We start from the raw sequence: 57,671 nt of genomic DNA on the forward strand, positions 1-57,671 counted from the left end.
CCAAGTGCGAGACCAGTGTCGGCACCCTGTTCGAACTCATCGGCACCAAACTCAAGGACGACAAGAACCGGCCCCGTTTCCACATCTACAACGACACCTACGGGTTCCTGCAGTGGGACGCGGACGCCAACGAGGGCACCGGCGGCTTCTACGTCGAACAGGTCGGCGACGCCCCGCCGCTGACCACGTTCAGCTTCGTCGACCGCGGCCCGCTTCCTTCGCCCTCCCCCAGCTGAGGGTGTAGGCGACCGGCGGGTTCCGTGGAGATCCCGTGTGCGATCGGCTCCACAGCCGGTGACCGTCCTACCGTGCGGGCATGAGCACGCTCGGATGGATCAGGATGTGGCTGGCGATCTTCACCGGAGGACTGGTGATCAGCGGGGTGACGGCGTTCCCGCTGGTCACCGAGATGCGGGTGCTGGCCGATCTGCTGCACGCCCTGCCCGCCACGCCGGACGGGGTGATCGTCTGGGTCGAGCGGGTCCGCGACGGGCTGGTGGTCACCGGGCGTGACTTCCCGTTCATCGCGTACGGGACGGACTGGCTCGCCTTCGCCCACCTGGTCATCGCGGTGGCGTTCTGGGGGCCGTGGCGTGACCCGGTGCGCAACGTCTGGGTGATCGAGTGGGGCATGATCTGCTGTGCCGGGATCATCCCACTGGCGTTGATCGCCGGGCCGGTCCGTGGGCTGCCGTTCGGGTGGACGCTGCTCGACATGTCGTTCGGCGTGGCCGGCGTCGTGCCGCTGGTCGTGGTGCGGTCACTGGTCAAGCGCCTGGCGCCGGCGCAGGAAGGGACGGGCGAACAGGTACAGCCCGGTGATCATCAGCACGGCCAGCGGGAGCAGCGGAACGTAGGACACCCAGACGATCGGGTCCTTCTGCGCGAGGGCGACGAACGTCAGGACCACGGTGGCGATGAAGACCGCGGAGGTCCAGCGGTGGAGGGTACGGATGCGGTTGGTCCAGGTCATGAGGGAACGGTAAGGACGGGCGCGCCGTCACGGCTTCTCGATTCCTGACCGGTTCAGGCGTGACGGCCCGCGATCAGCTCGGACAGACCGCCTGCCCACGCCGGACCAGCTCACGCATGACGGCCCGCGATCAGCCCGGACAGACCGCCTCCCCACGCCGGACCGACTCACGCATGACGGCCCGCGATCAGCCCGGACAGACCGCCTCCCCACGCCGGACCGACTCACGCATGACGGCCCGCGATCAGCCCGGACAGACCGCCTCCCCACGCCGGACCGACTCACGCATGACGGCCCGCGATCAGCCCGGACAGACGACTTCCCAACGCCGGACCGGCTCACGCATGGTGAACCGTGGTCAGCTCGGTCAGGCCGGAGATCTCGAGCAGCGGGGCGAGCAGTGGTCCCGTTCGCAACTCGATGTGATCGGCCTGCGCGAAGAGCGCCGAGAGACCCGCGCTGTCCAGATATTGGACCGCGGTGAGGTCGACCACCAGCCGGGCGCCCGCCGCGCCGGAGACCGCCCGGGTCAGCGCGCCGGCGAACGTCTCGGCGTTGCTCATGTCGATCTCGCCGGAGGCGGTGAGGACGACGGCACCGTCCGGGCCGGGGCCCGTCGTGAGAGTGAGCTCGGTGGTCATCAGGTAAGCCTCGCCTGCATGTCGACGACGGTGCCGGTCGTTCCGGAAGTGACGGTGACAGTGTGCATGAAGGCGCGCATGAGCTTGAGACCCCGGCCGCGGTACGGCGCGGCGGACGGATCGGGCGTCTTCCAGCGGCCACTGTCGGAGACCGTCAGGCGCAGATCGGCGGCGGTCGCGGCGGCACGCAATCGGATCCGCCCGCCCGGGTGCTCACGATGCCCGTGCTCGATCGCGTTGGCGCACGCCTCACCGGCGGCGACCAGCACGTTCTGCACGGTTGCGGCGTCGATGCCGCAACGGTCGAGCCAGCCCCGCAATGCGGACCGGACCGGGGCGAGCCGGGTCGACTCGGCGGGGAACTCGAGCTCCAGCGGCCCCGGGTGCCGGTAGAGCAGCAGCGCCACGTCGTCGTCGTAGCCGGAGTCGGGAGCGAGCCGGCTCATGATCTCGGTCGCCAGGTCCTCGATCGGGGTGCCCAGGCCGTGCTGGACGGCGACGCTCGCCTCGCCGATGCCGGCGGACAGCGGGCGGCGGCGGCGCTCGACCAGCCCGTCGGTGTAGAGCAGCAGCGTGGCCCGGGGTGGGACGAGGTACTCGGCGTCCGGCCGCTCCAGGCCGGGCCGCACCGCGACGGGCCGGGACCGGCCGCCGTCGAGCAGGTGGGTGGTGCCGTCCGGTCGGCCGACGATGGCCGGTGGGTGGCCGGCGCTGGAGTAGACGAGGTGGCCGGTGCCCGGGTCGAGGATCCCGCAGAACACCGTGGCGCAGCCGGCGCCGGGCAGCATCGCAGCGAACCGGTCCAGCGCCATCAGGGTGTGCGCCGGGCTGGTGTCCTGCAGCAGCAGTGCCCGGCAGGCGCTGCGGAGCTGGCCCATCACGGTCGCCGCCTGCAGGCCGTGGCCGACGCAGTCGCCGACCACGATGCCGATCCGGCCGTCGGAGAGCTCGACCGTGTCATACCAGTCGCCGCCGACCTTCAACGGCCGGGTCGCCGGCTCGTAGCGGACCGCGAACCCGCTGGGCAGGTCGTCCGGCCCGAGGATGGCCCGCTGCAGGGCGAGCGCCGTCTCCCGCTGCTGGTCGATCTGGTCGATGCGGCGCAGACCCTGGCTGAGCCGGCCGGCGAGCAGGGCGAGAAGGGTCTCGTCGGACCCGGTGAACGGGCGGTGCGGGCCCGGCTCGATCCACAGGGTCATGGTGCCGTGCGGATGGTCGAGGACGATCCCGCTGCCGGACGGGGTGAACGCCGGACGGTCGCGGAGCGCCAGGATCGAGCGGCGGCGGTCCTCGGGAAGGGTGTCCCAGGTGAGGGACGCGTCGGTGGCGGTCACGACCGGGTCGGCCCGGTCGGCGAAGACGGTCGCCACCACATACGTCGCCTGCCAGATCTCCTGGATCTCGCGCAGCACCGCCTCGACCGCGCCGCCGAGATTCTCCGCCTCGGCGAGCCGCATGCCGAGAGCCGCCAGGGCGCTGTCACGCTGAATCGCGTAGTGCTCGGCGGTGACGTCACGGAACGTGCCGACGATCACCCGTTTGCCGGTGTCCGGGTCACGGACCTGGTTGTACGAGGCGGCCGCCCACAACCGCCGCCCGTCCCGGTGCACGACCGGGATGGTGTAGGTGCCCTGTGGCTCCTCGAGCAGCATCGCGAACGCGTTGACGACCGCCCGGTGCGCCTCCGGATCGGTTGCGGCATCCGGCCACCACGGATGGGTCGGCAGGTACGGCAGCGCCTCCGGCCCATACCCCAGAATGTCGGTGAAAGCGCTGTTGATCTCGATGACCGCGCCGTTCTCGTCGCAGACGAAGAAGGCCTCCTGCAACGAGTCGATCAAGGCGGTCCGCCAGCGGGTGTGATGGTTGCGCAGGCGGGCCAGCTCGACGTTCGCCCGCACCCGGGCCAGCAGCTCGGCCGCGGAGAACGGCTTGAACAGGTAGTCGTCGGCGCCCGCCTCCAGGCCCTCGATCGACGCCTCTTGACCGGCTCGGGCGGACAGCAGCAACACCGGTGTGCTCGCCGTCCGTGGATCGGCGCGCAGAGCCGCGACCAGCTGCAACCCGTCGAGGCGGGGCATCATCACGTCACTGACGATCAGGTCGGGGGTGAGGGTGCGGGCCGTCTCCAGAGCCTGCTGCCCGTCGACGACAGCGGTGACCCGGTGCCCGGCCGCACGCAGCAGCCGCGACAGGTAGTCGCGCATGTCGGCGTTGTCGTCGGCCACCAGCAGCGACGCGCCGCCGGCCGGCACGACACCCGGCTCGGGCGTCACCATCTGCTCACCGTCGTCCGGCAGCCAGCGCAACGCCTCCTGCAGGAACGAGTCGGCATTGCTCTCGCCGGGCGAGCTCCGGGTGTCCGCCGGAAGGTGCGCGCTGCCGAACGGAAGCCGGATCGTGAACGTCGTGCCCCGGCCGACGGCGCTCTCCGCGGTGATCGTGCCGCCGTGCAGCCCGACCAGCTCACGAACCAGCGCCAGGCCGATGCCGCTGCCCTCGTTGGAACGGGACCGCGAAGTCTCGATCCGGTGGAACCGCTCGAACAACCGCGGCATCTCGTCCTCGGCGACACCCACCCCGGTGTCACTCACCGTGACGATCGCCTCGTCGCCCTCGGCCCGTGCCGTCACCCGGATGCCGCCGTCGAAGGTGAATTTCAGGGCGTTGCTGAGCAGGTTGAGAACCACCTTCTCCCACATCCCGCGATCCAGGTGGACCGGGTGCGGCAGCGGCGGGCAGTCGACCTCGAAGGTCAGCCCGGCCCGCTCGATAGCCGACCGGAACACGCTGGCCAGCTCGGCGGTGGCGGCCGACAGGTCGGCGGTCTCGAACCGCGCCTGCATCTTGCCGGCCTCGATCCGCGAGAAGTCGAGCAGCGTGTTGACCAGCTTGCCGAGGCGCAGCCCGTTGCGGTGGACGACCTCCAGGTCCGCCCGGGTCTCCGGCCCGGCGACGGCGAGGAGATCCTCCACCGGCCCCATGATCAAGGTCAGGGGGGTACGGAACTCGTGGCTGATGTTGGAGAAGAAGGCGGTCTTCGCGCGGTCGAGCTCGGCCAGCTCCTCGGCCCGGCGCTGCTGCGACTCGTAACTGCGAGCGCCGGCGATCCCCGCGGCCACGTGGCCGGCGGTCAGCTCGACGAAACCGCGGTAGCCGTCGTCGAGCGGCCGATACCGGTTGAGCCCGGCGACGAGGAAACCATACGGGGTGTCGCCCTGGCGCAGCAGCGGCACGGCGAGCGCCTGCAACGGCGGGCCCGCCCAGTCGCCGGCGGGCAGCCCGTCCCACCGGCCGAGGTCGGCCAGCACCGGCTCGCCACCGGCCAGCCGCGCCGCGGGCCACGACTCCGGCGCCGCGGCCGGATGCCCGACATCGATGCCGGTCGACGCCGCCAGCCGGGCCGAGCCGTCCTCGCCGAACAGATACGTCAGCGTGAACGGCAGATCGCGCCGGTTACGGTCGAGCTGCCCGCCGACGAAGGCGAGCACCTCCTCCTGTGTCCGCACCACGCTCGGATCCGAGCCGAGATCACGCAGCGTGGCCATGCGGCGCTCGCCGATCACCCGATCGGTCTCCTCGCTGACCACGCAGAGCATCCCGACGAGAGCGCCGTCGTCGTCGCGCAGCGGGCTGTAGGAGAAAGTGTGATACGACTCCTCCGGGTAACCGGAGCGCTCCAGGAACAGCAGCAGCGCCTCGTCCCAGGTCGCCTCCCCGGTGCGCAGCACGGTGTCGATGCGCGGCCCGATGTCGCCCCAGATCTCCGCCCACACCTCACTCGCCGGGCGGCCCAGCGCCCATGGGTACTTCCGGCCCAGCGTGTTGCGGCGATAGGCGTCGTTGCAGAAGAACGTGAGCTGCGGGCCCCACGCCATCCACATCGAGAAGCGCGAGGACAGCAGGATGCTCACCGCTGTCTGGAGGCTCTGCGGCCAGCCCTGCGGCGGCCCGAGCGGGGTCGCCTCCCAGTCGACCGCGGCGAGGTCGGCGCCGACAGCGGGGTCGGCGGAGAAGTACGCGGGAGACGGCCGGTTGTCATCACCGTTCATCGCGTCCGCTTGTCCCCCTGCCGCAGGCCGTCGAAACCACCACGACCGTAACCATTGACACCATCATCCCGATATCCGGGTCAGCCGTTTCGCTGAACCCGTGCGTGGCCCTGCTGTTCACCCGCCGACCGCTTCCGTCCGCCGCCATCGTGTCCTGCCATCTCCGCCTCCCGGCCCTCTGGTCGCTCCAGCTTCCCCCTTCGTGCCTCGGCGGCGTTCAGCGTGGATTCAGGATGGGTGGGCAATGATGGCCGGCATGCGTGTACTCGTCGTCGAGGACGAGAAGCGGCTCGCCTGGTCCTTGCGGGTGGGTCTGGAAGCCGAGGGCTTCGCGGTCGACGTCGCCACCGACGGCGTCGACGGTTTGTGGCTGGCCAGGGAGAACGACTATGACGTGATCGTGCTGGACCTGATGTTGCCGAAGCTCAACGGCTATCAGGTGTGCGCCGCGCTGCGCGCCGAGGAGGACTGGACACCGATCGTGATGCTCACCGCCAAGGACGGCGAGTGGGATCAGGTCGAGGGCCTGGACACCGGCGCCGACGACTACCTCACGAAACCGTTCTCCTATCCGGTGCTGGTCGCCCGCCTGCGGGCGGTGGCCCGCCGCGGGGCCCGGGAGCGACCGGTCCAGCTGACCGCCGGCGATCTGCGGATCGACCCGGCCGCGCGCCGGGTGTGGCGGGCGGAGACCGAGATCGACCTGACGGCCCGCGAGTTCGCGCTGCTGGCGTTCATGGCCCGCAACACCGGCGATGTGGTGTCGAAGCAGCGGATCCTGGAGGCCGTGTGGGACGCCGATTTCGACGGCGATCCCAACATCGTCGAGGTGTATGTGCGGCACCTGCGCAACAAGATCGACCGCCCGTTCGGGCGCGAGGCGATCCAGACCATCCGCGGCGCGGGCTACCGGCTGGGCGGCGACGGTGGTTGAGCGTGCCTCGATCCGGCTGCGGACCACCGCCCTCGCGGTCCTGGTGATGGGCGTCGCCGTGGTGATCGGGTCGGTCACGCTGGTGTTCCTGACGAGGGCGTCGCTGCGGGCCGGTATCGAGGACGCCGCCGAGAACCGCGCGTCCGCCCTCGCCGCACAGATCGAAAGCTCAGGCCTGCCCGCGATGCCGCCCACCGCCCCAGCTCTGCCGTCCGCCGCGCCGGTTCTCCCCTCCACCCCGCCAGTCCTGCCGTCTCAGGTTTCCGGTTCGCCCTCGTCCCTCACTGATTCACCTTCCTTCGCTCCTGGCCTTCCATCTCCCGGTGCCGACTTGTCCGCTCCGGCCTCCGGCATGCCAACGACCGGCTCCGGGCTGCCTCCTTGCACTCCCGGCCAAGCGTTCTGCGGGTCCGACGAGGACGATGCGGAGGACTTCGCGTGGGAGATCCGGGATGCCGGTGGGACCGTCGTCCGGGCGTCGCCGGGGCTTGATGATCGGTATTTGCGGGTCACGGAGCGCGCTGGGCCGTACACCGTGGTGGTTTTCGGGTCTTTGGAAGAAGTCGACGATGCGACGAAAGCGCTCGCCACGCCTCTGCTGATCGGTGTGCCAGGGGCGATGATCCTGGTCGGCGGGGTGACCTGGGTGGGGGTGACGGGGGCGCTGGCGCCGGTCGAGCGGATTCGCCGGGAGGTCGAGGAGATCACCGGGGAGCGGCTGGACCGGCGGGTTCCGGAGCCGGTGGCGCGGGACGAGATTCATCGGCTGGCGGCCACGATGAACCGGATGCTCGCCCGGCTGGAGGACTCCCGGGAGCGGCAGCAGCGCTTCGTGGCGGACGCGTCGCACGAGCTGCGATCGCCGCTGGCCGGGATCCGGCAGGCGGCCGAGGTGGCGCGTTCGCATCCCGGGGCGTTGTCCGAGGGTGAGCTGGCCGAGGCGGTGCTGGAGGAGTCCGGCCGGATGGAGCGGCTCGTGGAGCAGTTGCTGCTGCTCACCCGGACCGGTGGGGCGGGGCCCCGGCATCTGCGGGACGTGGACGTCGACGATCTGGCGCTGGCCGAGGCCCGGCGGGTGCGGCGGGCCGGGCTCACGGTCGACACGTCCGGGGTCGGAGCCGGCCGGGTTCGGGGGGAGGCCACGGCGCTGGCCCAGGTGGTCCGCAACCTCACCGACAACGCGGCCCGGCATGCCCGGGACACCGTCGTGGTGGCCGTCGCGGCCGATCGTGGCGAGGTGGAGCTGGTGGTCGAGGACGACGGCGCGGGCATCCCGGAGAGCGAGCGGGAGCGGGTGTTCGAGCGGTTCGTGCGGCTCGACGAAGCCCGTGACCGGGACGCCGGCGGCAGTGGGCTGGGGCTGGCCATCGTCAAGGAGATCGTGGCCGCGCACGGCGGCACGGTGGAGGTCACCGCGTCGGCGCTGGGAGGGGCTCGTTTCGTCGTACGTCTGCCGGGTTCCTGAAAAGCCTTTCAGGCAGGTTCAGGTGAGATTCAGGGACCTCGGCGCACGCTGTTGCCGTACTCGTTGGTTCGTTCCTCGCCCGGTTCGCTCCGTGCCTGGTTCGTGCCTCGTTCGTTCGAGAAAGGCGCAGATCATGGACACCAGCAAGCTTCGCAGCAAGCGCACCGTCATCGGCGGCATCGCCCTCGTGGCGGCCCTCGGCGCCGGCGGCACGGTCTGGGCGACCGCCGCCAACGCAGACGGCCGGCCCGACGCCGATGATCGTGTGCTCTCCGCCGAGGAGCGCACCTCGGCGGAGAATGCCGCTCGGGTGGCCGTCCCCGGATCGACGGTGCTGGAGGTCGAGGCCTCCGACGACCAGGGCGTCGCCTACGAGGCGGAGGTCCGCGACGCGGCGGGTCAGGAGTGGGATGTGGATCTGGACTCTTCCTACCAGGTCGTGACCAAGACCGCGGACACCGACGAAGACGGCGACGACGACTGAGTTTCCGACGAGGGTCTTTCCTCTTTGGAGATCGAGCGGTAAAACAATCTTCACGGTTTCGGCACTAGCAGTGCTAATAGATACGCGTTCTCCTCGCCGTGGCCGGCTTCCCGCGGCTCCCGCCGCACCCCACGACAGCAGGAGACGAAGATGTCGACCCGCTCCCGTCACTGGCAGTGGCTGCTGGTCATACCGACCGCGGCCCCACTGCTGACGCCGTTCGCCAACCGGATCGAGCCGACCCTGTTCGGCGTGCCGTTCTTCTTCTGGTATCAGTTCGCCTGCGCCCTGCTGGCGATGGTCGTGATCACGGTCGTCTACCTCGCCACCCGCGAGGACCGGCCGTGACCGACCGGGACGTCGAGGTCGGCGTCTTCCTGATCCTGATGGCCGGCGTCGTCCTGCTCGGATTCGGCGCCGCCCGCTGGCGCCGGCCCGCCGACCCCTACCACCTGGAGGAGTGGAGCGTCGGCGGGCGGGCGTTCGGCAACTGGACCATCTGGTTCCTGCTGGGCGGCAGCATGTACAGCGCGTATACGTTCATCGCGGTGCCGGCGCTGACCTACGGCGTCGGCGCGATCGGGTGGTTCGCCGTGCCGTTCGCGATCGTCACCACGCCTCTGACCTTCATCTTCACCACCCGGGCGTGGTCGGTGGCGCGACGGCACGGCTTCCTCACCCACAGCGAGTTCGCGGCTGCCCGATTCGGGTCGCCCGGGCTCGGCGCACTGGTCGCGGTCACCGGCATCCTCGCCACGATCCCGTATGTGGCGGTGCAGCTGATCTCGTTGCAGGCGGTGCTGCGCACGGTCGGCTTCGGCGGCGAGTGGCCGCTGCTGGCCGCGGTGTCGCTGGTGTCGATCTGCACGTTCCGATCCGGGCTGCGGGCGCCCGCCCTGCTCTCCGTGGTCAAGGACGTGCTGCTCGCCTGGATGCTGATCACCGCGGCGCTGATGGTCGCCATGTACGGGGGCTGGAGCAGCGCCTTCCGTGGCGCCTCCGCCCGGTTCGCCGCGACACCCAACCCGGCTGACGGCCTGCTGCTGCCGGAAACCGGGCATCTCGGCTTCATCACCCTGGTCGCCGGGTCGGCACTGGCGATCTTCGCCTACCCGCACGCGCTGGTCGGGATGCTCGCGGCCAAGGACCGTGACACCGTCCGGCGGAACGCCGCGGCGCTGCCCGTCTACTGCATGGCGCTCGGGTTGATGGCCATGCTGGGGATCTTCGCCCTGTCCCGGGGCGTGACACCGGCGGACGGCGACCTCAACACCGTCGTGCCACGGCTCATCCACGAGTATTTTCCCAGTTGGTCGGCCGGTGTGGCGTATGCCGCCCTCAGCATCGCCGCCCTCATCCCAGCCGCCGTCATGTCGATCGCGGCCGCCAACGCGTTCACCCGCAGCCTCTACCGGACCTACTTACGACCGGACGCCACCGCGTCGTCGGAGGCCTGGGTCAGCCGGTGGGTGTCGCTGATCGTCAAGTTCGGCGCGGCGGCGCTGATCCTCGCCGTCGATCCGGCGTTCTCCGTCGACCTGCAACTGATCGGCGGGGTGCTCATCCTGCAGACCATCCCGGCCGTCTTCCTCGGCCTGCTCACCGCCTGGTTCCACCGGGCGGCGCTCATCGCCGGGCTGGTCAGCGGGCTCGTGACCGGTCTGATCATGCTCTGGGACATCCCGAAGGTCGACGCCACCGGCCGGGTCGTCGCCGAGCATTTCGGCGGTTCCAGCTGGTCGATCGGCGACGGGCGCAGTGTTTATGTCGGCGTCGTCGCGCTCGCCGTCAACCTCGTCGTCACGGTCGCGGTCACGCTGCTCGTGCGGGCCGCCGGGATCCGCTACGGCGACGACACCACCCGGCCCGACGACTACCAAGCCGACGCCGGAGATCCGTACCTCAAACGTCTGGACGAGCTGATCGACGGCCTGCCAACCGGCGGACCCGGTTCGTCGCCGCATCGCGCCTCGCCGGCTGCGCTTCCCACGCAGGCCGCCCGCGCCGAGCCGGCACACCGGTACCGGCAGGGCACTCGGCTACCCACTCAGGCGCCGCATCCCTGACGACACCGCAGCCCGGACGGGCAGCCTCCCGGACGGGCAGCCTCCCGGACGGGCAGCCTCCCGGACGGGCAGCCTCCCGGACGGGCAGCCTCCCGGACGGGCAGCCTCCCGGACGGGCAGCCTCCCGGACGGGCAGCCTCCCGGACGGGCAGCCTCCCGGACGGGCAGCCTCCCGGACGGGGAGCCTCCCGGACGGCGCGACGGATCCTCAGCGCCGTGGACCCTCAACGCCGTGGGTCCGCAGTCCGTGGGTCCGTGGGTCCGTGGGTCCGCAGGTCCGTGGGTCCGCAGGTCCGTGGGTCCGCAGGTCCATGGGTCCGTGGGTCCGCAACACCATCGGCCAGCAACACCATGGGTCCGCAACACCGTGGGTCGCACCAACGCCGGCCCGCGGCACCCTGGGTCCGCACCACCGTCGGCCCGCGGCACCGTGGGTCCGCACCACCGTCGGCCCGCGGCACCGTCGGTGCGCAGAACCGTCGGTGCGCAGCTCCGTGTGCCGGGCTTCGGTCTCGCCGTCGACCCGGGCACGCGGGTCTTTCCTGGCTCGTTTGGTTGATCTTCGCGTGGCTGTCGGGCGCTGGCAGAAGCACAAATAGGGGGCTTCTTCCTCTGGCCCGATGGCGATGGACGCTCACGATCGGGTTTCCGTTTGCGCAGGTCGTAACGATGAGTGGCAGTGACGGCGAAGAGGGAGTGGCACGGTCAGCGAACCTGCGCGCCGGTCATGGCGGGGTGAGACGTCAGGACAGTGGCCAGCCATGAACGATCGCCGTGGGCGGCTCGAGCGAAGCGAGTTGACGCAACCCTGAATCGCCCGGACAGCGCATGCTGCCCAGCAGCCTCAGAGACAACGACCGCCCCCGCGAGCACATCGGACGGCTCCATCGAACCCGAGCACCACACCGGGTTACGCGGCGCGCGAAAGTGTCGGTGGGGACTGCTAGGTTCTCGGCACTGTTCCGGTGAGCGTCAGTGACAGGCTAGGGGAGTCCTGTGGGCATTTACGAGCACGTGGAGATCTTCGCGGGGTTGCCCGTGGTCGATGCCGGCGACGCGGAGGCGACCGTCGCCGATCCGGGCGCCGTCGCCTGGCGGATCAGCATGGAGGAGTTCGAGGCTCCGCCGGAGGAGTTCGAGGCCGCGTTCGAGCAGCTGCTGCAGCGCACCGGCCCGGCCGGCCCGACGGCGCTGGTGGTCGGCGAGTGGGGGTCCGCCTACGACAGCCCGTTCCCCTATCAGCTGCTCGTCGACAACGTGGTCCGGCTGAGCGGGCTGCGGGCGCTGTTCGTCGGTGATCTGACCGGCGAGGAGTGTGAGATCTCCTGGATCGATCAGGCCGACATCACCCCGGTGATCGAGGCGTTCCCGGCCCTGGAGCGTCTGTGGATCCGTGGCTCGGAGAGTCTCGAGCTCAAGCCGGTGCGTCACGAGGGCTTGCGTGAGCTGGTCTTCCAATCCGGTGGCCTGCCCGCCGAGGTGGTCCGGGCGGTCGCCGCGAGTGACCTGCCCAACCTGACGCATCTGGAGCTGTGGCTGGGTGTCGATCAGTATGGTGGCGACGCCCGCGCCGACGATCTGGCCCCAATCCTGGCCGGCCGGTCCCTGCCCGCCCTCACCTACCTGGGCCTACGTAACGCCGAGATCGCCGAGGAGGTCGCGACGGCCGTCGCCGCCGCGCCGATCGTCGCCCGGCTGACCGATCTTGATCTGTCGCTGGGTGTGCTCGGCGACACCGGCGCGGAGACTCTGCTGGCCGGGCAGTCGCTCACCCACCTACGCCGGCTCGACCTCAGCCACCACTTCATGTCCGCCGAGATGGCGCAGCGGGTGGTCGACGAGTTGCCCGGCGTCGAGGTGGACGTGTCCGACCCACAGCAGGAAGAGGAGTGGGGCCGCTACACCGCGGTGTCCGAGTAGTGCGCCTCGCCGTCGTCGGAAACCCGGACAACCGCCGGGTGACCATGTTCACCGAGGCCGTTCTGCGGGCCGGCCTCCCCGCACCGGCTGTTCACCCGTGGCGTGCGGTGCTGTCGTCCGGTCTCGTCCCCGCCGTCGATCCGGGCACGTTCGTGCGGATCGAGTCGCCCGGCGAGGATGCCGAGGTCGACCGGCTGCTGCGCGAGATCGGCGGCGGCCGGCCCGCGATGCCGGCCGAGCACGGCGAGATCGTGGGGTCGGCGGCGGCGTTCGCCGGGCTGCGGTGGGCGCTCGACCGGATCGCGGCCGGCGGTGGCCTGTTGCTCAGCCGGCCGGCCGACATCCTGACGATGAGTGACAAGCCACGCTGCCACGCGCTGCTGTCGGCGGCCGGCCTTCCGGTGCCTCCCGCGCTGCCGCCGGTCCACGACTACGCGTCGCTGCGGGCGGCGATGGCCGACGCCGGCTGGAGCCGGGTGTTCGTGAAACCCGCGCATGGTTCCTCGGCGTCCGGTGTGCTGGCCTTCGCGACGGCGGGGCGGCGGGTCACCGCGGCCACGTCGGTCGAGATCAGCGGTGACAAGATCTTCAACAATCTGCGGGTACGCCGTTACGACGACGAAGCGTCGATCAGGACGGTCGTCGACCGGCTCGGCCCGGACGGTCTGCACGTGGAGCGGTGGTTCCCGAAAGCGGCTCTCGGTGACCGTGTCCTGGACCTGCGGGTCGTCGTGATCGCCGGCGAGCCACGGCACGTGGTGGTCCGCACCAGCCGTTCCCCGATGACGAACCTGCACCTCGGCAATGCCCGCGGCGACGTGCCGGCGGTCCGGGCCGCCGCCGGTGAGCGCGCCTGGGCCGCGGCGATGGAGACGTGTGCCCGGGTCGCGGCGTGTTTCCCGGGCACCCTGCACGCCGGTGTGGACCTGATGTTCCGGGCCGGCTGGCGCGACCACGCGGTGGCCGAGGTGAACGCGTTCGGCGATCTGCTCCCCCGGGTCTTGGCCGGCGGCCTCGACACCTACGACGCCCAGGTGGCCGCCCTGGCCCGGGGCTGGTCACCCGTTCGCGAGGGGGTGGCGGTTCCGTGCGGGGGCTGATCGGGAGTCATGACCTGCTGTTCGTCACGCTGGACACGTTGCGGTATGACATCGCCGTGGAGTGTCTGGAGGGCGGGCGTACGCCGTACCTCCAGAAGGTTCTGCCCGGCGGGATGTGGGAGCGGCGGCACACTCCGGCGAGTTTCACCTACGCCGCGCATCATGCGTTCTTCGCCGGGTTCCTGCCGACGCCGGTGACGCCGGGGCCGCACGAGCGGATGTTCGCGGCGAGGTTCGGTGGCAGTGAGACGAGCGGTCCGGGCACGTTCGTCTTCGACGCCCCGGATCTGCCGACCGGCCTGGCCGCAGCCGGATATCACACGGTCTGCCTGGGCGGTGTCGGTTTCTTCAATCCGGCGGCGCCGCTGGGCCGGGTGCTGCCCGGCCTGTTCGCGGAGGCGCACTGGGAGCGGGCGTTCGGGGTGACCGCTCCGGACTGTCTCGGCGCCCAGATCGACCGTCTCGCCATGATCATCGAAGGGTTGCCCGTGGAGCGTCCCCTGTTCACCTTCGTCAACGTGGCCGCCCTGCACCAGCCGAACAAGCATTACCTGTCCGGCGCCACGGACGACGGCCCGGCCACGCACGCCGCCGCCCTGGAGTATGTCGACGGCCGCCTCGACCGCTTGTTCGCCCTGGTCACCAGCCGGGGGCGGCCCTGTCAGGTGATCATCTGCTCCGATCACGGCACGCTCTACGGCGAGGACGGCCACACCGGTCACCGTGTCGCCCACGAGGCCGTGTGGACGGTTCCGTACGCCGATTTCATCCTGGACGCCCGGTGAACCTCGACTCCCCCTATCAGGGCTACCTCTACGCCTATCCGCACAAGACCGCCTATCGGCGGCTCGACCCCCGGCCGCTGCTGCGGGACGTGTGGGCGGACGAGCCGCAGGACTCCCTCTTCGGGTACGTGCATCTGCCGTTCTGTGAGATGCGGTGCGGCTTCTGCAACCTGTTCACCCGCGCCAACCCGCCCGCCGAGCAGGTCACCGCCTATCTGGCCCAGCTGCGTCACCAGGGGGCCGCGATCCGTGACGGTCTCGGCCCGTCGGCGTCGTTCTCGCGCCTGGCGATCGGCGGCGGCACCCCCACCTACCTGACCGCTCCCGAGTTGGAGGAGCTGTTCACCGTCGTGGCCGGCGTGTTCGGCGCCGGGCCGGTGCCGCTGTCGGTGGAGACGTCGCCGGCCACGGCCACCGCGGACCGGCTGGCGGTGCTCGCCGCCCACGGGACCACCCGGGTCAGCATCGGGGTGCAGAGCTTCCTCGACGCCGAGGCGCGGGCCGCCGGCCGGCCACAGCGGCTGACCGAGGTGATGGCCGCGCTGCAGACGATCCGCGACGCCCGGATCCCGGTGCTCAACGTCGACCTGATCTACGGCATCGACGGGCAGACCGCCGAGACGTGGCAGCACTCGCTGGACGAGGCGCTGCGCTGGCGGCCCGAGGAGCTGTATCTGTATCCGCTGTACGTGCGGCCGCTGACCGGGCTGGGCCGCCGCGCCCACGCCCGCGCCGACTGGGACAGGCAGCGCCTCGACCTGTACCGGCAGGCTGTCGGCGTGCTCACCGCCGCCGGTTACGTGCGGCACTCGATGCGCCAGTTCCGCCGGGCCGACGCGCCCGTCCCGGACGGCCCGGATTACTGCTGCCAGGACGACGGCATGGTGGGGCTGGGCTGCGGCGCCCGGTCGTACACGACGAATCTGCACTATTCGTTCGACTACGCGGTGGCGGTGCCCGAGGTCCGCGCGGTCCTCACCGATTACCTGTCCCGGCCGGCCGGCGATTTCCGGTACGCGGAGTTCGGTTTCCACCTCGACGAGGTCGAGCAGCGGCGCCGATGGCTGCTGAAGTCCCTGCTGCGGGCCGAGGGGGTCGACGCCGCCGCCTACCGGAAACGGTTCGGCACCGACCACACCGGCGACTTCTCGCAGCTCAACGAGCTGGTCGACCGCGGCTGGCTGGACGAGACGAGGACCGTGCTCACCGCGGCCGGGCTGGACCATTCGGACGCCGTCGGCCCATGGCTGGTCTCCGGCGACGTCCGCGCGGCGATGGGAGCCTACGTCCCGCGATGACCACGTTCCTTCCGCTGCTGCCGGTCCGCGAGGATCTCTACGTGCTGTACCGCGGACCGCTCGCGAGCTGCAACTACGACTGCCCGTACTGCCCGTTCGCCAAGCGGGTCGACCCACCGGAGCTGCTGCGCGCCGACCGGGCCGACCTGGAGCGCTTCGCCGGCTGGGTGGAGGCGACCACCGACCGGCGGCTGTCGGTGCTGTTCACGCCGTGGGGCGAGGGCCTGACCCGATCGTGGTACAGGGAGACGATCGTCCGCCTGTCCCACCTGCCACACGTCGCGAGGGTCGCCATCCAGACCAACCTGGCCGCCCGGACCGGCTGGCTCGCCGGCGCCGACCCGCGGGTGGCGGCACTGTGGGCGACCTATCACCCCGGCCAGGTGACGAGGGAGCGGTTCCTGGCCCGATGCCGTGAGCTCCTCGGGCTGGGCATCCGGTTCTCGGTCGGCGTGGTCGGCCTCCCCGATCATCATGCCGAGGCGGTCGCGTTGCGGGCCGCGCTGCCACCGGAGGTCTACCTGTGGGTGAACGCCGCCGAGGGGCACGTCTACACCTCCGCTGAGGAAGCGCGTTGGACCGCCCTGGATCCCCGCTTCGGCGACAGCGTCCGGCCGCACCCGTCGCTGGGCGAGCCGTGTCACGCCGGCGAGACCGCCATCTCGGTCCTCGGTGACGGCACGGTGCGCCGCTGCCACTTCATCAAGACCCCGATCGGCAACCTCTACGACGGTACGTGGCGCGCCGCCCTTCAGCCACGCCCGTGCACCAACGGGCTGTGCGACTGTCACATCGGCTACGTCCATCTGAAGCCCCTGGAACTACGGGACGTCTACGCCGACGGCCTCCTCGAACGCATCCCGGCCGTCTGGCCGCAGCCGGCCACGCGTCCCTGATCGGTCGCCGGTCAGGGACGCGGGTTGCTGGTGGAACGCACGATGATCTGCCAGGCGTGCCCGGCCGGGGCGCCGGCCGGGCCTCATGTCTGGACCAGTGGCTGGTACTCCTCGGCAGTCAGACCGAACGTCCAGGCCACGCCCTCGCGGGCGCTCCTGGTGCGAGGTGGGACGCGCAGCCAGTAGATCCGGCTCGTGCCGTCGGGCTCCGGCGTCGAGTTGACCACCTCGACCATGACCAGGGGCTCGTCGCCGGGAAGATCGAGATACCACAAGGTGCCGGTCTCGTCGGAGCCCAGTTTGCGGGCGCCCGCGTCACGCAGGTAGCGGTCGTAGCCGTAGTGCTCCAGCATCACCCGCCGGATCTCGGCGTTGCCCTCCGACCTGATCCGGTCGATGGTGAGGGCCGGGAGCTCGGAAGCCAGATCGGCGGGAATGGGCATGCCACGCCACGCCCAGAGGCCGTAGCCGTCGCGGAACTCCAGGGCCGCGCCCTCACCGCGGTGCAGGCGGCCGACGTTGTCGCGGGTCAGGGTCGTGGGGCGGTCGGTGAGCACGGCGGCCGTCTCGTTCGCCCACCACCAGCCGGCGTTCCGGGCCACCGCTGCCAGGCCCGCCAGACCGGTCATCAGCCCGGCCTCCGGGAACAGGCGGTCGGCGGCCTCGAAGGTGGACAGCCACGGGCCGTCGTGCTGGCCGTAGATGGCGTCGAGCACCGGCATCCGTGCCGCCCGGCCGTCGTCGCCGGGGAAGGCCGCTGCCAGGTCCTCGCCGAGGCGCAACCGCAGCCGCCCGGCGATCAGGTCCATGACCAGTCCCCAGGACCGGCGGCCGGCGGCGGCGCTGAGCTGCGCCCAGCCGTCGCTGCCCAGGGTCTCGACAGCCGCTCTGCGCGCGGCGGCCCACGGCTCGGTCCGCACCTGACGGCGCAGCGACGGACCGGCCGTCTCCCCGGGGACCCATCCCTGCCGCAGAAGCTCGCCGACCACCTCGGCGAGCAGGTCGGCGCCCGGCCCCGAGCCACCGGATGCCGCCGAGCCGGGCGACGCAGCCGCCACGACACGGGCGGACAAAGGCGCGGAGGAGGCCGCCGGCGGCGCGGCAAACGCAGCCGACGACGTGGACGGAGTCGACGACGACGCGGCAGTGACGGCGACGGGGTCAGCAGAGGCGGCGGGAGGCGTGACGGCGGGAGGCGTGACGGCGGGTGGGAGATCGGGCACGGACAGACGACCGGAGAGCAGGGCGACCGCCACCGCGCCGGCGCGTGGGGAGCCGAACCAGTAGATCCGGTCGGGGGCCTCATGTCCGGCCAGGAGATACGAGTCCCGTACCCCCTTTTCGGCGGCCTCTCGTGTCGCATCGCCGGTCTGGACCGCGGCGGCCAGCCACTGGTCCTCGATGGCGGCCGCCATCGCCTCCTGGGCGTGGGTCAGCTTCATGTCGCGCTCCCTCAGTCCGCCACCGGGCGGAACGCACCCGGAATGTACTCACGCTGGCGCACCACCCGGTAGTGGCCGGAGGGCAGCGAGATCGGCCCGTGCTCCTCGTGGGTGACCCGGCCGTGCGACGGCACGTCGAGGAACATGCTGTCCGGATCGTCGAGATCGGCGAGGAGCTGCAGGCCGGGGCCGCCGACCACGTGGGCGTGACCGGTGGCCTCACCGCGGGCCAGCACCATCCGGCCTCGGCGGTCGCGGGGCACCGGCGCGCACGCCGGCACCTCATCCTGCGGCACCGGAATGATCAGCACGTCACCCTGCCGGTACATCCCCGGCCTCCCCTCGCTGCCCCTACCCTGACGCGCGGAACGCTATCGCCGGGGTATGACATTTAGCTTTGGTGTTGGGCCTTGAAGATCGATTCGGGGCTTCGTAGGGTGCGTCGGGTCGGGTTCTTCCGGTACGGCTCGGTATACGACTGGTAGCACCGCTTCGCGGTGACTCCTGATTAATGATCGATCGGCTGGCAGGGCCGCCCGGCGCACGTGATCCCTGTTCGGAAACCCGCGGCCGCGACACGAGCTTCGATGGACCGCTGCTACCGAATGTCTGGATGGCACCCCTGCGGAGCGTGCGCGGCGAGTCGTGACGGACAGGCCCCGACCGTGATGACACGCCGGAAGGGAAAGGTGACGTGCGGCTGCGTTTGGGCATCGACGTGGCATGTAAGGCAGCGCACCAGGTGAGCTGCACCGACGAGACCGGCCGGTTCCTGTTCTCCGGCCGCCGGTTCCGGACCACCGTCGAGGACCTGGAGAAACTGTGGGTGAGCCTGCCGGCCGCCGACGAGGTCCTGGTCGTGCTGGAACCCACCCGCAACGCATGGGTGCCGCTGGCCGCGTGGCTGCGCGCTCACGGGGCGAAGGTGGCCCTGGTCCCACCGGAACAGTCCGCTGACCTGCGCGACTACTACCACAAGCACACCAAGAACGATCGCCTCGACTCCCGGGTGCTGGCCCGGCTGCCGCTGCTGCACCCGGAAGGGCTGAGGGTCCTCGGCGACGACGAGCTCGGCCCGGCTGACCCGCTGCGGCGAGCCACCCGGCGGCGCCGGTCGCTGGTGAAACGACGCACGGCCATCTACGCGCGTCTGGATGCGCTGCTGGAACTGCTCGGCCCACACTGGGCCGACACTCTCGGAAGCGGCGAGTACTCCAAGACCGCCCTGACCCTGCTGGAACGCACCGGCGGCGACCCGCACGCCCTCAAACGACTGGGCCGGAAACGGCTGACCGCCCTGCTCGTGCGGACCAGCCGCGGCCAGTGGCGTGACGACCACGCCGAGACGATCCTGCACGCCGCCGAGCAGAGCCTGCGGCTCTGGGCCGCCGGCGGCCTGGACTTCACCGAACTCAGCCACGACCTGTCCGGTGAAGCCCGCCTCGCCCTGCAACTGAGCACCGAGATCGACGGCCTCGACGACCGGATCGGCGTGCTCTACGAAGAAGCCGACCCAGCCGGGCTGCTCACCACCGCGCCCGGTCTGGCCGTCACATCCGCCGCCACAATCCTGGCCGGGCTCGGCGACCCGGACCGGTTCACCACCCTTGCCGGGGTCCGCTCGTTCACCGGCCTGGTCCCCAAACTCGACGAATCCGGCACCAGCAGCCGCTACGGACCACCCACCAAAGCCGGCGACCCCGCCCTGCGAGAGGCCCTGTTCAACGCCGCCGACCGGGCCCGCAAGACCGACCCCACCCTGGCCGCCCGCTACCAACGCCTCATCCAGGCCGGCAAACACCACAACTCAGCGTTGTGCACTCGCGCCGCCGTGCTCGTCACCCGGCTGGCCGCCTGCTGGCGCTCACGCACCCCTTACCAACTCCACGATGTCGACGGCCGGCCCATCACCGCCGCCGAGGGCCGCACCATCTGCGCCACCCGCTACCAGGTCACCGACGCCGACCGCGCCAAAAACCGGTCCCAACGCGCCGCCCAAAGGCAGAAACAAGGAACAGGCCGGCGCAGAAAGGAGTCGCGAAGCGCTCCGGCAGCCGGCCCGTCCACGAACCACATTAACCACCTGCCGGCAGCTTGACATCCGTTAGGAACTCATTTTCGGCCGCCGGCCCCGGGACCTGCGGAAATCCGGGGCTCAGTGCAGGTTCAGGCGGGCGACCGCGGTCACCTTGCCACCGCGGATGGTGACCAGGGCGGGGAACGGTGACGGCTCGTCGAGGGTGGAGAACTCGTCGAAGCTCACCTCGCACGTCCCGGCCAGGGTCGCCGGGTCGGTGCATCTGCGCTCGTTCGGCCGGAAGTCGAGGTAGACCGGCCGGGCGGCGATCGGCAGGCTGGCGCGGAGTCCGCTGGTCACCGGCACGTACTTGTTCTGGCATTTCGGCGAGGTGAGTTCGAGGCGGCGACAGTATTCGGCGCCGGTCGGGTATTCGGCGGGTTCGGCGATCGCGACCCGGCCGCGGTCGTAGACCATGTGCATGGCGGCCACGAGTTCGGCGTCGCCGGTGAGGAAGCCGGGCGCCGGGGGTATCGCCGGATCCGTGCCGGACCGCAGCTGCGCGTCGGCATAGGTGACCGACCCGCCCGTCACACCGAACAGCACCCGCCCGCTGACCAGCGACGACTCGTCCAGCGGCCCGGTCAGGACGGTCTCGCCGTCGATGCTCACGGTGGCCTGGCGTTCGGCGGCGACCACCTGCAGGAGGTGAGCCTTGCCGGTCGCGGTGGCCCGGTCCGCACTCGCGACGGGTGTCGCGTCGCCGTCGATACGGGCCGCGAGACCGACCCGGTCCGGGCAGACGGTGACCTGGTAGGCGCCGGGGAACGTTTCCTCGGTGCCGGCCCGGAACCAGATCGTGGCGCAGGACCGGGCGTTTCCCAGCGTCGCGCGCACGCTGATGTTCTGGCTCGGCGGGAAGACGATCTGCTGGTAGTCGCCGCACATCATGGGATCGGCAGAAGTCGATGTCACACGCAGACCGCCACCGGCGTACGCGCAGCGCCCGGCCTCGTTCCCGGCGACACTGAACAGGCTGTCGGTGCGCAGCGAGTCGAAGACGGCGGGGCCGGTGACGACCTCGGGAGCGGCCGGTGGCGGATCCTCGGAGAGCGTCGGCCGGAGGGCGAGTCCGGCGACCACGGCCACCGCGACCACGGCCGTCGCGGCGGCGGCGGCCGTCACGAGCCGGCGGCGCCCCGGGCGACGGCGGTGCCCGGTGGTGAACCGTCCGGACTGCTGAGCGGCTTCGGCGGAACGCTGGATCTCGACGGGCAGCGGCGGGGCGCTGGGCGCACCGGTGACGAGCAGGCGATCGAGGAGTTCGGGAGCGGTGGGCCGGTTCGCCGGCTCCTTCTCGAGGGCGGCGGCGACAAGCTCGGCGAGGTACGGCGGAAGGTCCCCGACCCTGGGTGGCTGGGTGAGGATGCGCGCCGCCGTGACCGCCGGGCTGTCCCCGCCGAACGGGGTGCGCCCGGTGCCCGCGAACGTCACCACGGCACCCCAGGCGAACACGTCGACGGCCGGCGTGGGCAGGCGATCGGTCTCGGCGTCGAGGCGCTCCGGGGCCATGTAGGCGAGCGTCCCGACGACCTGGTCCGCGCGGGTGTGGAAGCTCGTCGGGTCGAGCGGCCGGGCGATCCCGAAGTCGATGACCTTGGGGGTGCCGAGGGCGAACAGCACGTTGCGCGGTTTCAGGTCACGGTGGACGACACCGGCCCCATGAATGGCGGCGAGCGCGGCCGCCACGCCGACCGACACGCCGTGCAGGCTCCCGCCGGTCAGCGGACCCTGGTCGGCGACGACCTCGTCGAGGCTCGGGCCGTCGACATACTCGACGACGAGATACGGCGTGTCGTGGTCGGGGTCGGCGTCGAGCACCTCGGCCGTGCAGAACGGCGGCACCTCGCGCGCCCGGTTGACCTCGCTGCGGAACCGGGCCCGGTACTCGGGCTCGTGAGCATACTCCGGGCGGATGACCTTGACCGCGACGAGCCGCCCGGCCGGGTCCTCGGCCAGGTACACGGATCCCATCCCGCCCGCACCCAGACGGCGCAGTGTCCGATAACGGCCGATGGACCGCGGATCGGTGGGTCGCAGTGGATCTGCCACGGGTTGGCAACCTACCGCACGCCGCCCGGCGATTTAACCTTCGGTAATGGAGTTCACGGATGCGACATGGTTCGTCGGGCCTCGGCGCCTCACCGTGACGGCGGGCACCGTCGTCGGTAATCGCTACCCCGCCAACTTCGACGTCCTGCATCTCGACGCGGCACGACCACTCGCGGTGGTGGCCGACGGGATGGGCGACGGGCCGGGCAGCACGGCCGCGGGACGCACCGCCGTCGAGGTCTTCCTCCGCGAAACGACACGCGAGACCGGCCGGGCGGGCATGGAGGAGCCGGCGACGGCGAGCGGGCCGGCGACGGCGAGCGGGCCGACGACGGCGAGCGGGCCGACGACGGCGAGCGGGCCGACGACGGCGAGCGGGCCGACGACGGCGAGCGGGCCGACGACGGCGAGCGGGCCGACGGCACTGCGGGCCGCGGTGGCCGAGGTGCAGCGGGCGGTCCGGGAAGCGGGCCGTGCCATCGCCGGATTGACCGGCTGCACGCTGACCGCTTTCGTCGGTGACACCGACGGATCCGCGTGGCTGGTGCAGCTCGGTGACTCGCGGGCCTACCGGCTGCGGGACGGCGTGTTCGAGTTGCTGACGTCCGACCACACGGCGGCCTGGCTGGGACTTCTCAACGCGTGGTATGCGGCGGACTCGCGGGAGGCCTACCGCGACCGGCACCGTCTGACCCGCTTCGCGGGACATCCCGGCATGCCGGAGCCCGATCTGATCAACGTCAGCCTGCGTCCGGGTGACCGATTCCTTCTGTGTACGGACGGAGTCTCCGACCAGATCCACGACCGCCGTCTGGCCGAGGCCCTGACCGAGCGGATCACCGTGACCGAGTTGCTGGCCGAGACGCTGGACCACGGCGGCGACGACAACGCCACCGCCGTGATGATCGTGGTCAGCTGATCCGGCGCAGCACGAGCACTCCACCTATCCCGGGGATCAACGCGAGAAGCCGCGTGCGCATCGGCTGCATCCTCAGGTTCAAAGTCAAGATCACGACGATGAGGTACGCACACCCGTGCACCGGTCCACATGTTGACGTGATCGCGTCAACATGTACGGTCAACATATTGATCAACAATGTTGACAGCGAGACGAGTTCAACCCACGCGGCAATCCGCATCGTCATGCTCCCGTCGTCGAACCGGGCCGCACGATCATCAACACTGTGACGGTCGCCCACAACAGGTTGAAAATCCCGGTGAGCATTCCGAGCCGATCCGCCTGGCCGTCAACGAGAGCACGCTCCTGACCGGGAATGATCAGCAGCCCCAGGATCAGCGCGGCGACCAGGGTGAGGCCGATCGAGGTCAACAGCCAGGCGTCGCCGAGTACGCCGAGACTGCTCGCGGTGGCCAGTCCGAACACCGGAACGGCCACCCCGACCACGCCGTAGACCCGGCAGATCCGGTGCAGCAGCCGCAGGCGGTCACCCGTCCCGTCACGTCGTGCCACGGCCGGGAACATGCTGGCGGCGACAGTGACCGGACCGATCGCGACGATCGCGGCGAGCACGTGCAGAGAGAGGAGCAGTTTCGTCACGCCGGGGACGCTATGCCCGTTTCCCGACCGCCGGAACTGGCAGGATTGCCCACCCTCAACGGATTCTGGCCAGCAACGTCGCCATTTAGGTAGCCGCCCCTGCCGAAGCACCGCCGAGCCACCCGACATCGGTCACCACCGCCGACGCCACCCATGGATGCCCTGGCCACCGTTGATCCACCCGACGGGCGCCACCGTCGCCATCGACCGATGCGGCTCGGGGTTGACGGGAGTCCACGGGGCCGGACGCCGACGCAAGGAGGCCAGCAGGCGAAACCAGCATGAGAGGCGACGGCGCCGGACACCGACGCAGAGAGGCCGGCGTGAGCGGCAACGGCAGCAGACGCCGACGCAAGAAGACACCAGCATGAGAGGCGACCGCACCGGACACCGACGCAGAGAGGCCGGCGTGGGCGGCGCCGGACGCCGGCGCCAGGAGGCCGGCAGGCGAGACCAGCATGGGCGGCGACGGGGCCCGAGGCCGACGTAGGGAGGCGGCATGAAAGGCCGACGTAGGGTGGCCGCATGAAGGATGTGCACGTCGTTGCTGTGCTCGCTCTCGACGGGGTCATCCCGTTCGACCTGTCGACGCCGATCGAGGTGTTCAGCCGGGTGCGGGCGGCCGACGGCGGCATCCCCTACGAGGTGCGGGTCTGTGCGGCTACCCCGTCGGTCGACGCCGGGGTGTTCCGGGTGGAGGCGCCGTGGGGGCTGGACGTGCTGCTCGAAGCGGACACGATCATCCTGCCGGGGTGTGCCGACACCGGGGTGGCCGTACCGCTGGAGGTTGTCGATCATCTGCGGAAAGCCGCCGCCGCCGGCGCCCGGATCGCCTCCGTCTGCGCCGGAGCGTTCGTCCTGGCCGCCACCGGGCTGCTCGACGGACTGCGCGCGACCACCCACTGGCTGGCCGCCGCCGAGCTGGCCGCCCGGTTCCCGGAGATCGACGTCGACCCGGATGTGCTCTATGTCGACAACGGGCAGTTCCTGACGTCGGCCGGTGCGGCTGCGGGCCTTGATCTGTGTCTCTATCTGATCAGGCGTGATCACGGTTCGGCGGTCGCGGCCGATGCTGCCCGGCTGTCGGTGATGCCGTTGGAGCGTGAGGGTGGGCAGGCGCAGTTCATCATTCCGGCGGCGCCGCCGACCCCGCGCGGCGCCGGGCTGGAGCCGTTGCTGCAATGGATGCAGGACAACACCGATGTCGATCTCACGCTGAGCGATCTGGCCACGCGTTCCGGCATGAGTGTCCGGACGTTGAACCGCCGCTTCCGGGAGCAGACCGGGACGACGCCGCTGCAATGGCTGCTCCGTGCCCGGGTCCGGCGCGCCCAGCACCTGCTCGAAGCCACTGATCAGCCCGTCGAGACGATCGCCGCCCAGGTGGGTTTCGGCTCGCCGACCGCTTTCCGGGACCGTTTCAAACGCATCGTCGGCACGAGCCCGCACGGGTACCGTGCCACGTTCCGCAGCCGGGCCACCGCCACGCGCTGAGACGGCTCGCCCAGGGCCGCGTCACCACGCACGCCGCCGGGGGCTACGAGCCGTCAGGAGACGGAGACCGTCAAGGGACGCAGACCGTCAAGGGATGAAGACCGCCCGTACACAATCGTCGTCCTTGTCCTTGAACATGCGGTAACCCCGCGGCGCCTCGTCCAGCGGCATCACGTGGGTCGCCAGATGCTCGGTGACCAGTTCACCCTTGGCCATCCGGTCGAGCAGCATCGGGATGTAGCGCTGTCCGTGCATCTGCGCGCCGCGGACGGTGAGGCCTTTGTTCATCAGCGCGCCGAGCGGGAACTTGTCCACGAACCCGGCGTAGACGCCGAGGACGAAGACCGAGCCACCCTTGCGGCAGGCGTGGATGGCGTCGCGGACCGCGACCGGCCGGTCGGTCTGCAACCGCAGCTGCTGTTTCAGCTGGTCGTATCCGAACTGCGGCCCCGGCGAGTGCGCCTCCATGCCGACCGCCTCGATGCACACGTCCGGTCCCCGGCCGCCGCTGCGTTCGCGCAGTTCGCCGGCGATGTCGTCGCGTTCGTAGTTCAGGGTCTCGGCGCCGGCGTGCTGCCGTGCCTGGGCCAGCCGGTTCTCCAGCCGGTCGATGACGATCACCCGGTCGGCGCCGAGCAGCACGGCGGCGCGGGCGGCCATCTGCCCGACCGCGCCGGCGCCCCACACCGCGACCACGTCGCCGGGTTTCACCCCGGACAGGTCGGCGCCCATCCAGCCGGTGGACGCCGAGTCGGAGGCGAACAGCGCCCGCTCGTCACTGACCGCGTCCGGGATTCCGAACGCTCCGACGTCGGCGAACGGGACCCGGATGTACTCGGCGTGGCTGCCGGCGTTGCCGCCCATGGCGTGCGAGTACCCGAAACAGCCGCTCGGCGCCTGCCCCCACAGCGTCTCGGTGATCGCCGGGTTGGTGTTGCCGTTGTCGCACAGCGAGTACAGCTTCTGGTCGCAGTACCAGCAGTTGCCGCAGGAGATGAAGGACGACACCACCACCCGGTCGCCGGCCCGGTGGTTGCGCACGTCCGGGCCGGTCTCGACGACCTCGCCGATGAACTCGTGGCCGAGGACGTCACCCTTCTCCATGAACGGGATGTACCCGCCAAGCAGGTGCAGGTCGGAACCGCACGTGACGGTCCTGGTGACCTTGACGATGACGTCGCCCGGGTTGCGCAGCTGCGGGTCGGGGACGGTCCCGACGGCCAGCTTGTTCACACCCTGCCACTGCAGCGCTCTCACAGCAGACCTCCTTCACGTCCGTGCTGGGTGGCCATCTGCAACGGCCGGTTGAGCGCGGTCGGCACGGTCGTCGGCGGACCGGACGGCAGCAGGACGTCGCCGGCTTCCAGCAGCGAACGGGTCTCTCGCAGAGCGCGGCGCACCTCGCCGTCGGTGACCGAGGAGCCTTCGGGGATCCGTACCGCGATCTCCGTCCCGCGCCCGCCCGGCGCTTCCGCCAGCCGGATCTCGACGCCGTCGGTGATCTCTTTCAGGGATCCCGGTAGTTGGGTGACCTCCAGCTCGGCCAGCGGCCGAAACACCGTGACCACATGACTGCGCCGGTGCGGCCGGCGGCGGCCGCGACGCTGGACGGCGACCACCGCGGCCCCGGCGGCGACCGGCCCGGCGATCATCAGAAGCTTTCCGGTTCGATTCATCCGCGCCGCATACCACCCCTCCGGCCGGCTAAACGGCCGGGAATGACGCGGCCACCGCCACTGCGGTGGCGGTGGCCGCGCTGGGGGGCCGGGTCAGCCGAAGATCGAGGCGACCCACTCCGGGTGGTCGATGAACGGGTTCCGGTTGTGCTGGTACGTCGAGTAGATGAGCTGGTTGCGGGCCTTCTCCGCGCTGTCCGGCGGGTCGGCGTTGTGCCAGGCGATCAGGGTGGAGAGCTTCCCGGTGTACGGGACGCTGCCGTTGCCGGTGACGTTGTTGACCTCGAGGTCGGCGAAGCCGTCGTCACCGGAGTAGCGGACCGCCATGTAGAACAGCATCCGAGCCACGTCGCCCTTGACCGCGGCGCGGGGTTCCCACGAGTCGGAGTCGGAGTAGTTGCCGGAGGCGCCGGAGACCGCGCTGCCGCCGTTGTCGAAGTCGAGGTTGCCGCGGAGCGCGTTGATCGTCACGTCCTCGGGGCGCAGGTGGTGCAGGTCGGTGCCGGGGCCGGCGCCGGTGCCGAAGTCGCCGTGCGACTGGGGCCAGACGTGTTCCCGGTTCCAGTTGCCGCTGCTGCCGCCGTTGAGGGTCTTGGAGCGGCTGATGCCGGAGTAGAACAGTTTGACGTTCGACGAGTTGGACGGGTCCTGGTCGGTGACCTTGAGGGCGTCCCAGACCCCGTCGTACGACAGCTTCGTGATGCCGCTGGACGTGATGGTGTGCAGCGCCGATTTGAGGCTGGTGCCGGACTTGCCGAGCGCCGACGCGTAGTAGGTGTCGGTGGTGCTGGTGGCCGTCGGCGTGGCGGTGGCCGTCGCGGTGGGGCTGGTGGTGGAGCCGGTTCCGAGGCTCATCGCGGTCGGCGACTTGAGGCCGGCGTGCGCGAAGTACGCGGTGAGCGTCCCGGTGACGGTGAGCTTCTTGCCGATCAGCGACGGGTTGGTGAGCAGCCCGAACGATGCCCGGTAGGAGCTGGTGACCTGGACGTACAGCATGCTGCCGGTGCTGGTCGTCGAGGCGCTGTCGGCGAGCGCGAGGGCGGTGTCGCCGGTGAAGCCGCTGAACCGGACCGTGTCGGTGGCGGTGGGCTCGCCGACGATGTATCCGGTGACCGTGGCACTGGCGCCGGTCTGGCTGCTGATCGCCTGCGCGACGGTCAGGGTGGCGGCGGCCGCCGGCCGGGGGAATCCGAAGACGGTGATCGACGCGACGAGGATGCCGGTGAGGGCGGGGATCATCAGCGCGACGATGCGCCGATGTCGAGGTACGGGACCGGGCATGGGGGGCTCCGTTCGCCGAGCTGTATAGACAGGCTTCAGTGTGGGCGAACCGTCCCCGAGGGGTCTCATACCACTTCGGTCATACGCGGAATCCTGTGAAAGTTCTGCCGGATGTTCTGCCTGGCCCGCCCGGTGAGCCGCTGATTCGATGAGGGGACAGCGACAAGGGGAGCACACACCGATGAGCACGATCGTTCTGATTCACGGCCTCTGGGTCACGCCGCGCAGCTGGGAACACTGGATCCCGTACTACCGGGCCAAGGGGCACACCGTCGTGGCGCCCGCCTACCCCGGCTTCGAGGTGGAGGTCGAGGCGCTGCGGGCCGACCCGACGGTGATCGCCGAGCTGACCGTCCCGGAGACGGTCGCCCACCTGGAACAGGTGATCACCGCGCTGCCGGAGAAGCCGATCCTGATCGGGCACTCGTTCGGCGGCACGCTGACGCAGCTGTTGCTGGACCGGGGCCACGGCGCGGCCGGCGTGGTGATCGACTCGGCGCCGCCGGAAGGCATCCGGGTGACACCGCCGTCGCAGCTGAAGTCGCTGTTCCCGATCCTCAACAACCCGGCGAAGCGGCACCAGGCGGCCGGGTTCACGCCCGAGCAGTTCCACTACGCGTTCACCAACACGCTGCCCGAGGACGCGGCGCGGGAGACCTACGACCGGTACGCGATCCCGGCGCCCGGCAGCTGGGTGTGGAGTTACGGGCTGATCGCCAACTTCAAGCCCGGCAAGCAGGAGACCTGGGTGGACTTCCACAACGAGAACCGGGCGCCGCTGCTGTTCATCGCCGGCGGCAAGGACCACATCATGCCGCCGGCGGTCAACCGGTCGAACGCCAATCATTACCAGGCGCCGGGCACGGTCACCGAGTTCCACGAGTTCCCCGAACGGTCACACTGGACCTGTGGCGAGCCGGGCTGGGAGGCCGTCGCCGACTACGCCCTGGAGTGGGCGCTCAAGCACGCACGCTAGGCCCGGAGGGCCCCGGCGAGCTGGGCTCGCCGGGTCACCCCGAGTTTCGGGTAGATGCGGTACAGGTGCGAGCCGACCGTACGGTGCGACAGGAAAAGCCGCTCGGCGATCTGCCGGTTCGTCAGGCCCTCGGCGGCGAGTGCGGCGATCTGCAGCTCCTGCGGGGACAGCCGCTCGCGGGCCGACGACACCCGCCGGCTGCTGCTCTCGCCGGTGGCCCGCAGTTCGGCCCGGGCCATCTCGGCCCACGGCACGGCGCCGAGCTCGTCGAACGTGTTCCGGGCGGAACGCAGCAGGTCACGGGCCTCGGCGGTGTGGTGGCGGCGGCGTTCGACCCGGCCGCGATGCAACTGCAACCGGGCCCGATAGAGCGGCCACCGGGAGACGGCCGGCCCCAGAGGCGCGTCGTCGAGGACGACGGCGGCGTACTCGGCGGCGACCTCGATGATGGGCGCCCGGACAAGATCAGGCAAACCCGCGATGAGGGTACGGACCTCGGGCACCCGTTGTGCGGCCAGAGCGGCGTCGAGCAGCTCCGGAACCAGCCACCACCGCATGTACCGGTGGTACGTCGGCGACGCCGGGTCGAAAGCGCGCGCCAGTACGGCGTACGCCTGCTGATTCTCCCCGCGGAAGAGATGGACCAGACCGCGTGCCTGGACCCGCGCCGAGTGGATGTAGCTCATGCCCGCGGCGAGCGGGCTGGTCGCGACCTCGTCGAGGAGCCGCTCGGCGGTGTCCAGGTCACCGCGCATCGCGGCGATCGCGCCGGTGCTGGTCCGGGACGCGACCGCGTAGAACGCCTCGCCGGTCTCCCGCGCCAGCACCCCCGACTCGGTGAGCTCGGCGATCGCCTGGTCCCAGTCACCGAGCCACAGACGTCCCCAGTTCGCGCTGGTCAGCAGCCGGACGATCACCGCCATCCGGCCCTGGGCGCGGGCGTCGGCGACGGCCGCGTCCAGCCACGCCGAGCTGCGGCCGAAGTCGCCGAGCACCAGGGCGGCGCTGCCGAGGAACCGCAGCGTGTCCGGCCCGCCGCCGGCCTGCGCCACCCGGTGCAGCCGGTCCAGGATCTCCGCGCCGCGTTGCTCCGGCACGGTGTAGGCGATCAGCGCCAGCGCGAGCGGGTCGTCGCCCTCGGCGTCGGCGAGAGCCGCGATCCGGGCCCGCGCCTCGGCGGTCTCCGGGCCAGTCGCCTGGAAGAAGCACCGGGACGCGGCCCGCCACAGCAGCTGCAGACAGACCTGCGGGCTGCCGGCGTCACGAGCGGCGACCGCCCGGTCGATCAGCTCCCGCACCCGCTGCGCCGGATCGCGGAACTGACCGAACCGCACCACCTCCAGCACGTTCGCGAGCCGGGCCTCCTCGACCGGGCCGAGCGCCGAAAGATCACTCTCGGTGAGCAGGCGTTCGACCTCGTGGCGGGCGCCGACCTCGCTGGCCAGCTCGGCGGCCCGCAGCACCAGCGCGGTGGCCGCGGCCGGCTGCTCGGTCAGCTCACCGGCCCGGTGCAGGGCCGCCACCGCCGACATGGTGGCGCCGCGCTGCCGGGCCTGCCCGGCGTAGCGTTCCAGCTCGCCGGCCAGGTCACGGTCGGGGCCGAGGGTGGCCGAGGCGAGGTGCCACAGCCGGCGGTCGGGGAAGTCGGCGAGCTGGCCGGCCAGGCGCCGGTGCACGTCGAGCCGGGCCGCGAGCGGCGCCCGCTGATAGACGGCCGACCGCATGAGCGGATGCCGGAACCGCAACGCCGGCCCGGCCACCTCGATCAGGCCCGCGTCGATGGCCCGCTGCGCGTCACCCAGCGTCACCGGCTCACCGGCCACCTCGGTGGCGGCGGCGAGCAGCCGCGGCACATCACACGCCGCATCCGCGGCCAGGGTCAACAGCAGAGCACCCTCGCGTACGCCCAGACCGCTCGCCCGTGCCGCGAACGCCGCCTCCAACCGGCTGTTCAGCGGCAACGGACCCGCCGTGGCGATCACCGGCGCGCTGCGCGGCAGCTCCACCAGCGCGAGCGGGTTGCCGGCCGCCTCGGCGAGGAACCGCTCCCGCACCGACGGCGACAGCTGCGGCGCGTGCGTGTCGAGCAGCGCCGCCGCGTCCGCCGCGGTGAGCCGGCCCAGCTCCAGATCGGGCAGGTCGGTGCGGCGCTGCGGGTCGTCGAGCGCCACCGTGCGAGTGCCTCCCACGGCGAGGACCGCGTCGCTGCCGACCCGCCGGCCGACGAACGCCATGACGTCGGCGCTCGCCTTGTCCAGCCAGTGCAGGTCGTCGATGACCAGGACGATCGGCTTCTCGGCGGCGGCGTCGACGATCGCGTCCAGGGCGGCCAGGGCCACCGCGTACAGATCCGGCTGCCCCGGCTCCAGGCCGAAGGCGGCCCGCAGCGCCGCGCGATGGACCGGCGGCAGGCCGCCGATCGCGGCCGACAGCGGATACAGCAGCTGGTGCAGCGCGGCATAGGGCAGGCGCGACTCGCTCTCCACACCGGCGGCGGCCAGCACCCGCATCCCACAATCCTCAGCGGTACGGGCCAGCCAGCTCAGCAGCGCCGTCTTCCCGATCCCCGGCTCACCGCGGATGACCAGGGCGCTGCCCCGCTGCGCGGCGGTCTGGTCCAGCAGGCGGCCCAGCAGCGCCACCTCGCCGTCCCGTCCGACCAGCCCCGCCATCCGCACCCGTGCATCCTGCCATCCGGTCGTTACCGCATTGCGCGGCGCGCAGTCGTTCGACTCAAGCCGGTGACCGCGACCGTCGCCGACGCTGGTGGCCATGACGATCCCGCTGTTCGCCACACTGCTCCGCGACCACCGGCGTACGGCCCGGATGACCCAGCACGAGCTGGCCGCGAAGTCGGGGGTCAGCGTGCGGGCGATCCGCGACATGGAACGCGGGGTCAGCGCGGCGCCGCAACGGCGTACCCTCGATGCTCTCGCCGACGCCCTCGGTCTCGACCCGGTCCGGCGGTCGGCGCTGGCCGAGACCGCGCAGGCGGGCCGCGACGTCCCGTCCGGGGTGTGCGCGCTCCCCCGCGACCTGCCCGACTTCACCGGCCGCCGCGCCGAGCTGGCCCTGCTCGCCGACGCCTGCCGGCCGGGGTCGATCACCGTGGTGCACGGCCCGCCCGGCGTCGGCAAGACCGCGCTCGCGGTGCACGCCGCCACCCGCTCCACCGGCCGGGCGTGTTTCGTCGACTGTCGCGGCAGCACCCCCGGGCCGGCCACGCCGCGCGAGGTGGCGGACCGGATCGCCCGCGTCGGCGCCCCCTGTGACCTGCTGATCCTCGACGACGTGACGGATCCGGCGGTCCTGCCGCCGATCGCCGGACCGGCCGTCGTGATCACCGCGCGGCGTCCGCTGCCCACCGCCGCGACCGTCATCGGGTTGCGCCCGTTCACCGTCGACGAGTCGCTGCGGCTGCTCACCGCGATCACCGGGCACCCGGCGTCCCGGCACGCGCGGGAGGTCGCCGGGCACTGCGGCCACCTGCCGCTGGCCTTGCGGGCGGCCGCGAACCGGCTGGCGATCCGGCCCGCCTGGTCGATGGCCGACCTGGCCGAGCGCCTGGCCGACCGGGATCGGCGGCTCGCCCTGCTCAGCGTCGGTGACCTGTCGGTGTGGCGGCGGTACGCGTCGGCACACGCCGGGCTCTCCCCCGACGCACGCCGCGCGGTGCACCTGCTCGCCGCACCCGGCATGGAGGTCCTGGCCGAGCTGGGCTTCGTCGACGAGCTGGCGCACCTCTACGCCCGGTCACTCACCGGCGGCGACCGGCTCCCGCCGGGATGACAGCGACTCGTCCGCCGGTCGGCCGGTCTCCGATCCGGTCACCGAACGGAGACGGAGGTTCTGACGCCGGTCGTCGTCGCGTACCGGGACGGTCTTGATCGCCCTTGGTTCTCAGGGTCTGATGAAGGACAGCAGCGCGTCGGCGGTGAAGGCGGCGCCGCGATCGGTCATGTGCACCAGGTCGTCGCAGTAGAGGCCGTGGGTGTTGTCCGACGACGGCGACGGCTGGCGGGCCGCGAGGTCGAAGTAGGCGACCCCGCTCGCGCCGCCCGGCCCGCCGGTGTCCTCGGCGGCGATCTCCCGCCAGGCCTCGGTGAACCGGGTGTGATCCTGGATCCGCCGGTCCGCGCCGACCCGCGGCGTGCCGTAGACGACGAACGACGGGTCGGTGCCGGAGTTCACCCGGACCGTCTCGATGATCGTCAGAAGGTTACGTTTCATCTCGGCGGCGGGCACGCCGATCCGCCAGTCGTTGATGCCCAGCTGCAGGATCACCAGGTGCGGGCGGATCGATCGCAGCCGCGGCGCCCAGGCCGCCGCCCGCTCGGCGAAGTCGCCACTGGTCCGGCCGCCGTGGCCGCCGTTGAAGACCTGGATGCCCTTCTCCTCGTCGCCGTCGAAGGTGACGAACCCGTGGATCCGGCCCGGCCCCCGGACCACGACGGTGCCGCCGTCCACCACGATCTCCGGGGCGCCGTCGTGCCACACCTGCACACTCGTGCCGCTGAACCGGTAGGTCAGGCTCTCCTCCGGGCCCGCCAGATCGACCGCCTTGAGACCCCAGCCGGCCGTGTCGACCCTCGTCCCGCCACCGGTCACCGGCCACCAGCGGGGCGTTCCCCAGGCCGCCACATAGTTCGCCCCGCCGGCCGCCCCGGCCACCGGGAACGCGGTCCGCAGATTCTCCGCCAGCACCGGGACGTAGCCGCGGCCCGGGCCGGACGCCCCCACGCCCTCACTGCTCGACGAGCCCAGAACCGCGACGACGGCCGGGGCGTATCGCCGGTTCGCCAGGGCGGCATGCCAGGTGAGCAGCGGCAAACTGGTGGCCGGCGAGGACGCGCGGGCCGGGCCGGACGCCGCGGCGGTCACCGCTACACCGGTGGCGAGCAGGCCGCCCGCTCTCATGAAGGTGCGCCGATTCGTCACGTGTCCCCCGTACGCTCTTGCTCGTCCGCTTTCCTTCTCATTCGAGCGGACGCGTGCAACCGCCTCCGTCCACCACCCTCCGCCCGCGGTGCGGACGGCGGGCGGTTTTGTCGTAGGGGGCGGCTAGGTTGTCCGCCATGGTGAGCCTGTCGCAGTGGGAGTCGTGGATCCGTGCCGGTTCCTGCCGCCGCCGGCCGCCTGTGACGGCCCGTTCGGCCCGGCGATGGCTCTCTGTCTCGCCTACGGCATGAGCGCCGGCCGTCCCGAGGGCCGCCTGGCGACAGCCGACGCTTTCGCGGACCTGGCCGGGCGGGGACTCCTCGACGGCACCCTCGTCGGCGGTGAACTGGCCACCATCACGTAGCCGACCGCCCGCACGGACCGCGGATCAACGGCGGCGGACGGATCGCGGTGCACCGGCGCGCCCGCGGACGGCCGATTCATCGCGGGCGCCGGGAAGGCGGCAGGATCGCCGGTGACGAGCACCGGCGAGCCTGCCGACGATGGGTTGTGGTGCCGGGCGGGACCGTCGGGCCCGCCCGGCCCAGGGGCGGGTTATCGGGTGAAGGCCTGGAACTCGGCGATTCGCACGTTCAGCGCCTGCGGGCTCGCCGTGGCGCAGTCGGTGTTGGCGCGCGGGTCCCGGTCCTGCTCACCGGCGTAGTCGGGGCCGCCGGTGCACTGGTTGGTGACGGCCTCGATGCGGAGATGCGTGGCCGTCACGTCCGGGATGTCGAACGACTTCACGATCAGTTCCGGGGCCCGGGGGCGCGGGGAACCGGACGGGAAGGCGTCCCGGCGGCTGGTGTAGACCGTCTTGAAGTCGGCCGGGGCCGAGCACGTGACGGTGGCCGTGGCCGTACACGCCAGGACCTTGAACTGGCGCAGCGCGGAGTAACGGCTCTGCGCGCCGGCGTCGGCGTCGCCGGTGATCGCCGGGCGGAGCATGGCGCTCACCTGCACCCGCCGGACCCGCTGCGCGTCGCCGGCCAGGTCGACGGTGACACCCTTGCCGGCGACCGCGCTGCCGACGGATGCCCAGTTGGTGGCCTCGTCGTCATCGACGAGCCGGATCTGGTTGACGCCGTCACCGGTCGCGGTCGCGCCGTTGGCCGCCGAGGCGACGTTGCGCGGCAGCTTCACGGTGAGCGTGGCGGCCTTGCCGGGCTTGAACCACTGCGGCGACACGCGGGCGTGCCCGTGGCCGGGGGCCTGCGCGACGAACGCATACGACCCGGAGATCAGGTTGACCGTGTCGGGCAGGGCGGTCGCCGGGTCGGTGTCGGCAACCGCGACGGCCCGTGCCTGGTAGTCGCCCACGTAGAGCTTCGCGCCCGTGACCGGCTTGCCGCGCTCGTCGACCGGGCGGAACGTGACAGTGGACTCCTTGGCGTACGGCGAGCTGAAGCTGGGCGTCGGGTCGGCGTCGGCAGCCCCGTTGCTGACCGCGCCCTCACCGAGACCACGCTTGGCGAACGCGTTCCAGATGATGTCCTGGTTGGCGCCACCGAAGCGGACCCGGTCGGCGCCGAGCAGCGCGTCACGGGCGTCGACCTGGCTGTTGGCGCTGTTGGCCAGCAGCAGGAACGAGTCGAAGACCAGCTGGATCCAGCGCCGGTTGCCGGGGCACGACGTGACCGGCTTCTTGCCGAGAGCGCAGGCCTTCTGCAGCGAGCCGGAGCCGTACCCGTACCGCTTGATGAACGCGGACCGGACGTCGTAGTTGGTGGCGCTCCACACCTCGCCGGAGGCGTGCACCTGCAGGCCGACGAAGTCGTAGTCGACGGAGCTGTAGTTGAGCCGGTTGTTGCTCATGTTGTAGTTGCGGATGCCGGCGACCTGGTCGCTGGTCACGTACTCGCCGACGGTGAAGCCGCGGGCGCCCTTCGGGGCGTAGCCGTTCTCCGCGAGGTACTCGACGGCGAGCAGGTCGGACCAGCTCTCGCTCATGCCCTGCGGCGAGCTGAGGCCACCCTCCGGGCCGGCGATCATGCGGTTGGTGATGGCGTGGGTGTACTCGTGACCGATGACCGACATGTCGTAGTCGCCGTCGGCACACGCGCCGTAGAACCCGCCGGCGACCGGCTGCCACAGGTACATGTTGGTGATCGGCGCCTCGCCGTCGGGCGGGGTGATCTGGTTGGCGTTGTTACGGGCCGCGAAGTCCGGCGGCCCGCCGGTGATGCCACCGGCCTGCGCGTTGCCCTGCTCCGGGTCGCCGCCGTCCTTCTCCATGTTCCAGGTGGCCTCGGTGAAGCCGAGAAGGTACGCCCAGTCGTGCATCCGGTTGTGCTGGACGAACAGGTTGGCCCGGGCCGCGTCGATGTCGTTGCGGGCGGGCGAGTCGAAGACCGTCGGCGAGCACTGCTCCCGGTGCCACTGGTTGGTCCACGGGTACGTGTAGTCACGCGTCGGGCTGGGCGTGGCCGGCTCGGTGCCGACGGTGAACGGGTCGTTGGACAGCCAGTTGTGCACCGCGAACGAGTTGTTGCCGCTGGTGGTGTTGGTGGACGTGCCGGTGGCCGGGTCGACGTCCCACGCCAGCGGCGACGCCGGGCCGGCGACGGCCTCGTCACAGCCGCGCTCGCGGACCCAGCAGAACGTCTGCCGGGTGTCGCGCGACGAGTAGTCGGTACGCGGCGAGTTCGGGAAGACGTCCCACTTGGGGTTGTCGGAGTCGTGGTCGACGATGTCCTCGCGGACCAGGACGCTGCCGTCGCGGGCGTCCACCCAGGTGGTGTAGGCCTCGGGGTCGGCGCTGGTCAGGCCGGCGCCGAAGGCGACCTGGTAGGCGGCACGCGCGCCCTGGTCCGGCGTGGGCACGGCGACCAGTTTGGTGCCGAGCGAGGTGGGGTTGCTGATGCCGGCGTGCTGGGCGGCGATGCGCTCGGCGTCGGCCGCGGTCAGGGTGGCGGGCTGCGGCGCGGCGGCGTCACGGGCGAGCGAGGAGCTCACATACCAGGCCTTGCCGTCGCGCAGGCCCACCGAGAGCAGGCCGTCACGGCCGGCTTCGAGGTCACCGAACTTCTGCCGGAGCAGGACGATGCTGCCCTCGCCGACCTTCTGTGTGGTGAGGACCTCGAGGGAGGCGGCGGCCGCCGCCGTGATGCCGAGAACGTCACGGTTGCCGTCGACGTACGCACGGGCCGCGGCCACCGGGTCGGCCGGGAGCCCCGAGGCCAGCGGCTCGGCGGTGACGGCGGTGAGGCTCGCCGGTGTGCCGAACGCGTTCCACCGGGCGGAGGTCTTCGTCTTGGCGGCGAGGCTGCGCTGCGCCGATGTGGGCGCTACGGTGCCTTTACGGTTGTCGATGATGTCGGCGTGGTCCTGGTCGCCGTGCACCTCGGGGGTCCCGGCCGCCTGGGCCGGGGCGGTTGGAGCCGCGCTGCTTCCCGCACCGGGGGCAAGGACGAGCGCGGCTGCGACGAATGCTGTGGTGGTGGCCGCCATCGCACGGGATGGTGTGCGCACGGAACCTCCTCTATGGACGGTCGTTACCGGTCTTCTCGCATCCGATCGCACGAACGCATGATCACGGGATGGGCCGAACGTCCATAATCGAGATGTTTCAATCAGATCCTGATCGATGCGTCACGAGGGACGACGACCCAAGTCCAGGATGGAGTCCCGAAGGTGGAGCCGGCACTACCCCCGGGTCCGGCCGGCGGCCGCCTCCGGCCCGGCGATCCGCTGGGCCAGCCAGACCGGCAGCACCGACAGGACGATCAGCACCGCGGCGACCACGTTGACGATCGGCGCCTGGTTGGGCCGGAACAGGTTGTTGAAGATCCAGATCGGCAGGGTGGTGACCCCGGGCCCGGCGGTGAACGTGGTCACGATGATCTCGTCGAAGGAGAGCGCGAACGCCAGCAGCCCACCGGCTAGCAGCGCCGACCGGACCAGCGGGAAGGTCACGTACCGGAAGGTCTGGAAGCCGGAGGCGCCGAGATCGGCCGAGGCCTCCTCCAGGTTGACGCCGGTCCGGCGCAGCCGGGCCAGCACGTTGTTGTAGACGGTGACCACACAGAACGTGGCGTGCCCGACGACCACCGAGAACAATCCCTTGCCGATGCCGAGGTCACCCATGACGGATCGCCAGGCGCTGTCGAGGGCGATGCCGGTGACGATGCCCGGCAGGGCGATGGGCAGCACGATCAGCAGGGACACGGTGTCGCGCCCGAAGAACCGGAACCGCTGCACCGCGAACGCGACCATGGTGCCGAGCACGAGAGCGATCGCGGTGGCGCCGAGCCCGGCCTGGACCGAGGTGAGCAGGGCCTGGCGGGCGCCGTCGTTCTCCCAGGCGGCGGCCCACCAGCGGGTGGTGAGGTCGTGCGGCGGCCAGGCGAACGTGCGGTCGCCGTTGAACGAGTTGACCAGCACGAGCAGCAGCGGCACGTAGATGAAGGTGAGCCCGAGCGCCATCACGGCGCGCAGCACCCAGCGGGCGGACGGGGAGAGGATCACAGCTCCTCCAGGGCGCCGGAGCGGCGGACCGCGAGCAGGTAGACCACCATGATCAGGACGGGGATGGTGGCGATCGCGGCGGCGAACGGCAGATTGTTGGCGGCGCCGATGTTCGCGTACACGAGGTTGCCGATGAGCTGGGTCTTCCCGCCGACGATCTGCACGGTGATGTAGTCGCCGAGCGACAGCGAGAAGGTGAAGATCGAGCCCGCGAAGATCGAGGGGAGCAGAACCGGCAGAACCACCGACCGGAAGGTACGCCCACCGCGCGCGCCGAGGTCGGCGGAGGCCTCCAGCAGCGAATCCGGAAGGCGTTCCAGTCCCGCATGGATCGGCAGGATCATGTACGGCAGCCACATGTACGACAGCACCAGGATCGTCGCGCCGATCCCGTATCCCGGCCCACCGAAGACCGAGTCCATCGGCCCGTCGTTGGCGAGCAGGATCCGCCAGGCGTACGCCTTGACGAGATAACTGGCCCACAGCGGCGTGAGAATGGCGATGACCAGGGTGTTCTTGAATCTGGAGACCTTGGCCATGAAGAACGCCATCGGCACCGCGAGGACCACGCAGATCACCGTGACCGACGCGGCCACCCCCAGGCTGCGCAGGGTGACGTTCCGGTAGACCTCCTCGGTGAGGATGGTCCGGAAGTTCGCGAGCGAGAACTCCCGGACCACGTCTCCGGTGAAGCCGTTCACGGTCCAGAACGCCGACACCAGCAGCACCGCGAGCGCGCCGAGGTAGGCGACGACCAGCCAGAGCAGGGGCGCCGAGAGCAGGCCGGCCAGGCGCAGGCGCGGGTGCCGGTGCAGGTACGAACCGAGACTGGTCACGCTATCCCTTGATCGTCGTCCAGGCCTGGGTCCAGGCCGCGTAGTCCTTGCAGGTCACGTCGGTGCGCCCGTCGACGCACTGGGCGAGCGGGGTGGTCCAGTACCAGACCTGCTCGAAATACTTCTCGTCCTCGGCGTGGAACGTGGCGCAGTGGTTCTTGTCGCCGGTCTGCGCGCAGGACAGCTTGTTGGCGGGGGCCTCACCGAACCACTCGGCGACCCCGGCGTTCGCCTTGGGGCTGATGATGTGGTTCATCCATAGGTAGGCGCAGTTCGGGTGCTTGGCCTTGGCCGCGACCATCCACGTGTCGGACCAGCCGGTCGCGCCCTCGGACGGCAGGATCGCCTCGACGGGCGCACCGTCGGCCTTGCTCAGGTTGGCGATGACCTGCCAGGTGGTGCCGAGCACCGAGTTGCCGGCCTTGAACGCCTGCACCTCCTTGGTGTAGTCGGACCAGTACTCGCCGATCAGCTCGTTCTGCTGCTTGAGCAGGTCGACGGCCGCCTGGAACTGGGTGTCGTCCAGCGCGTACGGATTGGTGATCTTGAGGTCGGGCTTGGTCTTCATCAGGTAGAGGGCCGCGTCGGCGATGTAGATCGGCGAGTCGTAGGCGGTGATCTTGCCCTTGTACGGCGACGCCGGGTCGAACACCGCGCTCCACGAGGTGGGTGCCGGGGTGACGTTGTCGGTGCGGTACATCAGCAGGTTGGCGCCGCGGCCGTGCGGGACGCCGTAGGGCTGGCCGTCGACCGAGTTCCACTTCTGGTTCTTCAGCCCGTCGAAGACGTCCTTGTAGTTGCCGATCAGGTCGGTGTTGACCGGGGCGACGTCACCGCCGTAGATCAGCCGCAGCGACGCGTCACCGGAGGCCGACACCACGTCGTACTCACCGGTCTTCATCAGGGTGACCATCTCGTCGGACGTACCGGCGATCTTGTTGTTGACCTGGCAGCCGGTCTCCTTCTCGAACCCGGTGACCCAGTCGACGGCCTTGTCGGTGCTGCCGTCCTCGACGTATCCGGCCCAGGACACCACGTTGACGGCGCCCTCGCCGGCGCCGAGCGACGCGAGCTTGTCGATCTTCGGCGCCTTCAGGCCGCCGGGGCCCGATCCGGCCGGGGTCGTGCCGCCGTCGCCGCCGCACCCGGCGAGGGTGAGCACACCGGCGGCGAGGGCTGCGACGACAATTCTTCCGCTACGCATCCGCGGTCTCCTTTGCAACAGGGGGGATCTCGACGACGTGCTCGTCGTGCCACGACAGATGGACGCGGTCGCCGCGAGCGACGAGCGGCGAGCCGTTGTGACGGTTCTGCGAGACGACCACGGCACGGCTTCCCGCGTCGAGGTCGACGACATATCGAGTGACAGGACCCGCGTAAACGACCTCGGCGACGACTCCGGGGGCGCCGTCGGACGAGATGTCGATCTTCTCGGGGCGGATCGAGAAGACGCCGTCACGGGCGAACAGCGACCGTGCGGTGTCGCCGGTGAAGACATTGGACGTTCCGACGAAGCCGGCGACGAACGGGCTGGCCGGTCGTTCGTAGACCTCTTCCGGCGTACCCACCTGGGCGATCCGTCCGGACTCGAAGACCGCGACGCGATCGCTCATGGTGAGGGCCTCGTCCTGGTCGTGGGTGACGAAGACGAAGGTGATGCCCACGTCGCGCTGGATCTGCTTGAGCTCCACCTGCATCTGCTCGCGCAGTTTCCGGTCGAGCGCGCCGAGCGGCTCGTCGAGCAGCAGCACCCTGGGCCGGTTGACCAGCGCCCGGGCGAGAGCGACGCGCTGCCGCTGCCCGCCGGACATGGCCGACGGCTTGCGCCTGCCGTAGCCCTCCAGGCGCACCGAGGCCAGCGCCTCCTGGGCCTGCGCCCGGCGGGCGGCACGAGCGACCCCGCGCACCTTGAGGCCGTACTCGACGTTCTCCTGCACGGTCATGTGCGGGAACAGCGCGTAGTCCTGGAAGACGGTGTTGACGTCCCGCTCGAAGGGGGCCAGCCGGGTCACGTCCTGGCCGGAGAGGAACACGCTGCCGGCCGTGGGCAACTCGAATCCGGCGATCATGCGCAGCACCGTGGTCTTCCCGGAGCCGGACGGCCCGAGCATCGAGAAGAACTCGCCGTCGGCGATCTCGAGATCGACGCCGGCCACCGCGTCGACAGCGCCGAACGACTTGCGGAGCCCGGTGAGCCGGATCGCCGGGGTGGTGGCATCAGTCACGTGATCGACTTTCTGAGAGGTCCCTGAGTGCCGGGTGCCGAAAAGGTATGGCGTCAGACTTTAAAGGTCAAGACGGCCCGGTAACCGGTTCGTTAACAGCCGTACGGAAGAATCAAGCCCCATGGGTACGGACCGAGCGAGCGCGCGATCAGTGGTGTTCGCACCCCTGGAGCCCCACAGCCGCGCCGAGACCGTGGTCCGGCGGCTCACCGACGCCATCACGTTCGGCCTGCTCACCGACGCGGAGCAACTGCCCAGCGAGGCGGACTTGGCGGCCCAGTTCGGCGTCTCCCGGGTGACCGTGCGGGAGGCCCTGGTCGCCCTGCGCCAGCAGAACCTGGTGGAGACCCGCCGCGGCCGGGGCGGCGGCAGTTTCGTGCGCGCGCCCGCCGCCCGCCACGACGTGCACTCCCGCCTCGCCGAGCTGAGCCTGCCCACCCTGCGCGACACCGCCGACCACTACGCCGCCGTCGCCGGGGCCGCCGCCCGGCTGGCCGCCCAGCGCGCCGACGCCGACGACATCCTGCGCATCGAGGAGGTCGACGCCGACGTCGGGCGGCCGTTGCACCGGATGGAGCGGGCCTACCACCTCGAGGTCGCGGCGGTCGCCCAGTCGGCCCGGCTGGCGCGGGAGGAGGTGCGCTTCGCTACCGAGTTGGGAACAGTCCTCTGGTCGCCGGTTCTCCCGAGCGACGACGGCGCATATGATCCGCACGCGGACCACCGGGCCATCACGGCCGCCATCGCGGCGGGCGACGGCGACCTGGCGCGCCGGCTCACCGAGGACCACATCGAGAAAGCCGTGGAGCGGCTGGTCACCCTGCACCTGACACTGATCGAGCAGTGAAGGCGAGTCTCGTGGGACAGACGACCACAGTGGAAGCCGCGGCACTGGCCACCGACCTCGCCGAGCACGCCTTCGCGATCGCCGACGACCTCCGCGCGCAGGCGGAGCGCCTTCTCCGTACCCATGCCGATCTGTCGCACCTGAGGCCCGCGGTGACCGCCGCGCTCGGCGGGCTGATCAGCGGCGCCGGCGTGATCACCGCGGAGCGGCCGCAGCGCCTGGAGTGGTGGATGGGCGCCGACCCGGCGCAGCGCACCCGCCTCGATCTCGACCTGGACCCGGCCAGCGACACCTTCGTCGACGTCGGCCGGCAGCAGTGGTTCGCGGTCCCCCGCGACACCGGCGTCCGGCATGTCACCGGGCCGTATGTCGACTACGTCTGTGCCGGGCAGTACGCGTTGACCTTCACCGTGCCGATCTCCCACGACGGCCGGTTCGGCGGGATCGCCGGCGCCGACGTGTTCGTCGCCGACTTCGAGCGCGCGCTGCGCCCCGCTCTGCGCGCTCTCGGCAGCCCGGCCGCGCTGGTCAACACGCACGGGCGGGTGGTTGCCGGCACCACCGCCCACCATCTCGCCGGCTCGCTGATCCGCGACGAGCAGATCCGGGCCGCCCTGCTGACGCAGACACCGGCGACGGTGCCCGGCGGGGTCACTCTCACCCCGTGCGGCACGCTGCCTTTGGCGGTCCTCACCTGGTAACCACCAAAACGTGAAATAGTCTGAAATATGCGGACGGGCTGGCGCTTCCTGGCCGCGCCGCTCGCGGTGTGGCTGGTTCTGAGCTGTGCCGGCGCCGGTGTCCTGATCTGGGTCGAACGCACCACCAAGAACGCCGTGATCCAGCGCTATGACTGGCGGGCCGGCCTGGCCGCCGACTTCGTCGACGCCATGGTCACCGACCTGCTCACCCGGCAGGGCACCCAGGCGCGCGCCTTCCTCAGCGACGAGACGGTGGACCCCGGCGACTTCACCCGCTCGGTCGGCGGCTTCGGCTACCCGGCGGCCGTGCTGCTCGACGCCGACGGCCGGCTCCTGCAGGTGATCCCGGAGAACCCGGCGCTGCTCGGCCAGAAGATCTACGAACGCTACCCGCACCTGCGCACCGCTGTCGTCGAGGGCCAGCCGGCCGTCTCCCCCGTGGTCGCGTCCGCCGCCGAGAAGAGGCCGGTCGTGGGTTTCGCCGTCCCGTTCGACACCCGGTACGGCCGCCGCGTCTTCTCCGGCGCGGTGTCGGTCAGCCACGGCCCGCTGACGTCCTACCTGGCCACCGCGGTCCCGTTGGATCGGGTGAAGGTGCACCTGGTCGACACCGCCGGCGCGATCGTCGCCGCCAACCACCCGCACCCCGACACCGTCACCCTGCTCACCGACGAGGAGCCGGAGCTGACCCGCGCCCTGACCGGAGCCGGCGCCGGCGTCTACCGCGACGACGGGGAGTCGTGGCGGTACACATCCCGCGACATTCCCGGCACGCCGTGGCGGCTGAGCGTGACCGTCCCCGAGGAGGTGCTCTTTGCCTCGACCGCGGGCAGCCGGGCCGCCGGACGTGCCGCCCTGGTCACCGCCTCGATCGTCGGGCTGCTCGTGGTCGCGGCCGTCGCCCGGGCCCGCCGCAACCGCCGCGAGCTGCGCTCCAGCGAACAGCGGTTCCGCAAACTCTTCGACAACTCGCGGATCGGCATGGCCATGGCCGACCTCGAGGGCCGCTTCTTCCGGGTGAACCCGGCACTGTGCACGATGCTCGGCACGGCGGAGGAGGAACTGGTCGGCAAGCTGTTCACCGAGATCACCCATCCCGACGATCTGCCCGCCTGCCTGCAGAGCATCCAGGACTGCCTGTCCGGGCGGATCGACGGCTTCGACATGGAGAAGCGGTACCTGCACACCGACGGCCACGCGATCGAAGTGGTCATCACGGCCGGCCTGCTGCGCAGCCGCACCGGCCGCCCGCAGTACTTCGCCACCCAGATCATCGACGTGACCGAGCGCCGCATGCTGGAACGCGGCCGCCGCCACGACGCCGCCGAGCTGACCCGGCACGCCGAACGCCTGGAACGCGCCAACGAACAGATGGCCGACTTCATGGCGATGCTCACCCACGACGTACGCCAGCCGCTCACCACCATCGTGTCCGCCGGCGAGCTGCTGATCGACGACTGGACCGGCATGCCCGACGACACGCGCCTGCACTACGTACGCCGGATGACCACCGCCGGCCACCGCGCCGACCAGCTGGTCACCGAGATCCTCACGCTCGCCCGGCTGGACGCGGGCGCCCTCACCGCCCGCCCGGCGCGGCTGGACGTCACCCACGCCGTCCGCGAGGCCGTCGCCTCACTGGGCGCCGAGCCGCGCACGATCACGGTGACCGGACCCGACCACGTCAAAGCGTTCGCCGACCCGGTCCACCTGCACCTGCTGCTGGGCAATCTGCTGGCCAACGCCGTCAAGTACGGCGCCCCGCCGGTGCAGGTCACGGTCATCCCCGACCGCGACCGCGTCCTGATCCGGATCGCCGATCACGGCGAAGGCGTCCCCGCGGCCTTCATCCCGCACCTCTTCGAACGCTTCACCCGCGCCGAGACCGGCGTCGCCACCACCAAACCCGGCACCGGCCTGGGCCTCTACCTGGTCGCCCGCCTCGCGAACGCCTCCGGCGCCACCATCACCTACCAGCCCAACGAGCCGCACGGCGCGGTCTTCGTCCTCTCCCTGCCGTGCCCCGCCGACCCGGCCCAGGTCGCCAGCTCCGCACCCGCGCCGCCGGTCCCGGTCGCCTGAGCGCTCCCGCTTTCCTTCTTTTTCAGTGGTACGGCCACTCCGCCCCGCCGAACCACGCAGTCCCCGGCCACCACGCGACGTCCGCCCCTCCTCCCGGCCGCACCGCGACCGCCGGGGCGTGGCGGCCCCTTCCGGCAGCGCCGACCCGGCACGACCCGCCAGGCAACCGCAACGGCGTCGTTCCCGACCGCACCCCCGCCCGCTTCCAGGCAACCGCGGCGGCGCGTTCCCGACCGCACCCCTGCCCTTCTCCAGGCAACCGCAGCGGTTTGCTCAGGCGGCGTCGCTCCGGGCGGCCACCGCATCGGCCCACGCGCGGAACGCCAGGTACCGTGACGCCGGGAAACGGCTGGTCGCGAGCAGCACATCGGAGTGGCCGTAACCGGCCCACTCCCAGGTCGCCAGGGTCAGCGCCGTCATCCGGACGTGCACGCGGCGGCGGATCGACCGGATCTCCGCGTCGCTGAACCCCCAACCCGACAGACGGCCCTCAGCCTGCGCGCGTGTGGCGTCGTCGTACTCGGTATCGAGAAACGGCTCCAGCAGATCGGCCCAGACATCGGGCCGGCGGCGCAGCGGCACTCCGGCGGCGGCCAGCCCGGCGGTCAGCTCGTGGTGACGGTCCCGGCCGATGAACACCGTGCGGCACGGCCCGTCGCCGACACGCAGCTCGGGCGGGTAGGCGTCCGGATCGGCATCCCGGATCTCCGACCACCTGATCTCGGTGCCGCTGTAGCCGGCCTCGGGCGATCGGCGCGGCCAGACCAGCGTCAGCCCGGCCGTGCCGATCCGCACATCCTGGGGAAACGGCCCGCTGATGATCACCGGTCAGACATCGATCGGGAGCGGACGGCCCACGACCTTGCGCGCATCGCCGTCGACCAGCCCGAACAGCCGCAGCAGGCTCACCGCGAGCCGGTCGGCGGCCCGGTCGACCTCCGGCTCGCCGGTGTCGAGGCTGTGGTGCAGCACCCCGAGCAGCGAGCCGTTGACACAGGCGAACGCCACCTCGTCGTCGTCGTAGCAGAGCCGCCCCACGTCCCGCGCATGCCGCAGCGCATCGATCGGATACGCCGACGGGTAACGCACCCCGACCCGGTCGATGATCCGCGCCAGGTCCACATGAGTCCGGGGGAACCGGCCGGTGACCCGCACCGCGACGGCGAGCACCTCGGCCGGATCGGTCAGCCCGGCGGTCGCCGCGTCGATCAGCGCCCGGTGCTCGGCCGCGACCGTGGCCACGGCGAGGTCGAACAGCTCCTGCTTGGACGGGAAGTGATTGTAGAAACTCCCGAACCCGACATCAGCCGCCTCGGTGATCTCCTGGATGCTCACCCCGGCCGGATCCCGGCTGGTCAGCAGCGAGCGAGCGGCGTCCAGAAGCGCGGCGCGGGTCTGCGCCTTGCGCCGCTCCAGTCGCCCACCGTTCATGCGCCCAGTCTAAGCCCGCTCGAAACTGATGAATTCCTCAGCTATGATGCGGTCCTCATTTCCAAGAGTCGCGGGAGCATCCGATGGCGATCCTCAGAAACGTGGGTCAGGCCCTGCTCGGGGCGGTCCTGGCGTTCGCCGGCACCACCCACCTGACCGTCGCCCGCAGCGAGTTCCAGGCGCAGGTGCCCGACTGGTTCCCGCTCGACGCCGACCTCGTGGTCCTGGCCTCCGGCATCGTCGAGATCACCCTCGGCGTGGCGCTGCTGACCGTCTGGCGGCAGCCGGCCCGCGGCTACCTGGGCGCGATCGTGGCCACGTTCTTCATAGTGATCTTCCCGGGAAACGTGGCCCAGTGGCTCGAACACAAGGACGGCTTCGGCCTCGACACCGACACGAAACGCTTCGTCAGGTTGTTCTTCCAGCCCTTGCTGGTCCTCTGGGCCCTGGCCGCCACCAGCGCCATCAGCACCCTGCGCCGGCGGTTCACCGCCTGATCCACCGCCGACGCCGCGGCCGGACGGGCGCTTCAGCGCTCGAGGTCGTGGCGCCGGTGCACGATCCGCTCGACGATCCCGGCGGGAAGCAGGCGTTTCAACGCGAAGACAGCCGGAGCGTTGCTGCCCACCGCGTACCGCGCTTTCGGCCGCTCCGCCTCGATCGCGGCGACGATCGTCCGCGCGACCCGCTCAGCGGTGATCCCGCCACGCTCGTTGCGGTCGAGAGCCGTCAGCATCCGCGCGAAGTCCTCCCGATAGGGCGAGTCCTCCCGGATGTACTGCGTACGCCGCTCACTGATCCCGGTAGCGATCGACCCCGGCTCCACCGTCGTCAGCCACACACCGAACGGCGTCAGCTCCTGCCGGGCCCCGTTGCTGAACCCCTTGATCGCGGCCTTCGACGCCCCATACGCCGACCGGTAGGCCAGCGGAAACGACGCCAGCATCGACCCGACCATGACCACCCGCCCGTACCTACGCTCCCGCATCCCCGGCAACGCCAGCTGTGCCAGCCGAACCGGCCCGAACACGTTCACCTGGAAGATCCGCCGCAGGGCGTCCCCCGGCAGCTCCTCGATCGGCGCGGACTGGCTCTCCCCCGCGTTGTTGACGAGCACATCGACACCGGCGAGGGTCCCGGCGAGAGCCTCGACGGACGCCTCGTCGCCGAGGTCGAGCGCCAGATACTCGACGCCGTCGGCCCGCTGCCCGGGCTTCAGACGCTCCGGATCACGGCTGGTCCCGAACACCCGGAACCCCCGGGCGACCAGAGCCGCCGCAGTCGCCAACCCGATCCCGGACGAGGCGCCGGTCACCAACACGGTCCGTTCCATCGGCAAACCCTAGAGCCGGCCACCCTCACTTGGTAACTCCGGCCCGCCCCGTGATCGCTTTCACCGGTGTCCCGGGCAACGTGCGGCGCCGGCGGGAACCACACCGACATTGGTGTCGTTGCGGCGTCGTGCGTGCGCAGCGGCCTAGGGTTGGGGCGTTATGACTGCGCAGGAATCCGAAGCCGAGACCCGTCCCTGCGGCCACTGCGGCCGCCCGGTGCCGCAGCGTTCGTCCGCGGGGCGGCCGTTCCGTTATTGCCGTGACAACGACGGCGAGTGCCAGCGTGCCTCGCGCAACGTGCGGATGCGGCACCGGCAGTCGCCGGGCCTGGCGGGGCAGGTCGCCCGTACCTGGGAGGTGGTCGATCGTCTCGATCAGCTCGTCGGGTCGCTGACCGAGGCGTTGCACTCGGAGATGTCCCCGGCCGGGGTGGAGCGCCAGGTCGCCGAGGTCCGGGCGGAGACGTCGGGGCAGGTGGCGGCCGCGCACGCGGAACGTGACGACGCCCGCCGGGACGCCGAACAGGCGACGACGGCGGCCGCGGCGGCGCAGCAGATCGCGGGAGCCGCGACGGCCGAGCGCGACGAGGCCCGGCAGCAGGCGGAGGAGGCGCGGCGCACCGCGGAGGAGGCCGGACGCCGGGCCCAGGAGGCCGCGGCGGCGCGGGACGAGGCGGTGCGCACGGCCACGGCCGCGGCGGCGCTGCGGGAACGCGCCGAGGCCGAACGCGACGCGGCCGCCGAGGATCTGGAGGCAGCGCGGCGCGAGCTTCAGGACGTGCGGGGCGCCCGCGACACCGCCGAGCGCGACCTCAAGACCGCGATCCAGGACGCAAAAGACTTCCGGGGTACGGTCGAGGCAGCGCAACGCCGCGCGCAAGAGGAGCTGACGGCCGCCCGGGGACAGGTGGAGCAGCTCTCGGCCGACGCCGCCCGGGAGGGGCAGCGGGCCGCCGCCGCCGAGCGCGCCCGTGACGAGGCCGTCGAGCAGGCGCGCCGGGCCGAGGCGGAGGCCGCCGCCGCGCGCGAGTCACTGGCGACGGTCCTTGCCGAACGGGACGCTTTACGGCGTACCACCGAAGATCTGGAAAGGTCCGCCGACCGTGCCTCGCGGGACCAGGCCGACCTGGAACGCCGTCTCGCGTTCGCCCGGGCCGACGCGGACGCCGCACAGAACCGTGTCGCGCAACTGACCTCGCAGGTCAGCGACCTGGCCGCGGCCCTGGCCGCGCTGGGCGCCGCCCGTCCGGCCGCCCCGGCCCCGGCGCAGCCCGCCCCGACCGACAACAGTTGACGGGTGTGGGGGACGCCTTTCCGGGTAGGAATTCTTGGCACCTGGCGTGAACATTCTCACGTCAGGAGCCGAGCGGAGGAGCAGCGTCGGAAGACTTCAGCACGTGGCGCACCAGCCGATCACTACGGTATACGCACCGCCCTGTGACCGAAGGTGCCGTGAATTACGAGTGAATCTGATCGAGTGACCGACATCGCACCACCCGAACAAGCGTCAAAGACCCATAAAGTGGACCAAGGTCCACTCGGACGTCGGTTCGGTTTGCAGGCTGGGGTGAGTGGCCGGTTACGCTCATAGCGTTAACACCGCCGATACAGCGGTGCGGACAGAAAACTCAGGCGGCCGGCGGGCTTCCCGGCGGAGGAATCCAGCGGCCGCGCCTTTCGTTACACCAACGAGAGCAGCACCACGAGCGAGGGGAAAGCCGATCATGGGCGAACGCATGCTGCGCGGCAGCCGTCTTGGCGCAGTCAGCTACGAGTCCGACCGTAACACTGAGCTGGCGCCCCGACAGACCCGCGAGTACCTGTGCGTCAAGGGTCACCAGTTCGAGGTGCCGTTCGCCGTCGACGCCGAGGTGCCCACCACCTGGGAGTGCAAGTTCGACGGCAGCGTCGCCCGACTGGTCGATGGCAGCGAGCCGGAGCAGAAGAAGGCCAAGCCGCCGCGCACCCACTGGGACATGCTTCTGGAGCGGCGCTCGATCGCCGAACTGGAGGACATCCTCAACGAGCGGCTGCAGGAGGTTCGCACCCGCCGCGGTCGCTGAGGTAACCGATTACGGAAAGGGCCGCCCGATGGGCGGCCCTTTCCGTGTCCCCGGCCACCGCCGCCGGCACCGGTTGGGCGACCCGGCAGTGGCAGCGCGACTGGCATGGCGGCGATGAAGCCGCGGCGCGGCGCAGGGCGGTGACGGCGCGGTGACGGCGCAGGGCGGTGCGGTGCGGTGACGGCGCTGCGCGGTGCGGTGACGGCGCGATGCGGTGACGGCGCGGCGCTGCGCGGTGCGGTGACGGCGCGGTGCGGCGACGGCGCGGCGCAGTTCGGTGCGGTGACGGCGCGGTGCAGTGCGGTGCGGTGACGGCGCGATGCGGTGACGGCGCGGCGCTGCGCGGTGCGGTGACGGCGCGGTGCGGTGCGGCGGCGTGCGGTGCGGCGACGGTGACAGCGCGATGGCGACGGCGCCGCCCGGCGCGAACATTCCGGCCGAGGTTCGCGCAGCGGAGGCCGGGACCGACTGGCTACCGGAACAGGACCGCGACCGGCGACGCACCAAAGCCGGCGCCCCAACACGAACAGCAGAAACCGGCTAGCGCTCAGGGCTCCCAGACACCGCCGGGACAGCCCTGGCAGCCAGGCCGGATCCAGGTAGTTGGGATGGACGGCGGCGGCCAACGAACCATCGCGCCCGAGACGACACCGGACGGCAAGCAACGACCCGGGCCAACGAACCATCGCGCCCGAGAAAGCAGCGGGCGGCGCGCGACGGGGTGGGTCAGCGGACGATCTCGCCCTCGATGGCGCCGGCCGGTGGGGTGGGGCGCTGCTCGTCGACGACGACCACGGTTACCGGGTCGCTCTGGTGGACCCGGACCCGGCGGGGGCCGAACAGGTCGCCGGTGGCGGCGCCGCCCAGGCGGCGGGCGGCCAGGCGCTCGATGCCGCGCCGGGCCAGGAGGCGGCTGGGCGGCAGGAGCAGCAGGATGCCGGCGACGCCGGTGATGAAACCGGGGAGGGCCAGCAGCAGCGCGCCGGCCAGGCCGATCAGGGAGTTGGTGACGCCGGCGGCGGGCGGGCGGCCGTCGCGGGTGGCCTCCTGGAAGGCACGGAAGCCGCGGATGCCCTCGCGGCGCAGCAGCAGGACACCGGTGACGCTGAAGGCGGCCGCGAGGAGGGTCGCCCAGCCGAAGCCGATCGCGTGGGCCACCGAGACGAAGGCCAGGAACTCAGCGAACGCCAGCAGCGGGAACACTAGGGGTAGGTAGGCCAGTCTGCTACGGCGCATCGTCGATCCTCCGGGAGGGTGCCACGCGAGCCCGCCTCGCGACGGGCTCGCTCAAGCATGACACCTCGAAGCTGTGTGAATCCTTAGCGCGGTTTGCGGCCGACCAGGTTGCTCAGGCTCTCCTTGCGGGCCTGCACACCCCAGACGGTGACCCTCAGCAGCTGTTCCTTGAAGATGTTGCCGCTCATCTTGCTGACGCCGATTTCGCGCTCGGTGAACGTGATCGGCACCTCGACCATGCGGAAGCCCTGCCGGTACGACCGCCACGCCATCTCGACCTGGAACGAATACCCGGTAGACGCGATGGTCCCGACGTCGATCTTGTCGAGGACGCCGATCCGGTACGCCCGGTAGCCACCGGTCGCGTCCTTGAACGGCATGCCCAGCGCCATCCGGATGTAGATGTTGCCACCGCGGGACAGCAGCAGGCGCCGCATCGGCCAGTTGTGGACGCTGCCGCCGGGGATGTAGCGGGTGCCGAGGACCACGTCGTGGTCCTTGAGCGCGTCCAGCAGGTTGGGCAGCTCCTCGGGGGCGTGGGAGCCGTCGGCGTCCATCTCGACGACCGCGTCGTAACCCTTGTCCTTGCCCCACGCGAAACCGGCCTTGTAGGCGGCGCCGAGGCCCTCCTTGCCGGCCCGGTGGAGCACGAAGATGTGGTCGTCGGCTTCGGCGAGCTCGTCGGCGATGGCGCCGGTGCCGTCGGGCGAGTTGTCGTCCGCCACCAGGATGTCGACGGCGGGAGTCGCCTTACGCACCCGATCGGTGATCAGCCGGACGTTGTCCGCCTCGTTGTACGTGGGGATGATCACGAGGACCCGTCCCACTCCCGGGTAGCCTTCGGCCTCGCTCACCGTTCCTCCGAAACTGTCACGTCGTCACTGTCGATTCTCGTCTTACGGCGGCGCAGGGGCAGCACACCGATGAGGGCGACGACCGTACCAAACACGATCACCGCCTCGGGCCAGACGCCCGAACGAGTCGCCAGCGTACGCGGTCCCTCAAGGAACATGTCACGGACCACCACCGCACCGGTGTTGAAAGCGGTCGAACCGTGCACCTTGCCCTCTCCGTCCACGAAACCGGACACGCCGACGGTGGAGACCATCAGTGCCTCGCGGCCGTGCTCGACGGCCCGCAGCCGGACCATGGCGAGCTGTTGCAGGGCCTCGGCCTCGTTGAACGTGGCGTTGTTGGTCTGCACGGTGAGGATCTGCGCGCCGCCCTCGACGGTGTCGCGGACGATGCCGTCGTAGGCGACCTCGAAGCAGATGACGTCGCCGACGACGGCCGAGCCGGTGTCGATCACGCCGGGGTGGTCGCCGCCGAGCATGTTGCGGACCAGGTCGACCTTGTCGGTGACGAGCCGGGCGATCGAGCGCATCGGCATGTACTCGGCGAACGGGACGGGGTGGCGCTTCTCGTACTGCTGGGCGAGGTCGGGGCCGCCGCCCGCGGGGCGCCACAGGATGCCGACGTTGTAGATGTCGCCGGGGGTGTCGGTGCGCTGCAGGGTGCCGACCAGGATGGGCGCCTTGACGGCGTCGGCGGCCGACTGGATGAGGGCGGCGGCGTCCTCGTTGCGCAGCGGGTCGATGTCGCTGGAGTTCTCCGGCCAGACGACCAGGCCCGGCTGTTTCTGGCGGCCGGCGGTGACGTCGGCGGCCAGCGCGATGGTGGCGTTGACGTGGTTGTCGAGCACGGCCCGCCGCTGGGCGTTGAAGTCGAGGCCGAGGCGCGGCACGTTGCCCTGCACGATGGCGACGGTGGTGGCCGGGCCGCCGGGGCTCTGCAGGGGCAGGGCGGCGGGACCGGCGAGCAGGACGGCGGTGAGGGCGGCGAATCCGGCGGCGGCCAGGACGCCGGAGCGCCGCCAGGCCAGCGCGAGCAGGGCGCCACCGGCGACCGCGACGACGAAGGTGACCAGGGGCGCCCCGCCGTACGCCGCGAGCCGCAGCGTGGGGGCGTCGCCCTGGGTGAACGCGAGCCGGCCCCACGGGAAGCCGCCGAAGGGGGTGCGGTCGCGCAGGAACTCCTGCCCGCCCCAGATCACGCCGGTGAGCAGTGGCCACAGGGCCCGCCACCGGTCGGCCAGCGGCGACGTCCACGCCCCGGCCAGGCCGGCCAGCCCGAGGTAGGCGGCCTGCGCGAGGCTCAGGATGATCCACGGGAGCCAGCCGGCGCCGATGGTGGTCCACTCCAGCAGCGGGACGAAGAGCACCAGGCCGGCGAGGTAGCCGAGGCCGAACCCGGCCCGCAGGCGCCGGCGGTGCACGGCCGCGGCGAGCAGCGCCACACCGGCCGGGGCGAGCCACCACAGACCGTACGGAGGGAGGGCCAGCAGCAGCGCCACGCCGGAGGCGGCGGCGAGCGCCACGGCCACCGGCAGCCGGACCGGGGGCCCGGGCACGTCGGCCGCGGGGCCCGGCTCGGTGAGCGCCGGCGGGGGCAGTGTCATTTCCACGCCAGGCAGGCTACCCGCCGATATGCAGGGACGACTGAGGGGCGCGGTCTCGACTTGACCACGCCCCTCGGGTGCTCCACACCTGTTGCGGCCGGCGGAACACCGGCCTGTGGCGAACGAAATCCGGCGACCTCGTCATGACCTTCGGACCGACCCGCCGCGTGCCGGCTGCCCGCGTCGTGCCGTTGTCTACTGGCCATGAGCCCGGCCCCCGGAGGGCCACCCGTGCGTGGCCCGTCTCGTGCCGCCTGCGTCGCGGCGCCCCCTGGACCTGGCAGAACGCGCGACCCCTGCGGGGACTGCGGCCAGTGGACGACGAAACGTGGAACAGGACCTGAAGACGGTACGTCCCTCCCCCGCCCGTCTGTCAACCGTGGTCCCCGTGTCGCGGCGTGTCTCGTTCATCGGCGTGTCATCGCCGATCACCGGATCGAGTTACCCAGCAGTCGGGTGGCGACGTCCGGATGGTCGGCCGCGAGCAGGCCCGCAGCGGCCACAATGTACTGCTGATCGACCAGGGCACGAGCCCGTTCGGGTGGGGCCCAGCCACCCCCGACGTCGGCCAGGACGGCCCGCAGGACGGCGTCGCCGCCGCCGTGGCGCAGCACCCCGCCGGAACCCAGGACGAGACGTACGTCACGTAGGCCGGGACGGCCGCGGGCGTGCCGGCGCAACGCGATCACCGCGGCCGTGGCGGCCAGTTCCCGGTCGTCGCCGGGGACGGGCAGCCGCTCGGCTTTCGCGGCCTCGCGGGTGCCGTCGGCGCCGACCGCCACGCCGAGGTCGCCCTCGACCGTGCGGGCCCGCCACAGGGTGCCGGCGACGTCACGGCGCGGTCCGGTCTCGGACTCGGCGTCAGGGACGAGCGCGGAGTAGACGTCGGTGGTGGCGCCGCCGACGTCGACGACCAGGATCCCGTAGCCGGTCAGGTCGGCGAGCAGCTCCACGCCGGCCAGCACGGCGTCGGGGGTGGCGGCCCGCACGAGCTGGGCGAACCGGCGGCCCCGGGACAGCCGTTTGCCGCCGATGACGTGCCTCAGGAACACGTCACGTATCGCGGCGCGGGCCGGCAGTGGGTCGAGGACGCCGATGCGCGGCAGCACGTTCGCGGTAGCGGTGACGGGGACTCCGCGTCCGGTCAGAACCGTGAGCGCGTCGTCGCGTACCTCCTGATTTCCGGCCAGGACCACCGGAATCCGGATCCGGGCCGCGGCGAGTCGTCTCGCATTGTGGAGAAGGGTTTCGGCGTCGCCGCCGTCGGTGCCGCCGGCCAGCAGCAGCACGTCGGGGCGGGCGGCGCGCAGCCGGGTCAGGTCCGGGCCGGTCATCGGGCCGGCGGCGACGTGCACCACCTGCGCGCCGGCGGAGAGGCCGACGCGGTGGCCGGCCTCGGCGGTGACCAGCTGCTCGTAGCCGATGACCGCGAGACGCAGGCCGCCGCCCGCCGAGGAGCAGACGAGGAGCCGGTCGCCGCCGCCCACGGCGGCGACGGCGGCGTCCAGGCCGTCCAGGACGTCCGAGGAGGAGGTGGTCGGGACCTCGGCGCGGCGGATCAGTTCCGCGCCGTCCAGATCGATCTTGGCGGCTTTGGTGTACGTGGACCCGACGTCGACGCAGACGGCTGTCGTCACGGCTTCGGGGGGACCACGACCGTCCCGACCGCGGTGGTGGCCACGATCGGCTCGTCGAGGACTGTCGCACCCGAGCCTGACGTGCCGCGGCAGACCACCCGCACCTCGAAGGAGATCTTGCGCGAGCGGGTGCCCATGGCGGTGACCGTGCCGGCGATCTCCAGCACGTCCCCGGCCCGGACCGGCGCCTTGAACTGCACGTCGTCGTAGGAGGCGAACAGGCCCTCGTCGCCGTCGAGCCGGATGCAGATCTCGGTGGCCACGTCGCCGAAGAGGCCGAGCGAGTAGGCGCCGTCGACGAGGTTCCCGGCGTAGTGGGCGTGCGCGTAGGGCACGTAGCGGCGATGGGTCACGGTGATCACTTGCTACCTCCGGCGAGGGCGTGGACGAGATAGGAGGCCACCTCGCGCGGGGTGGTGCCGCGGCTGAAGATCCGGTCGACGCCCAGCTCGGGGGCCATCAGCTCGTCGAATCGGGGGCCGCCGACGATCAGCAGCGGGCGCTTCCCGGCGGGCAGGGCCTCGCGGAACGCCGCCGACATGGCCCGGGTGTTCTGCAGGTGCGCGTCGCGCTGGGTGACCACCTGGGAGACCAGCACGGCGTCGGCCTTCTTCTCCCGGGCGGTCTCCACCAGGTCGGGCACCGAAACCTGGGCGCCCATGTTGGTGACCGACAGCTCCGAGTAGTACTCCAGGCCCTTCTCCCCCGCGATGCCCTTGAGGTTGAGGATGGCGTCGATGCCGACGGTGTGCGCGTCGGTGCCGATGCAGGCGCCGACCACGGTGAGCCGCCGCCGCAGCCGCCGTTTGATGGCCGCGTTGACCTCCTTGGCGCTCAGCAGCGGGAAGTCACGCTCGACGACCTGCACCTTCTCGGTGTCGACCAGGTGGGCGACCTTGCCGTAGACGACGAAGAACGTGAAGCCGTCGCCCATCTGCTTGGCGTGGACCAGCATCGCCGGGTCCATGCCCATCTTGCCGGCCAGCTGGAGGGCGGCGCCCTCGGCCCGTTTGTCGTGCGGGATCGGGAGGGTGAAGGAGAGCTGCACCATGCCGTCGCCGGTGGTGTCCCCGTACGGGCGAACGATCATGACTCCACCACCGGGTTGTAGTAGTCCTCATCCATCCTGGCCACGCCGTCGAGACCCTTGCCGCGGTCGGCGGGGCGCTTCATGATTCCGAAGGTGCCGTCGGCGATCGCGTTGAGCATGCCGTCGTCGACGATCTTCTCCAGCAGGTCGATGGCCTCGCCGAGGACTTGATCGGCACGCCCCCGGATGAACGGCCCGGGTGTGAAGTCCTCGTGCAGGTTGCCCGCGCCGTTGAGGACGTACCGGACATTTTGCAGGGCGATGTCGCGGTCGGACAGCCACGGGGTCACGACGGCTTCGGTCATCATGCCGACCAGCAGGATGCCCTGGCCGGTGAGAGCGCCGGCCAGGTTGAAGAAGCCGTCCAGCAGGTTGCCGCGGAACACGTCGCCGGTCATGTGCTTGGTCGGCGGCATCCACTTCAGGGGCGCGTCCGGGAACAGTTCGCGGGCGAGCAGCGCGTGGGCCAGCTCCAGCCGGAACGAGTCCGGCAGGTCCGGATTGATCTCGAAAGCGTGCCCGAGCCCCAGCTGCCAGTCCTCGAGGCCCGCCTCGTGGGCGAAATACTCGTTCATCAGCTGCGACACGGTGACGGTGTGGGCCGCGTCGACAGCGTCGGCGGTGGTCAGGTAGTTGTCCTCGCCGGTGTTGATGATGATCCCGGCGCGGGCGTGGATCTGCCGGGAGAACCGCTGGTCGACGAAGGTGCGGATCGGGTTGATGTCGCGGAACAGGATCCCGTACATCGAGTCGTTGAGCATCATGTCGAGGCGCTGCAGGCCGGCCAGCGTGGCGATCTCGGGCATGCACAGGCCGGAGGCGTAGTTGGTGAGCCGCACGTAGCGGCCCACCTCCTTCGACGTCTCGTCCAGCGCGGCCCGCATCAGCCGGAAGTTCTCCTGCGTGGCGTAGGTGCCGGCGAACCCCTCCCGGGTGGCGCCCTCCGGCACATAGTCCAGCAGCGACTGGCCGGTCGACCGGATCACCGCGATCACGTCCGCCCCGGCCCGTGCCGCCGCCTGCGCCTGCGGGATGTCCTCGTAGATGTCCCCGGTCGCGACGATCAGGTAGATCCACGGGCGCTGTTTCGGATCCCCGAACCGTTTGATCAGCCGGTCCCGCTCGGCCCGCCGCCGGTCGATGGTCCGCAGCCCGGC

51 protein-coding genes (2 of these 51 cut by a window edge) are annotated in these 57,671 nt (G+C 71.2%); 24 read left to right on the forward strand and 27 right to left on the reverse strand.

Annotation, left to right across the window (positions count from 1 at the left end; all coding sequences use genetic code 11):
* Positions 1-236, forward strand: the final stretch of a protein-coding gene (locus BM290_RS38605) for a serine/threonine protein kinase (protein WP_093620912.1). It extends 1,609 nt beyond the left edge of the window; 236 of the gene's 1,845 nt are visible here — the last part of the coding sequence; its start codon lies beyond the left edge, outside the window; it ends in the stop codon at positions 234-236.
* Positions 237-316: 80 nt separating this feature from the next.
* On the forward strand, positions 317-1,021 hold the full coding sequence (locus BM290_RS38610) for a hypothetical protein (RefSeq protein WP_203779750.1): 705 nt from the start codon (positions 317-319) through the stop codon (positions 1,019-1,021).
* 290 nt (positions 1,022-1,311) lie between these two features.
* On the opposite strand, the gene BM290_RS38620 is transcribed toward BM290_RS38610, so the two are convergent.
* Both BM290_RS38620 and BM290_RS38625 read right to left on the reverse strand, forming a co-directional pair.
* On the reverse strand, positions 1,312-1,614 hold the full coding sequence (locus BM290_RS38620) for an STAS domain-containing protein (protein ID WP_093620914.1): 303 nt from the start codon (positions 1,612-1,614) through the stop codon (positions 1,312-1,314).
* On the reverse strand, positions 1,614-5,666 hold the full coding sequence (locus BM290_RS38625) for a SpoIIE family protein phosphatase (RefSeq protein WP_093620915.1): 4,053 nt from the start codon (positions 5,664-5,666) through the stop codon (positions 1,614-1,616). Before BM290_RS38625 ends, BM290_RS38620 begins: the two co-directional genes overlap by 1 nt.
* A 256-nt stretch (positions 5,667-5,922) precedes the next feature.
* On the opposite strand from BM290_RS38625, the gene BM290_RS38630 reads away from it, so the two are divergent.
* The 10 genes from BM290_RS38630 (at position 5,923) to BM290_RS38675 (ending at position 16,614) form a co-directional block, all read left to right on the forward strand.
* Entirely contained in the window at positions 5,923-6,600 is a 678-nt protein-coding gene (locus tag BM290_RS38630) for a response regulator transcription factor (protein ID WP_093620981.1), read from the forward strand.
* Between the two features lie 502 nt (positions 6,601-7,102).
* Positions 7,103-8,065 carry a sensor histidine kinase gene (locus tag BM290_RS48785; RefSeq protein ID WP_177320076.1) on the forward strand — a complete coding sequence of 321 codons (963 nt, stop codon included), beginning with the start codon at positions 7,103-7,105 and terminating at the stop codon, positions 8,063-8,065.
* 133 nt (positions 8,066-8,198) lie between these two features.
* Entirely contained in the window at positions 8,199-8,549 is a 351-nt protein-coding gene (locus BM290_RS38640; RefSeq protein ID WP_093620917.1) for a PepSY domain-containing protein, read from the forward strand.
* A 150-nt stretch (positions 8,550-8,699) separates the two neighbouring features.
* Complete coding sequence (locus tag BM290_RS38645; protein WP_093620918.1) at positions 8,700-8,897, forward strand: DUF3311 domain-containing protein; 198 nt, start codon at positions 8,700-8,702, stop codon at positions 8,895-8,897.
* A gap of 38 nt (positions 8,898-8,935) precedes the next feature.
* A complete protein-coding gene (locus BM290_RS38650) occupies positions 8,936-10,615 on the forward strand; it encodes a sodium:solute symporter family protein (RefSeq protein ID WP_093620982.1) in 1,680 nt (559 codons plus the stop codon).
* Between the two features lie 996 nt (positions 10,616-11,611).
* Entirely contained in the window at positions 11,612-12,535 is a 924-nt protein-coding gene (locus BM290_RS38655) for an STM4015 family protein (RefSeq protein WP_093620919.1), read from the forward strand.
* Complete coding sequence (locus BM290_RS38660; protein ID WP_093620920.1) at positions 12,535-13,635, forward strand: STM4014 family protein; 1,101 nt, start codon at positions 12,535-12,537, stop codon at positions 13,633-13,635. The genes BM290_RS38655 and BM290_RS38660 overlap by 1 nt, the downstream gene beginning before the upstream one ends.
* Positions 13,623-14,420 carry an STM4013/SEN3800 family hydrolase gene (locus BM290_RS38665; RefSeq protein WP_093620921.1) on the forward strand — a complete coding sequence of 266 codons (798 nt, stop codon included), beginning with the start codon at positions 13,623-13,625 and terminating at the stop codon, positions 14,418-14,420. Before BM290_RS38660 ends, BM290_RS38665 begins: the two co-directional genes overlap by 13 nt.
* Positions 14,417-15,718 carry an STM4012 family radical SAM protein gene (locus BM290_RS38670; protein ID WP_093620922.1) on the forward strand — a complete coding sequence of 434 codons (1,302 nt, stop codon included), beginning with the start codon at positions 14,417-14,419 and terminating at the stop codon, positions 15,716-15,718. The genes BM290_RS38665 and BM290_RS38670 overlap by 4 nt, the downstream gene beginning before the upstream one ends.
* On the forward strand, positions 15,715-16,614 hold the full coding sequence (locus BM290_RS38675) for an STM4011 family radical SAM protein (protein ID WP_093620923.1): 900 nt from the start codon (positions 15,715-15,717) through the stop codon (positions 16,612-16,614). The genes BM290_RS38670 and BM290_RS38675 overlap by 4 nt, the downstream gene beginning before the upstream one ends.
* Before the next feature lie 83 nt (positions 16,615-16,697).
* On the opposite strand, the gene BM290_RS38680 is transcribed toward BM290_RS38675, so the two are convergent.
* Both BM290_RS38680 and BM290_RS38685 read right to left on the reverse strand, forming a co-directional pair.
* The gene (locus tag BM290_RS38680) at positions 16,698-18,056 is read right to left on the reverse strand and encodes a DUF6745 domain-containing protein (protein WP_093620924.1); all 1,359 of its coding nucleotides are present in this window, start codon (positions 18,054-18,056) and stop codon (positions 16,698-16,700) included.
* Positions 18,057-18,067: 11 nt separating this feature from the next.
* Positions 18,068-18,385: a hypothetical protein gene (locus BM290_RS38685; RefSeq protein WP_093620925.1), complete on the reverse strand. Its 318-nt coding sequence runs from the start codon at positions 18,383-18,385 to the stop codon at positions 18,068-18,070.
* A gap of 365 nt (positions 18,386-18,750) precedes the next feature.
* On the opposite strand from BM290_RS38685, the gene BM290_RS38690 reads away from it, so the two are divergent.
* A complete protein-coding gene (locus BM290_RS38690) occupies positions 18,751-20,154 on the forward strand; it encodes an IS110 family RNA-guided transposase (protein WP_203779752.1) in 1,404 nt (467 codons plus the stop codon).
* A gap of 57 nt (positions 20,155-20,211) precedes the next feature.
* Here the strand turns inward: BM290_RS38690 and BM290_RS38695 are convergent, their stop codons facing one another.
* Positions 20,212-22,107, reverse strand: coding sequence for a serine/threonine protein kinase (locus tag BM290_RS38695; RefSeq protein WP_239144017.1), 1,896 nt, complete (start codon positions 22,105-22,107; stop codon positions 20,212-20,214).
* 124 nt (positions 22,108-22,231) lie between these two features.
* On the opposite strand from BM290_RS38695, the gene BM290_RS38700 reads away from it, so the two are divergent.
* On the forward strand, positions 22,232-23,104 hold the full coding sequence (locus tag BM290_RS38700; protein ID WP_093620927.1) for a PP2C family protein-serine/threonine phosphatase: 873 nt from the start codon (positions 22,232-22,234) through the stop codon (positions 23,102-23,104).
* On the opposite strand, the gene BM290_RS38705 is transcribed toward BM290_RS38700, so the two are convergent.
* Both BM290_RS38705 and BM290_RS38710 read right to left on the reverse strand, forming a co-directional pair.
* A complete protein-coding gene (locus tag BM290_RS38705; protein WP_093620928.1) occupies positions 23,097-23,330 on the reverse strand; it encodes a DUF3817 domain-containing protein in 234 nt (77 codons plus the stop codon). The two genes, BM290_RS38700 and BM290_RS38705, sit on opposite strands and share 8 nt — an antisense overlap.
* Positions 23,327-23,743: a hypothetical protein gene (locus BM290_RS38710; RefSeq protein WP_093620929.1), complete on the reverse strand. Its 417-nt coding sequence runs from the start codon at positions 23,741-23,743 to the stop codon at positions 23,327-23,329. Before BM290_RS38710 ends, BM290_RS38705 begins: the two co-directional genes overlap by 4 nt.
* A 534-nt stretch (positions 23,744-24,277) precedes the next feature.
* Between BM290_RS38710 and BM290_RS38715 the strand changes: the two genes are divergently transcribed.
* Complete coding sequence (locus BM290_RS38715) at positions 24,278-25,237, forward strand: GlxA family transcriptional regulator (RefSeq protein ID WP_093620984.1); 960 nt, start codon at positions 24,278-24,280, stop codon at positions 25,235-25,237.
* Positions 25,238-25,324: 87 nt separating this feature from the next.
* Here the strand turns inward: BM290_RS38715 and BM290_RS38720 are convergent, their stop codons facing one another.
* The 3 genes from BM290_RS38720 to BM290_RS38730 all read right to left on the reverse strand — a co-directional run bounded on the left by BM290_RS38720 (position 25,325) and on the right by BM290_RS38730 (position 28,152).
* A complete protein-coding gene (locus BM290_RS38720; RefSeq protein ID WP_093620930.1) occupies positions 25,325-26,494 on the reverse strand; it encodes a zinc-dependent alcohol dehydrogenase in 1,170 nt (389 codons plus the stop codon).
* A complete protein-coding gene (locus BM290_RS38725; RefSeq protein WP_093620931.1) occupies positions 26,491-26,913 on the reverse strand; it encodes a hypothetical protein in 423 nt (140 codons plus the stop codon). The genes BM290_RS38720 and BM290_RS38725 overlap by 4 nt, the downstream gene beginning before the upstream one ends.
* A gap of 93 nt (positions 26,914-27,006) precedes the next feature.
* Complete coding sequence (locus BM290_RS38730) at positions 27,007-28,152, reverse strand: endonuclease (protein ID WP_203779760.1); 1,146 nt, start codon at positions 28,150-28,152, stop codon at positions 27,007-27,009.
* Between the two features lie 223 nt (positions 28,153-28,375).
* On the opposite strand from BM290_RS38730, the gene BM290_RS38735 reads away from it, so the two are divergent.
* Positions 28,376-29,170: an alpha/beta hydrolase gene (locus BM290_RS38735; protein ID WP_093620933.1), complete on the forward strand. Its 795-nt coding sequence runs from the start codon at positions 28,376-28,378 to the stop codon at positions 29,168-29,170.
* Here the strand turns inward: BM290_RS38735 and BM290_RS38740 are convergent.
* Positions 29,167-31,842: an ATP-binding protein gene (locus tag BM290_RS38740; protein WP_239144021.1), complete on the reverse strand. Its 2,676-nt coding sequence runs from the start codon at positions 31,840-31,842 to the stop codon at positions 29,167-29,169. The two genes, BM290_RS38735 and BM290_RS38740, sit on opposite strands and share 4 nt — an antisense overlap.
* A gap of 100 nt (positions 31,843-31,942) precedes the next feature.
* Between BM290_RS38740 and BM290_RS47725 the strand changes: the two genes are divergently transcribed.
* The gene (locus BM290_RS47725) at positions 31,943-32,959 is read left to right on the forward strand and encodes a helix-turn-helix domain-containing protein (protein WP_143134085.1); all 1,017 of its coding nucleotides are present in this window, start codon (positions 31,943-31,945) and stop codon (positions 32,957-32,959) included.
* A gap of 111 nt (positions 32,960-33,070) precedes the next feature.
* On the opposite strand, the gene BM290_RS38745 is transcribed toward BM290_RS47725, so the two are convergent.
* On the reverse strand, positions 33,071-34,108 hold the full coding sequence (locus BM290_RS38745) for an SGNH/GDSL hydrolase family protein (RefSeq protein WP_143134086.1): 1,038 nt from the start codon (positions 34,106-34,108) through the stop codon (positions 33,071-33,073).
* Between the two features lie 154 nt (positions 34,109-34,262).
* On the opposite strand from BM290_RS38745, the gene BM290_RS38750 reads away from it, so the two are divergent.
* On the forward strand, positions 34,263-34,472 hold the full coding sequence (locus BM290_RS38750) for a hypothetical protein (protein ID WP_143134087.1): 210 nt from the start codon (positions 34,263-34,265) through the stop codon (positions 34,470-34,472).
* Between the two features lie 191 nt (positions 34,473-34,663).
* On the opposite strand, the gene BM290_RS38755 is transcribed toward BM290_RS38750, so the two are convergent.
* The 5 genes from BM290_RS38755 to BM290_RS38775 form a co-directional block, all read right to left on the reverse strand.
* Positions 34,664-37,579, reverse strand: coding sequence for a M36 family metallopeptidase (locus BM290_RS38755; RefSeq protein WP_093620937.1), 2,916 nt, complete (start codon positions 37,577-37,579; stop codon positions 34,664-34,666).
* Between the two features lie 174 nt (positions 37,580-37,753).
* Positions 37,754-38,575, reverse strand: coding sequence for an ABC transporter permease (locus BM290_RS38760; protein ID WP_093620938.1), 822 nt, complete (start codon positions 38,573-38,575; stop codon positions 37,754-37,756).
* Positions 38,572-39,411 (reverse strand): ABC transporter permease, encoded by an 840-nt coding sequence (locus BM290_RS38765; protein ID WP_093620939.1) that lies wholly within the window; start codon positions 39,409-39,411, stop codon positions 38,572-38,574. Before BM290_RS38765 ends, BM290_RS38760 begins: the two co-directional genes overlap by 4 nt.
* A gap of 1 nt (position 39,412) precedes the next feature.
* A complete protein-coding gene (locus tag BM290_RS38770) occupies positions 39,413-40,615 on the reverse strand; it encodes an ABC transporter substrate-binding protein (protein ID WP_093620940.1) in 1,203 nt (400 codons plus the stop codon).
* Positions 40,608-41,636 carry an ABC transporter ATP-binding protein gene (locus BM290_RS38775; RefSeq protein WP_093620941.1) on the reverse strand — a complete coding sequence of 343 codons (1,029 nt, stop codon included), beginning with the start codon at positions 41,634-41,636 and terminating at the stop codon, positions 40,608-40,610. The genes BM290_RS38770 and BM290_RS38775 overlap by 8 nt, the downstream gene beginning before the upstream one ends.
* A 121-nt stretch (positions 41,637-41,757) precedes the next feature.
* On the opposite strand from BM290_RS38775, the gene BM290_RS38780 reads away from it, so the two are divergent.
* The 3 genes from BM290_RS38780 to BM290_RS38790 are packed head-to-tail and all read left to right on the forward strand — an operon-like array spanning position 41,758 to position 45,266.
* Positions 41,758-42,483 (forward strand): FadR/GntR family transcriptional regulator, encoded by a 726-nt coding sequence (locus BM290_RS38780; protein WP_093620942.1) that lies wholly within the window; start codon positions 41,758-41,760, stop codon positions 42,481-42,483.
* A gap of 11 nt (positions 42,484-42,494) precedes the next feature.
* On the forward strand, positions 42,495-43,184 hold the full coding sequence (locus BM290_RS38785; RefSeq protein WP_143134088.1) for a cache domain-containing protein: 690 nt from the start codon (positions 42,495-42,497) through the stop codon (positions 43,182-43,184).
* Positions 43,185-43,211: 27 nt separating this feature from the next.
* Positions 43,212-45,266: a sensor histidine kinase gene (locus BM290_RS38790; protein WP_093620944.1), complete on the forward strand. Its 2,055-nt coding sequence runs from the start codon at positions 43,212-43,214 to the stop codon at positions 45,264-45,266.
* 273 nt (positions 45,267-45,539) lie between these two features.
* Here the strand turns inward: BM290_RS38790 and BM290_RS38795 are convergent, their stop codons facing one another.
* On the reverse strand, positions 45,540-46,091 hold the full coding sequence (locus BM290_RS38795; RefSeq protein WP_093620945.1) for a hypothetical protein: 552 nt from the start codon (positions 46,089-46,091) through the stop codon (positions 45,540-45,542).
* 3 nt (positions 46,092-46,094) lie between these two features.
* Complete coding sequence (locus BM290_RS38800) at positions 46,095-46,697, reverse strand: TetR/AcrR family transcriptional regulator (protein WP_093620946.1); 603 nt, start codon at positions 46,695-46,697, stop codon at positions 46,095-46,097.
* An 83-nt stretch (positions 46,698-46,780) separates the two neighbouring features.
* Between BM290_RS38800 and BM290_RS38805 the strand changes: the two genes are divergently transcribed.
* Positions 46,781-47,194, forward strand: a complete 414-nt coding sequence (locus BM290_RS38805; protein ID WP_093620947.1) for a DoxX family protein — start codon at positions 46,781-46,783, stop codon at positions 47,192-47,194.
* 32 nt (positions 47,195-47,226) lie between these two features.
* Here BM290_RS38805 and BM290_RS38810 read toward each other — a convergent pair whose 3' ends face one another.
* Positions 47,227-48,030, reverse strand: coding sequence for an SDR family oxidoreductase (locus BM290_RS38810; protein ID WP_093620948.1), 804 nt, complete (start codon positions 48,028-48,030; stop codon positions 47,227-47,229).
* 160 nt (positions 48,031-48,190) lie between these two features.
* On the opposite strand from BM290_RS38810, the gene BM290_RS38815 reads away from it, so the two are divergent.
* Complete coding sequence (locus BM290_RS38815) at positions 48,191-49,324, forward strand: coiled-coil domain-containing protein (RefSeq protein WP_093620949.1); 1,134 nt, start codon at positions 48,191-48,193, stop codon at positions 49,322-49,324.
* Positions 49,325-49,754: 430 nt separating this feature from the next.
* Positions 49,755-50,093, forward strand: coding sequence for an RNA polymerase-binding protein RbpA (locus BM290_RS38820; RefSeq protein ID WP_014689763.1), 339 nt, complete (start codon positions 49,755-49,757; stop codon positions 50,091-50,093).
* A gap of 726 nt (positions 50,094-50,819) precedes the next feature.
* Here BM290_RS38820 and BM290_RS38825 read toward each other — a convergent pair.
* The 7 genes from BM290_RS38825 to kamD all read right to left on the reverse strand — a co-directional run.
* Positions 50,820-51,329: an FxsA family protein gene (locus BM290_RS38825; protein ID WP_093620950.1), complete on the reverse strand. Its 510-nt coding sequence runs from the start codon at positions 51,327-51,329 to the stop codon at positions 50,820-50,822.
* Positions 51,330-51,412: 83 nt separating this feature from the next.
* Entirely contained in the window at positions 51,413-52,183 is a 771-nt protein-coding gene (locus BM290_RS38830) for a polyprenol monophosphomannose synthase (protein ID WP_093620951.1), read from the reverse strand.
* A complete protein-coding gene (lnt, locus tag BM290_RS38835) occupies positions 52,180-53,787 on the reverse strand; it encodes an apolipoprotein N-acyltransferase (RefSeq protein ID WP_093620952.1) in 1,608 nt (535 codons plus the stop codon). The genes BM290_RS38830 and lnt overlap by 4 nt, the downstream gene beginning before the upstream one ends.
* A 428-nt stretch (positions 53,788-54,215) precedes the next feature.
* Positions 54,216-55,424: a glutamate mutase L gene (locus BM290_RS38840; protein WP_093620953.1), complete on the reverse strand. Its 1,209-nt coding sequence runs from the start codon at positions 55,422-55,424 to the stop codon at positions 54,216-54,218.
* On the reverse strand, positions 55,421-55,786 hold the full coding sequence (gene kal / locus BM290_RS38845; protein WP_093620954.1) for a 3-aminobutyryl-CoA ammonia lyase: 366 nt from the start codon (positions 55,784-55,786) through the stop codon (positions 55,421-55,423). The genes BM290_RS38840 and kal overlap by 4 nt, the downstream gene beginning before the upstream one ends.
* A complete protein-coding gene (gene kamE / locus BM290_RS38850; protein WP_093620955.1) occupies positions 55,783-56,514 on the reverse strand; it encodes a lysine 5,6-aminomutase subunit beta in 732 nt (243 codons plus the stop codon). The genes kal and kamE overlap by 4 nt, the downstream gene beginning before the upstream one ends.
* Positions 56,511-57,671 carry the 3' portion of a lysine 5,6-aminomutase subunit alpha gene (gene kamD / locus BM290_RS38855; RefSeq protein WP_093620956.1) on the reverse strand. It continues 372 nt past the right edge of the window, so the window shows 1,161 of its 1,533 coding nt (coding positions 373-1,533); the start codon falls outside the window, past its right edge — the gene reads right to left on this strand; its stop codon occupies positions 56,511-56,513. Before kamD ends, kamE begins: the two co-directional genes overlap by 4 nt.

Origin of the sequence: Actinoplanes philippinensis (assembly GCF_900113015.1) — a bacterium.
Classification (GTDB): Bacteria; Actinomycetota; Actinomycetes; order Mycobacteriales; family Micromonosporaceae; genus Actinoplanes; species Actinoplanes philippinensis.

Excerpts from the sequence above, each read along its gene's own strand:
- BM290_RS47725 (WP_143134085.1), top strand. The coding sequence starts at position 31,943 with ATGACGATCCCGCTGTTCGCCACACTGCTCCGCGACCACCGGCGTACG.
- BM290_RS38705 (WP_093620928.1), bottom strand. The coding sequence starts at position 23,330 with ATGACGATGCGGATTGCCGCGTGGGTTGAACTCGTCTCGCTGTCAACA.
- BM290_RS38820 (WP_014689763.1), top strand. The coding sequence starts at position 49,755 with ATGGGCGAACGCATGCTGCGCGGCAGCCGTCTTGGCGCAGTCAGCTAC.
- BM290_RS38680 (WP_093620924.1), bottom strand. The coding sequence starts at position 18,056 with ATGAAGCTGACCCACGCCCAGGAGGCGATGGCGGCCGCCATCGAGGAC.
- BM290_RS38625 (WP_093620915.1), bottom strand. The coding sequence starts at position 5,666 with ATGAACGGTGATGACAACCGGCCGTCTCCCGCGTACTTCTCCGCCGAC.
- BM290_RS38645 (WP_093620918.1), top strand. The coding sequence starts at position 8,700 with ATGTCGACCCGCTCCCGTCACTGGCAGTGGCTGCTGGTCATACCGACC.
- BM290_RS38650 (WP_093620982.1), top strand. The coding sequence starts at position 8,936 with ATGGCCGGCGTCGTCCTGCTCGGATTCGGCGCCGCCCGCTGGCGCCGG.
- BM290_RS38695 (WP_239144017.1), bottom strand. The coding sequence starts at position 22,107 with ATGGGATCCGTGTACCTGGCCGAGGACCCGGCCGGGCGGCTCGTCGCG.
- BM290_RS38620 (WP_093620914.1), bottom strand. The coding sequence starts at position 1,614 with ATGACCACCGAGCTCACTCTCACGACGGGCCCCGGCCCGGACGGTGCC.
- BM290_RS38825 (WP_093620950.1), bottom strand. The coding sequence starts at position 51,329 with ATGCGCCGTAGCAGACTGGCCTACCTACCCCTAGTGTTCCCGCTGCTG.
- BM290_RS38805 (WP_093620947.1), top strand. The coding sequence starts at position 46,781 with ATGGCGATCCTCAGAAACGTGGGTCAGGCCCTGCTCGGGGCGGTCCTG.
- BM290_RS38610 (WP_203779750.1), top strand. The coding sequence starts at position 317 with ATGAGCACGCTCGGATGGATCAGGATGTGGCTGGCGATCTTCACCGGA.
- lnt (WP_093620952.1), bottom strand. The coding sequence starts at position 53,787 with ATGACACTGCCCCCGCCGGCGCTCACCGAGCCGGGCCCCGCGGCCGAC.
- BM290_RS38815 (WP_093620949.1), top strand. The coding sequence starts at position 48,191 with ATGACTGCGCAGGAATCCGAAGCCGAGACCCGTCCCTGCGGCCACTGC.
- BM290_RS38685 (WP_093620925.1), bottom strand. The coding sequence starts at position 18,385 with ATGTACCGGCAGGGTGACGTGCTGATCATTCCGGTGCCGCAGGATGAG.
- BM290_RS38790 (WP_093620944.1), top strand. The coding sequence starts at position 43,212 with ATGCGGACGGGCTGGCGCTTCCTGGCCGCGCCGCTCGCGGTGTGGCTG.
- BM290_RS38675 (WP_093620923.1), top strand. The coding sequence starts at position 15,715 with ATGACCACGTTCCTTCCGCTGCTGCCGGTCCGCGAGGATCTCTACGTG.
- BM290_RS38800 (WP_093620946.1), bottom strand. The coding sequence starts at position 46,697 with ATGAACGGTGGGCGACTGGAGCGGCGCAAGGCGCAGACCCGCGCCGCG.
- BM290_RS38730 (WP_203779760.1), bottom strand. The coding sequence starts at position 28,152 with ATGATCCCCGCCCTCACCGGCATCCTCGTCGCGTCGATCACCGTCTTC.
- BM290_RS38770 (WP_093620940.1), bottom strand. The coding sequence starts at position 40,615 with ATGCGTAGCGGAAGAATTGTCGTCGCAGCCCTCGCCGCCGGTGTGCTC.
- kamE (WP_093620955.1), bottom strand. The coding sequence starts at position 56,514 with ATGATCGTTCGCCCGTACGGGGACACCACCGGCGACGGCATGGTGCAG.
- BM290_RS38630 (WP_093620981.1), top strand. The coding sequence starts at position 5,923 with ATGCGTGTACTCGTCGTCGAGGACGAGAAGCGGCTCGCCTGGTCCTTG.
- BM290_RS38740 (WP_239144021.1), bottom strand. The coding sequence starts at position 31,842 with ATGGCGGGGCTGGTCGGACGGGACGGCGAGGTGGCGCTGCTGGGCCGC.
- BM290_RS38780 (WP_093620942.1), top strand. The coding sequence starts at position 41,758 with ATGGGTACGGACCGAGCGAGCGCGCGATCAGTGGTGTTCGCACCCCTG.
- BM290_RS38700 (WP_093620927.1), top strand. The coding sequence starts at position 22,232 with ATGGAGTTCACGGATGCGACATGGTTCGTCGGGCCTCGGCGCCTCACC.
- BM290_RS38810 (WP_093620948.1), bottom strand. The coding sequence starts at position 48,030 with ATGGAACGGACCGTGTTGGTGACCGGCGCCTCGTCCGGGATCGGGTTG.
- BM290_RS38735 (WP_093620933.1), top strand. The coding sequence starts at position 28,376 with ATGAGCACGATCGTTCTGATTCACGGCCTCTGGGTCACGCCGCGCAGC.
- BM290_RS38725 (WP_093620931.1), bottom strand. The coding sequence starts at position 26,913 with ATGAATCGAACCGGAAAGCTTCTGATGATCGCCGGGCCGGTCGCCGCC.
- BM290_RS38640 (WP_093620917.1), top strand. The coding sequence starts at position 8,199 with ATGGACACCAGCAAGCTTCGCAGCAAGCGCACCGTCATCGGCGGCATC.